This window comes from Kosakonia sp. PSU_27 (assembly GCF_039409795.1).
Classification (GTDB): domain Bacteria; phylum Pseudomonadota; class Gammaproteobacteria; order Enterobacterales; family Enterobacteriaceae; genus Kosakonia.
In genome coordinates this window covers 173,015-230,370 of the sequence record NZ_JBCIVK010000001.1, presented here as the reverse complement: position 1 = coordinate 230,370, position 57,356 = coordinate 173,015, and the positions used below count along the sequence as shown (strand labels likewise).

Here is a 57,356-nt window from a genome sequence, read left to right as displayed (position 1 = left end):
AAGCCATCGCGCTTGAGGGCGGCGATGTGATTAATCGCGCCACGGCCTTCCCCGGCGAGCAAGGTGGGATTCCTGGTTATTCCGCTGCGGGCACGATTATTGAAGTCGGTGCGCAGGTAACAGATCGCCACCCGGGACAACGTGTGGCGACGCTCGCGCTCGCGGGTTCTCATGCCCAGTACCGCGTTGCACCCGCGCAATGGTCATGGGTCATTCCCGACGGGCTGGATGTTGTTTCCGCGTCGGTTATCCCGGTGAGTTTTGGCACGGCTGCCTGGGCGCTCTCTTCACGCTTAAAGATCAAAGCAGGCGATAGCGTGCTTATCCAGGGCGGCGCGGGTGGCGTTGGGGTTGCCGCCATTCAGCTTGCGAAGGCGCAGGGCGCGCGTGTGCTCGCCACGCTTTCCGGTGATGCCCGCGTAAGCCAACTGACAACGCTCGGACTTGATGTCGCACTGGATTACCGCCAGCAGGATATTGTCGCCGAGGTGAAACGGCTGACAAACGCAGCCGGCGTGGACGGCGTTCTCGATCTGGTCGGCTCGACGCTGGAACAATCCATCGCCTGCCTGCGCGAATGGGGAACCGTGGTACTGGCCGGTAACGCCGGGGGAAATGCCCGCGCCGATCTGGCGGCATTACAGCAAGCTAATCAAACGATTAGCGGGCTTTTCTGGGGGCGTGAACTTGCCCACCAGCAAGCACGAGATTCAATCGACACGCTGCTGATGGATGTCAGGGATAACAAATTCAGCGTGATCATCGACAGAGAGTTTTCCCTGCAAGAGGTGGTGCAAGCCCACCGCTACGCAGAGGAAAACCGCGTGCTGGGGCGCATTATTCTGCGTCCCTGACGGCTGGCGACTGGCGAGAAGCATTGAGGCACGCCGGGATATCGCGTTTATCGCTGCACGCAATGCGCTGGTTTATCTGCGCCATCATCCACGGGAAAAACGGGTTGGAACTGGCGCGCATCAGCGTATCAAGACTCACCGCCAGCGTATTGGTTTCGCCGCGTAGCGAAATGGCGCCGAGGCTTATGCCGTATTGATTATTCTGCGCCGGATAGAGGCCGTACAGGGAGTCATTCAGTGGAAACGGCAGCGCAATGTGCGACAGCGAAAACATCCCCGGCGGCCAGGCAATGTGTAACGCCTCCTGCGTCTCCTGCACCGCCTGCGCGGGCGTCATGCGGGCAACCGTGTCAACGCTGTCGGCGGCGGCATTGGTAATGACGGTTGCGGTGTAGCGACGTGGCGGCGCAGGCAACAGCGTATTCACCGCCAGCGAGGCTGACGGGCGAAACAGCGCACCGGCATTGGCCGCCTGGTTGATATCAAACAGCACTAACTCGCTGCCGTTTTGCGGCAGATAGCGGTACAGCGCGTCGACCACCGCGCGGGTACTGACCGTGGAATCCATTACCGACTGGAACGTCAGCACCGGCGGTAAGTCTTTTATCTGTCCGCTGCGCGCGGCCTGCTGGATCTGCTGCTGCAACGCCTGCGTTAGCAACCATGATTGTCGGGCGGCGTTAACCGGAAACGAATTGTATTTATACGGGTTGAATTCTGGCACCACATTCAGCCACGCCGCTTTGGCAAACGCCGGAAACGCCGCGGGCCAGCCAGCGAGCCCGGCAAAACGCGCATAGGACGGGACGCCGATCATCGGCGATAACAGAATGATCTGTTGTGGTCGGCGCAGCGCGCTGTTGCCAAGGCTATCCAGCGCATACTGCATGGCCAGCGCGCCTCCGTTCGAGTAGCCGACAAGATGCAGCGGTACGGACGATCCCGCAAGCCTTGTGGCTTCCCGCACAGCCAGTCGCGTGGTCGCCAGCCATTGGTCGCGATCCACTTTCGCCAGCGCGCCCGGTGCTGTGCCGTGCCCCGGCATGCGCGGCACCACCACCACAAATCCCTGCTGCTGCCAGGCCTGCGCCAGGTAACGCATGCTGTAGGGCGAATCCGTCAGCCCGTGCAGCAACACCGCCGCGCCGCGAATAGTGCCTTGCGGCATCAATACCTGAGAGCGGTTCCAGTTGGGTTGAAAACCGGCGGGGTAAACCCGGTTTTGCGCGTAAAACCGGTTAAGCGGTGTTTTCTCATCGTCGCTAAGCGCATCCGTGAGCTGCGTTTTCATGTCGCGGAAAAGCGTGTCTTCGTGCGCAAGATAGTCGGCGAAACGGGCGTGGTCGATCGCTTCGGCAGACATTTCATCAGCAGACCAGCGGTGCCATGACTGCAATGAAGGGCCTTTTTCCGACTGATAAACGCGGCCAATAAAAAAAACGATGCCGAGCACAAGCAGCCCAACGGCAAGCTTTCTGGCAAGTGGGATGAGCTTAAAACCTGACATTATTGCCCTTTGTCGCCACCAGGCGCAGCGATGCCGTTACGAAACAGTGCACAGAGAATAGTGCCACTTTTCAGATTGCGGCAAATCACTACGTCGGCAGGCAAGCGTAAAAAAACCCTGGTGTGGCAGGTGTTGGCAAAGGGTGTTTTCAACAAGTGGAGCCAGTAGAAGCCAATAAAGGAAGGCAAAAAACCGCTATTGGCAGATTATTGCCACCGTCTGCTTTTGCGGACGGTGGCAATAATCCCTCGTTCCTGAGGTCAGATATCATCCGTCGTATGGTGTACAACAATTTCCAGCGTATTGCGGATAATGTCGCTTCGTACCACATCATCCGTGCTTTCGATCATCCGGATAAGTTCAAGAATCAACGCCTTATGGGTTATACGTTCATCGGCTGCGACTATGCGTCTGATGGCGACACCAAGAATGGCGGATTCCTCTGCAAGTTTTTCACCACCGCTGCGAAAATATTCCATGAGAGAAAGATCGGTAAGATTTTCGTACCCATCAGAACTTTCAAGCATAGCCTGGCTCATTTCATTACCCCATGTTGAGTTCATTCTTTCAGCACTTCAGTCAGTGTTTTTTACTACTGCCCGGCTGCTTGTTGCCAAACAGTGGATAAATGTTATCCCTGCGATCCTCATTCCATTCCATGCCTACCGCGTCTGCGCCATGGCGCATTTCGCCCAGCGTGTTATTGCTGATTTCGGCAATAATGCGCCCCAGCATCTTGCGCCGTTGGCTGTCAGGCTCACTGCTCTCCATCGAACGCAGCCGGGCTATCAGTGCCTGGGTGCTGATAGGAGAGTTGTCTTTCAGGAGTGACAACACGGCCACTCCGATAAGTTCATCTGTCAGTTGCTCTATTTCACTACTGTTCATAACTGCATCTCGGGTTGCCGCCCGTTGCCGAAGTGCAATTGCGGCATGAAGCCAATTCTCACGTGGTAGCGTTCTGCCAGAGCTTATGGCGCCCCGTGAGAATTGACTCAAATAACCAGGTCATTTATCGCGATTAGTCTTTTCATCTTAACGATCAAACAGCAAACCAATCAGCGTGTGATAGTGGCTCTCCTCTTCCGGGCCAGATGCTTTTTCAAGCCGCGACAACAATTTCGTACAAATAGCCTTACGGTTCAGATTGCGGCCTTCGGTCAGGATCTCGACTGCAATGCGTCCCAATGTTTCTTGCTGCGTTGGCAGCGTGGCTTTATCAAAGTAGCGAGTAACAGCATTCGCTGTGTTTGGAAGAAAACCATTCTGTTGCATCTGTTAATCCTCTAAAATCCATGAGTCAGGAAAGTACAATTAAAGTTATACAAAGATTGCTAATATGTACATAGAAATTGTACAAAATAATTAGCCCCCTATAGAAACACTCAATAAATTTATATAAATCATCAATTTAACACGAAAACAAAAGCTCTCGAACGCAACAGCCTTGTACAAATTACCTGTATCGATGCCTGCTGAGTTGTTAACATTTCTGCATAATCACCTGCGGACATACGCGAACTGTTTGAAAATAAATGGAATAACGGCACAACGTCCTGGCAATCTTCTGCTAAGGTAAATATTCCTAAATATCCCGCCGGAACTCCTATGCTTACCACCATCATTTACCGCAGCCACCTGCACGACCATGTCTCGTTTAAGATGCTTGAAGAGATGGTCGCAGCCGCCAATATCAAAAATGGTCGGGCCAGCGTGACGGGGATCCTGCTATTTAATGGCACCCATTTTTTTCAATTGCTTGAAGGGCCTGAAGAAAGTGTTACGGCTATTTATCAGGACATCTGTGGCGATGACCGCCATTACAATCTGGTCGAAGTGCTCAGAGACTACGCGCCGTCAAGGCGCTTCGGTAAGACCGGAATGGAGCTGTTCGACTTGCGCGATCACGATCGTGAAGCGGTATTGCAGACCGTATTTGATAAAGGCACAACGCGATACCAACTGACCTACGGCGATCGCGCATTGCAGTTCTTTCAGACCTTCGTCGAAGACAGCGAGAAAGAGTTCTACTACGAAATTCCACCGGGCGATGCCTGGGAGTTTATTGCCGATGGCAACGCGATAACCCTGCCGCCAGGCGTCCCGGATAGCCGTGCCGACTGCCATTTTGCTTTCCAGCCTATTGTTGACCCCTTTGCCCGCCAGATTGTCTCTGTCGAAGCGCTGCTGCGTACCCGCGTAGGCGGATCGCCGCAGGACTGGTTCGACGATATGGCCGGGGATGATATTTACACCGCCGATTTACAAAGTAAGCGCGTCGCCTTCGCGATGGCCGCGGCGTTAAAGCTGGGTGCGCAGACACTCTCGGTAAATCTGCTGCCCATGACGCTGGTAAAGGTGCCGGATGCCACTGAATTTATTGTGCAGGCGATTAAAGAGCACGGGCTGGTTCCTGAGCAGGTCATCGTGGAATTTAACGAAAGCGCTGTGTTTGCATGCATTGATGCGTTTACGCAGGCGGTAAAAATGCTGAAAGGTGCCGGTATTCGTGTGGCAATCGATCACTTCGGTGCCGGGTTTGGCGGGCTGGTATTGCTGACGCAATTCCAGCCGGACCGAATCAAAATCAACCGTGCCCTGATTGCGGACGTGCACAAAAGTGGCTCCCGTCAGGCCATTGTTCAGGCGATTATCAAATGCTGCACCTCGCTGGAAATTGCTATTTCCGCCGTCGGCGTCGAAAAGGCGGAAGAGTGGATGTGGCTTGAATCGGCGGGCATTTCTCAGTTCCAGGGTCACCTTTTCGCCCGCCCGGATGTAAACGGCATTCCGGCCGTGGCCTGGCCAGAAAAAAGAGATGAGATGATATAAGCTGTGCAGCGAAGTTGTACAAAAAAGGATTTGTACAACTTTGCAAAGTTAACTTAGTCTGTGAAAAGAGCACACTGGCGTTAAAGAGTACGAGGGAGCTATGGCTTTTTATAGTATCGGCGAGGTTGCCGAACGCTGCGGGATAAACCCGGTCACACTACGCGCCTGGCAGCGTCGCTATGGGCTGTTAAAACCGCAGCGCAGTGAAGGTGGTCATCGTCAGTTCGATGAGTCTGACATTCAGCGCATTGTGGAGATCAAGCGCTGGATCGATAACGGCATTTCCGTAAGCAAAGTTAAAGCCTTGCTCGACGACAACAAATTCGCCGGGCAAACAAGCTGGGCGTCACTCCAGGAAGAGTTGATGTCGATGCTGCGACAAGTAAATCCCTCCCGGCTGCGCGCCACCCTTCACACCTTGTGTCAGACACACGCAGCGGATGTGCTTATCGACGACATACTGGTGCCGGTACGCCAGCGGCTCAGCCGCGATAAAAATACCGCACGTGTGGTGTTAAGCCTGCTGGACGGCGTATTAGTGGAGTTCGCCGCGTCAGGCATTGCCACCGCGCGTGAACAGGCAGCGAAAACGGCGCTGCTGATCGCCTGGGGAAATGACGATCGCACCCATCTATGGCTCGAAGCATGGCGCCTGTCACAGCAGGGCTGGCGCATTGATGTCCTCGCCGAACCGCTCGACTCCCCTCACCCGGAATTTTTTCCCGGCCAGCATCTGTTTGTCTGGACCGGCAAACCGCTCACGCGCAGCCAGGCGCAGCAGCTTGCCCACTGGCGGGAACAGGGGTTTGCTATCGCTCACCATAGCGGCAAAGCAGAAAGCATCTGAGACTGGCATTCAATTCAGCCTTGCTTCTCTGTCGCTATCGGTTTGCTGAAAACCGTTTTGTCTCCCCACTACTCCTGATGATCGCGGAGATCATCAGCTCTGGTTATAATCGCTTCGCCAGTTCGCACAGAAAATAATATTAATAAGGGGAGCATTGTGACGGAAAAAGCATCAGATTCAGGTTTGAAGGAACAGATAACAGGTTTCGCCAGTAATATTATTTCCAGCCGATTAAAAGGGCCAGTGTATATCTATTTATTGTGCTCACTGGTCGCGTTTAACTGGAAGCACATATTACTTATCGCCATGTCGGATGAGAAAATAGAAACCCTCCTTAAAAATATCACCAGCGCTTACCATTTCTCGCATAACTATTTTTACTGGCCGCTGGTGGTGGGTTTTGGCATGTCTGTAGCCATGCCGGTACTGGATTTAGTTGTTAATTTACTCTCCTCTTTTGTACGCATTGGTGTTAACTGGTCAGATTGCGTCGCAAATGCCGCATGGCAATGGTTTATGGATCGTATCAATGCAGGCAGAACAAAGACGCTCAAAAAAACGCTGGCGCTTGAAGCTGATCTTGCAAAAGCCCAATTTCAACTTGATAACGCCCAAAAATCTCTCAGCAATACCCGACAACTCTCCTCCTCTGTTCGCCAGGAAATTATTTCGCTTGCCGCGCGGCTGGCCGTTATTTCCGGGAATATAAGCACTAACCTGGAAGCTTTAAACGATCCGGAGAAAGTTCAAAGCACCCTTCACAAACTGTTTGATTTTGATGAACGTAATCCGGGACGTGCGTTGGCGAATAAAATATATATGACTAATGCATCCGAAGATTTTATTGAAGCAATAATACGGCAAACGCAATCATTCTCTAAAGAGGATATAGAAAAGATAATGGCGTTTCTGAATCTTCCCTCCGCCACGGCCGAAGAGAACGAACCCGCGGCTGCTCAGGGTTAACCATTCTGCCAGGCAATATTTTCCCTGAACAAAGCCCGGCGTAAACCGGGCTGATTACCCTACCCCATATCACTTTCCAGCCGCTGGCGGTGGCGCAAACCGGGGAACCACTTCATCCAGAGGGCTACCACAATCAACGTGCCGACACCGCCAATCGCCGCCGCAGGCACCGCGCCAAGCCACGCCGCCAGCATACCGGATTCAAATTCGCCGAGCTGGTTAGAGGTGTTGATAAAAATGGAGTTAACCGCGTTCACCCGCCCGCGCATCTCGTCTGGGGTATCGAGTTGCACCAGCGAACCGCGGATCACCATGCTCACCATGTCGAAACCGCCGAGCGCGAACAGCGCCAGCAGCGACAGCCACATCCAGCTTGAGAAGGCGAATACCAGCGTCGCCACGCCAAACCCCGCCACGCACATAAACATGATCATGCCGACATTGCGCGTCAATGCGCGATGGCTTAGCCAGAAGCCCACCAGCAGCGCACCAACGGCTGGCGCACTACGCAGCAAGCCCAGACCAAGCGGCCCGGTATGCAGCACATCATGGGCGAAAATGGGCAGCAGCGCGGTCGCGCCGCCGAGCAGTACGGCAAACAGATCGAGCGAAATCACCCCCAGCACATCCGGGCGGTTGCGGATAAACCCAACGCCGGCAAACAGCGAAGATAGCGTCGCTGGCGTGCGCGGCGGCTGCGCCTGTTCATACCGCAGGGTCATCACCAGCAACAGCGACACCAGATAGAGTCCGGCGGTAACGCTGTACACCACATCGGCCCCCGCCGCGTAGAGAAAACCGCCCAGCGCCGGGCCGACAATCTGCGCCGCCTGGCCGGAAACCGCATTCGCGGCTGTTGCTCGCGGTAAAATGGAGAGCGGCACCAGCGCCGGCAACATCGAAATCATCGATGGCGACTCAATGGTTTTGGCGCAAGAGATAACAAAGATAAGCGTCAGAATCACCCACACGCTGGCATCGCCCTGCCACGTTAACCACGCCAGCGCGGCGATGGCCATCCACTCGAGAATCTGCGCCAGCAGCACCACGCGACGGCGGTCAAACTGGTCGGCGATATGTCCGGCAGGCAGCGCCAGCGTTAACGAGGGAATAAACTGCACCAGACCAATCATCCCCAGCCAGAACGCGCTCTGTGTCTGGGAGTAAATTTGCCAGCCGACGATGATAGATAACATCTGAAAACCGAAGCTGGAGCTGGTTCGCGCCAGCCAGAAGGCAACAAAAGAACGATGCTGCAATAAACGACCATCACTGCCTGGTAACACCGGAGCCATAGGTTATTCCATCTCTGTTATTAGTGTCCCGCCGACGGCGCGTCCGGCGCACCGGAACGTACAAACGGCGGGCGGGCAAACCAAATCACCACCACCAGCGCCAGAAATCCCCAGCCCAACAGCCAGAAATAGTCGATGGTCGACAGCATATAGGCCTGCTGTTCAATGGTTTTATCCACCGCCGCCAGGTGTTGCTGCGTCACGCCGCCCATTTTATGCAGATAGTCGGTGGCCGCCGGGTTATACACGGAGACGCTTTCCGTCAGGTTAGCGTGATGGTAAACCTCGCGGCGCGACCAGATCCAGGTGGTGAGCGACGAGGCAAACGAGCCGCCCAGCACGCGGAAAAAGGTTGCCAGCCCGGAGCCTTCCGCCACTTCGGCACCGTGCAGATTCGACAGCACAATGGTGGTGATCGGCATAAAGAAAAACGCCACGCCGATACCCATAAACATCTGCACTTCCGCCACGGTGCGAAAATCGACACTGGTATTAAACTGCGCGCGGATAAGGCAGGATGCGCCCATGGTCAGAAACGACAACGACGCCAGCAGGCGCAGATCCACTTTATGGGCGTAGCGACCGATAAACGGTGTTAACAGCAGCGGTAAAAAGCCCATCGGCGCGGCGGCAAGCCCGGCCCAGATGGCGGTATAACCCATCTGGGTTTGCAGCCACTGCGGCAGGATAATGTTAATGGCGAAAAAGGCCGCGTAACCGAGCGTCAGCGTTGCGGTGCCAATGGCGAAGTTACGATCTTTAAACAGCCGCAGGTTCACAATCGGGTGCTGCTCCCCCAGTTCCCAGATAACAAACGACGCCAGCGCAATGGCGGAAAGTACCGACATAACGATGATTTCCGTGGCGTTGAACCAGTCCATGTCGTTGCCTTTATCCAGCACCACCTGCAACAGGCCCACGCCGAGCACCAGCAACGCAATGCCGATGTAATCGATCGGCGAATGAGAGGTGGTTTCTTCGCGCTCGCGCAGCTGTGTCCAGACCACGATGGCGGCGAAAATGCCAATCGGTACGTTGATATAGAAGATCCACGGCCACGAGTAATTGTCGGTGATCCAGCCGCCGGTAATCGGCCCGACAATCGGTGCGACCACGGTCACCATCGACAGCAACGCCAGCGCCATACTGCGTTTGCTGGTCGGGAAAATCACCAACAATAGCGTCTGGCACATCGGGAACATCGGCCCGGCAAAAAAGCCCTGCAGCGCGCGGAAGATAATCAGCTCGGTCATGCTGTGGGCGAACCCGCACAGAAACGAGGTCAGAGTGAACAGCGCCACCGAACCAACAAACAGCTTGAGCTGACCAAAGCGACGGGTAAACCAGCCGGTCAGCGGCAGCGCAATAGCATTGCACACCGCGAACGAGGTAATCACCCAGGTGCCCTGATCCGAACTGACGCCAAGGTTACCGGCGATGGTCGGCAGCGCAACGTTCGCGATGGTGGTATCCAGCACCTGCATAAAGGTCGCCAGCGACAGCGCAATCGTCGCCAGCAACAGGCTGGGTGGCGTAAACGCCGACTTATCTTGCATAACGTCTCTCTTAGCGGGCGCTGGACGCTACCGCCTGGCTGTTGTCATGAAGAATTTTCGTCACCAGTTGATCGGCGTTCTCCAGTGCGTTCTGGTAAACGTCGGTGGTGAAGCGCGGCGCAGCAACCGTTTTGGGCGGCAGCAGATCGCCATCGGCGTTACGAATATTCACGCGGGCAAACATCGACAGCCCCACACGCAGCGGATGTTTCTGCATGTCATGCGGATCAAGGGTGATGCGCACCGGCAAACGCTGGATGATTTTGATCCAGTTCCCGCTGGCGTTTTGCGCCGGCAGCAGCGAAAACGCACTGCCGGTGCCAATGCCCAGACTCTCAATGGTGCCGTGGTACTCCACATCGTCACCGTAGAGATCGGCGGTCAGCGTCACTTTCTGCCCCAGACGCATGGTATTCATCTGGCTCTCTTTAAAGTTGGCGTCCACCCACACCTGATCCAGCGGCACAATCGACATCAGCGTGGTGCCGGAATCGACGCGCATCCCCAGTTGTACCGCGCGTTTCGCGACAAAGCCGCTTACCGGCGCAACAATGGTGCTGCGCGCATTATCGAGGTAACGCTGGCGCAACGTGGCGATCGCGCTTTTGATTTCCGGATGGCTGTCGATAACCGTGTCATCGGTCATCGCCAGGTTAGTGCTTAACGCCTGTTGCGCCGCCGCCAGATCGCTTTTCGCCGTGGCGACCGCATCACGGTAGTGCGCTAAATCCTCAACGGAAATCGCGCCGCTGGTGGCGATTTTTTGCCGACGCGCATAGTCGTTCTGCGCGGTTTGCAACGCGGTTTGTTTCGCCGCGACCTGCGCACGGTAGTTATCGACCGTGCTGTACAAGCCGCGCACCTGGCGCACAGTGCTGGCCAGGTTCGCTTCTGCCTGTTGCAGGGCGATTTCGGTGTCACTCGGATCCAGTAACACCAGCGGCTGCCCTTTTTCGACATAATCACCTTCATCAACGGAAACCTGCGTCACCGTCCCGCCGATTTGCGGCGTTAAGGTCACCAGGTTGGCGTTGACGTACGCATCGTCAGTGCTTTCGTAGTAACGGGCATATAACAGATACCAGGCCAGACAGCCTGCGGCGATAAGCAGCAAAACAACGAACAGGATAGCGAAGTTGCGCTTACGTTTGCTCGGCGCGCGTTCGGGTTGTGCAGATGAAGTTTGCATCTTGATACCTTTTCAGGACAGCTTAGCGATGTGGGCGGGTTGCCTCGTCCGGCAACATTTTTATCAGCAGTTCAACCAGCAGCCGCGACTCGTCGGCGGTCAGACGCCTGGTCATCGTACTGAGAATCGAGGCCAGCGCCTCATTCTGAAATCGGTCACAAATCACGCGCCCTTTGTCGGTCAGTTCGAGAATGACCTGGCGTTTATCTTCCGGGTTGGTGGTGCGCACAATCAGATCGCGCTTGACCATGCGCTCAAGCATGCGGCTCATCGCCCCGGCATCCATCAGCAGATTTTTGCTCACTTCAACCGGGCTATTGAAGCCTTTATAGATACTTATCAATACTTTGAACTGTGCAGCGGTGATATCCGCAGCAGAAAAGTACTGGCTAATAAGCTGGTCTTTGAACTGGTTTGCCAGATGAATCAACAAACCGAGGTGCAGTTTTGGGTTGGGAATATCCGCAGCGTTAGTCATGATATTTGCCTGGTCAGTAATTACAAATGAAATTACTGACCAGGCAGTTAACTGTCAATGAATTGTCAAGATAAGCGCACGTTTTGTCAGTGCGTGATGGTGTTCCGGGTGGTGAAGATCAACTTAACGCGTTGATTTTATGGCTCGTGAAGCGAGCACTGCATTCGCTGCTTCGACAAACCCGGCCCCACCCGGCCCACGCGTGATCCAGGCAGGCGCCTGGGGCAGCGCATCAAGGCACTCCAGCACGGTACTGACGCCTACCGAATGGCGGAAAAAGGCAAACATCGGTGCATCATTGAGTGAATCACCGGTATAAAGTACCGAGTCAGGGTCGCTATCGATGTCGAGGTTGTAGTGTTCGCGCAGCACTTTTCGCGCCATCACCAGCTTGTCGTAACCGCCCAGCCAGCCGAGCAGCCAGAGATTATTGACCGTGACACTGGCTCCATGACTGCGCATGCAGTTGATGATGGCGGCGTTTTGTTCGTCATCCGCCGTGCGGGAAAAAGCAATACTGGTCAATCGAAAGGGCTGGTCATCAGCCAGCGTGGCCGTGGGAACCTGGCGTTTTACGTCGTCAATAATATGCGCTAATTGTGGTGTCAGTTTCGCCTGCGCGTCTTGCCAGTAGTGACGCGCAATCCCCTCCTGTGCACGGCGATAAAAAAGCCCGCCGTTTTCGCCAATCACCCCCGCCACCGGCCACATTCGCGCCATTTGATCGCACCAGCCAGCCGGTGCGGCGGTCACAGGAATAACGCTGATCCCCGCGTGGTGTAACTGTTCCAGCGCCTGGTAGGTGGCTGCAGCCAGTTTTCCCTGGTATGTCAGGGTTTCGTCCATGTCCGTCAGGACAAAACGTACTGCGCGGAAAGTCGCGGCATGGGCATTTTCCAGTTGTTTCATGATGTTCTCCTCGTGGGCTAACAGGGTAACGAGCCATCAGCGCCCTGAACATCATTCTGGTTAGCAATAATCCTCATATGGAAAAGTAAAAACGGGCATATGCCGCATGCACCTGTCAGGTAAGGCATCACTCTCTTTTTTAACGCCGCGAATGGAGCGGTTCAACTGTGCATTCGGCGGCAACCCTTTCGGCGGGCGCGAGGACTGAGATAGTTCTTAAACTTGCTGAATATCACGCGTGTAGCCGCTTGCCAAACGTAAAGAAATGTCAAAAAAGGCCACGAAAAAGCCAGCCATACCTGCCAAAAATGAGTGATAGTGACACAGGTGATTAATGAAAACGAAAGTGCATGCCGTTAAGTTATTAATATTAATGAAAATTTATTTTTTAAAAAATAATAACAAGCGAAACGGCGAGCAAAAAATATATTCAACCCAACCTGTTTACGCCTCGGTTTGACTAAATGAGGTCAGTGTCTAAATTTAATATCAAGCGACACATGCTGGCATGTAAATATAAAGCAGGAAGGATATCAGGATTAATATTTGTCTATTTAATTCATCTCGCGTTAATAAACGCCGCATAACTTCCCCTGATATTTTTTATTAATCGTATAACTGCTGATAACAGCGGCAGTGCCCTATTTTGCTTATCCACTCAACCATGAAAGGATCAGATATGACACCTCAAGAAAATTATCACGACTGGTTACGCGATGCACATGCCATGGAAAAACAAGCTGAGTCAATGCTTAATGCCATGAGCAGCCGCATCGATAATTACCCCGATTTACGCGCACGAATTGAGCAACATTTAACGGAAACGCAAGGGCAAATAAAATTGCTGGAAACGGTGATGGATCGTAACGATATTAACCGTTCGTTAATGAAAGATGCCACCAGCAAAATGGCGGCGATGGGTCAATCATTTGGTGGCATGTTTGCACCGGATGAAATCGTTAAAGGCGCAATTAGTAGCTACGTCTTCGAACAATTTGAAATTGCCTGTTATACCTCGCTTATCGCCGCGGCTGAAAAAGCCGGTGACAGCGCCAGCATCGATATTTTCAAACAGATCCTGGCGGAAGAAAAAGCAATGGCCGAATGGGCACTCAATCATATTCCGGATGTGACAGAACAATTTTTGCTGCGCAGCGCAGCGGAAGGCGTGGAAGCTAAAAAATAATAAATTTTATTTTTCAGGAGGCAAGCAATGTTTCGTCATGTAAAGCAACTGCAATACACCGTGCGCGTCAGTGAACCGAATCCAGGGCTGGCCAACCTGCTACTTGAACAGTTTGGCGGCCCGCAAGGGGAACTGGCTGCGGCATGCCGCTATTTCACCCAGGGGCTGGGTGATGAAGACGCCGGTCGCAAAGAGATGTTGATGGACATCGCGACAGAAGAGCTCAGCCATCTGGAAATTATCGGTTCGCTGGTCGGCATGCTCAATAAAGGGGCAAAAGGCGAGCTGGCAGAAGGCACCGAAAGTGAGGCGGAGCTGTATCGCTCGTTAACCGAAAACGGTAACGACAGCCATATTACGTCGCTGCTATACGGCGGCGGCCCCGCGCTGACTAACTCCGCCGGTGTCCCGTGGACCGCCGCTTATATTGATACGATTGGCGAAGTGACCGCCGACTTGCGTTCGAATATCGCCGCCGAAGCGCGCGCGAAAATTATTTACGAGCGCCTAATCAATGTCACCGACGATCCGGGGGTAAAAGACGCGTTAGGTTTCCTGATGACCCGTGAAGCCGCGCATATGCTCTCTTTTGAGAAAGCGCTCTACTCGATTCGCAATAATTTCCCGCCAGGAAAATTACCGCCAATCGAACAGTACACCAACGTCTACTACAACATGTCGGAAGGTGACGATCCGCGCGGTAGCTGGAACAGCGATGAGAACTTTGACTATGTCGCCGATCCACAACCGGCGGTGGACGGCGGTGACGGCTCCGCCACCACGACGCTCAGCCCGGAACAACTGGCGCTGGTAAAAGCGATGGCCGAACGCACCAAATCCGATCCGACTGTGGACCCCCTCACCGGCGCCGACCTCGGTAGCGGTGAACCCCAGCCGAAATAAGCATCCCGAAAGCATCTGCCTTGCAGATGCTTTTTTTTTATCGGCGTTGTAACGCACGCAACTCCTGCGCATCGTGGCTACAAAACAGCCGGATCTCCTCGCCATGCGTTAACGCCAGCTCGCGCAGACGTTGCTGGTTAACCCTTCTGGCTGCGTTATCCATCGCCATCATCCATTGATAAAAACGCAGCCCCGGCGTGCAGTGGCGCTCCGTCCCCCCGATTTCACCCCGGTAAAACCAGGCGTCGCCGCCGTGCAGTAGCCAGCCAGCGGGATGCTGAATGGCAATACCGGCATGACCCAGCGTGTGACCAGCGAGCGGGATAAGCAAAATCTCCGGCGGCAACCCACGCAGGGCCGTCACGGCATCAAAGCCGTACCACTTCTCGCCCTCGGCGGCATACCCCTGCCAGCCCGAAACGCCCTGCCACTGGCCGGGACGATAGCGTTCGCGTGTAAGCCAGCTGTGCCGCTGCTGCGCAGTGTCGATTTCGCGCTGTAAGAGATGGATCTGCGCCTGCGGGAAATCGGTCAGGCCGCCGGCGTGATCAAAATCCAGATGGGTCAACACAATATGCCGCACATCTGCAGCCTTAAACCCTAACGCCTCAACCTGGGCCAGCGCCGTTAAGTTTTCCCGCTGCTGGATGTTGTTCAACAGGCGAAAAAAGGCCGGGATATTGCGCCGGGGCTGGCGCATATCGGTGGTGCCGAAGCCGGTATCCACCAGCACCAGACCGTGGCGTTGTGTTTCAAGCAGCAGGCAGTGACACGCCAGATGCGCATGCACACCTTTGCTGAAACCGTCATACAGCGCGCCGCCGAGTGGGCACATACAGCCGCAATTAAGATGATGAATAATCACGTTTGCCCTCCGCGAGCGTTATTTATGTGCATGTGTACTTTCAGAGAGCGTAACGGGCTTGATTTGAATTACCTGCCCCTGTTCCCACGCATCCGCGCCCTGTGCCACCGGGTGCGCTGGCAGATCTGCGCGCTGCTGCCTGATAGCCGGGGTGCTCACGCCAAAACGGCGATCGCGGTCAGCAAGCAGCGCCGGATCGAGTTGCCCATCTTGTGTAAATCCCATCATTAGCGCGGGCACGCCCAGCGGCAGCGTCTGATCACGTTCAGTGTGCCAGGTATGCCAGGTCTTGCCGTAGGTATTCACGATATTGCTCATCAAGGCTTTTTCGGCGACGGCCGGTAAACCCGGCGCAATAAGCGAGCCGGATTTCACTTCATAACGGTGGCTATGCCAGAGTTTTTTCTCCTCGGGCGGTAGCGTTTTGAAAAGTCGCTCACTGATGATGTATTCCACGCCCATCAGCCGTGCATTGGCGGTATTACCGTCATAAATCACCGCCTGCATGACATCATTATTTAACACGGTGACATAATGATGGGCTTCCATTTGCCCTTGTCGATCGCCGTTATAAAAATGAAAGCCATCAAGGTAAGCACTTATTGCCTCAATTGGCGGGCGAGATTGTATTAGCGCTGCGCCTGTTTCGAGGGTTTTCATTTTTCCGGAAGTTTTCTCGCCAGGTATAGCCGTTTGCGGTTCGCTATTATTGGCGCCACAGCCAACAAGCATCAGGGGAATAATAAGATGTAAAGCCAGACGCATTGATCTTTTTCCTTAAAGTCAGGTGGAATAATCAGGGTAGCGTATGCTGCGTATTCGGCCAGTTATATTGTGATAATGTGCCGTTACGTCATTATTAGCGAAACGGTAAAAAAGAAAAAATGTCGCTCTGTACATAAGATTATCCACAACCCTTCCCCCACGCTGGCAAAAAATGCATTGCCGTAATCTCTTTCTTATTGAGCAAACGCAGCGAAATGCAGTTGCTACATAGCGGATTTATTAGCCATTCCGTTTCGGCCGATTAAATTAATATTGCGCAGATAAAGCATCGGAAAATTATTCCAGGCGCGGGGATGGATATATTTCGCCAAAACGTTGGCGTTTAATTTCAAAGTGAGAATACACACCTGTGTTCCATACGCTTGCAGGTAGCGCCTGCTGTACCGTGGTGACGTCGTCACAAAAAATGCGCTACGCCAGGAAAAAAACCGTAACGGTAGTGGTGGAATTGCTAATGTTTAGGAGTGGGTAGCGCAGTTAAGCGATTTGCGTCAAGTTTTTACCATTTTATAGAAAGGTATTAGCTATCAAATCTGTAGATTCATTCAAATACCTTTATCAGGAAGCAGTGTATATCGTAACGACAGAACACAAGCAAATGGAGCCCGATATGAGCACGTCAGACGATCAATCCCTCTCGTCATCCGTCGAGAAATGCCCCTTTCATAACAAAAGCAGCGAAAAAAGTGCAGGCCCGGTAACCAGTAACCGCGACTGGTGGCCTAACCAGTTACGCGTAGATTTGCTAAACCAACACTCCAACCGTTCTAACCCGCTGGGTGAAAATTTTAACTACCGCGAAGAGTTCAAAAAGCTCGATTATTCCGCGCTCAAAGCTGATATCCGCAATGTGCTGACCGATTCCCAGGAGTGGTGGCCAGCAGACTGGGGCAGCTATATCGGCCTGTTTATTCGCATGGCCTGGCACAGCGCCGGCACCTATCGCACCGTCGATGGTCGCGGGGGTTCAGGTCGTGGCCAGCAGCGCTTTGCACCGCTCAACTCGTGGCCGGATAACGTCAGCCTTGATAAAGCGCGTCGTCTGCTGTGGCCGGTGAAACAAAAATATGGTCAAAAAATTTCCTGGGGCGATCTGATTATTCTGGCGGGCAACGTGGCGCTGGAAAATGCCGGCTTCCGCACTTTTGGTTTTGGTGCCGGGCGTGAAGATGTCTGGGAACCGGATATGGATGTCGACTGGGGTAATGAAAAAGAGTGGCTAAGCCACCGTCACCCGGAAAGCCTGGCGCAGGCCGCGATTGGCGCAACCGAGATGGGGCTGATTTACGTTAACCCGGAAGGCCCGAACGCCAGCGGCGAGCCCGTTTCGGCTGCCTCTGCCATTCGCGCCACCTTCGGCAATATGGGCATGAACGATGAAGAGACCGTCGCGCTGATCGCCGGTGGTCATACGCTGGGCAAAACTCACGGTGCCGCCACGCCGGATAACCATGTCGGACCAGAGCCGGAAGCCGCGCCGCTGGAAGCGCAGGGTCTGGGCTGGATGAGCAGCTACGGCAGCGGTGCAGGCCCAGATGCCATCACTTCCGGTCTGGAAGTGGCATGGACGCAAACACCCACCCAGTGGAGCAACTACTTTTTCGAAAACCTGTTCAAATATGAGTGGGTGCAAACCCGCAGCCCGGCGGGTGCTATCCAGTTTGAAGCGAAAGATGCCCCTGAAATTATCCCTGATCCGTTCGACCCGGCGAAAAAACGCAAGCCCACCATGCTGGTAACCGATTTGACGCTGCGTTTCGACCCGGAATTTGAAAAGATTTCGCGCCGTTTCCTCAACGATCCACAGGCGTTTAATGAAGCCTTTGCCCGCGCCTGGTTCAAACTGACCCACCGCGATATGGGGCCAAAATCACGCTACATCGGCCCGGAAGTGCCAAAAGAAGATCTGATTTGGCAGGATCCGCTGCCTGCGGCGGTTCATCAGCCGAACGGTGCTGATATCGCTAATCTGAAAGCGGCGATTGCCGAATCCGGCTTGTCGGTGAGCGAACTGATTTCAGTCGCCTGGGCGTCTGCCTCCACCTTCCGTGGCGGCGATAAACGCGGCGGCGCGAACGGCGCGCGTCTGGCGCTGGCACCGCAAAATGGCTGGGAAGTGAACGCTATCGCCGCGAAAGCCCTGCCCGCGTTGCAAAGTATTCAGAAAACGCTGGCGAAAGCCTCGCTGGCGGATGTGATTGTGCTGGCGGGCGTGGTTGGCGTTGAAAAAGCAGCGGCAGCGGCCGGTGTGCAGGTTAATGTGCCGTTTACGCCGGGGCGTGTCGATGCGCGTCAGGATCAAACCGATGTGGACTCTTTCGCACTGATGGAGCCGCTGGCCGATGGCTTCCGCAACTATCGCCGCGTGTGGGATGGTATCAGCACCGAAACGTTGCTGATTGATAAAGCGCAGCAACTGACGCTCACCGCGCCGGAAATGACCGTGCTGGTTGGCGGCCTGCGCGTACTGGGTGCGAACTATGACGGCAGTAAGCACGGCGTCTTTACCGACCAGCCGGGCGTACTGAGCACCGATTTCTTCGTTAACCTGCTCGATATGCGCACCGCATGGAAAGCCGCCGACGAGAAATCAGAGCTGTTTGAAGGCCGCGATCGCAAGAGCGGTGAGGTGAAATACACCGCCACGCGCGCCGACCTGGTGTTTGGCTCCAACTCGGTACTGCGCGCGCTGGCGGAAGTTTACGCCAGCGCCGACGGTAAACAGAAATTCGTCACCGACTTTGTTGCCGCCTGGACAAAAGTGATGAATCTCGATCGCTTCGATCTGCTCTAATCCCGCTCTTTATCCTCAAGCCTGCGACCTGTCGCAGGCTTTTTTATGCCGCGCGTTCAGGAATCCGCGCAATCACCTTAATTTCGAAATCAAAACCCGCCAGCCAGTTCACGCCCACGGCTGTCCAGTTGGGATACGGCGGCTGCGGGAAAAGCGCCTGTTTGACTTGCATAATGGTGGCGAACTGATTTTCCGGGTCCGTATGAAAGGTGGTGACATCAATCAGATCATCAAAAGTACACCCCGCCGCCGCCAGCGTGGCCTGGAGATTGTCGAACGCAAGACGCACCTGTGCCGCGAAATCGGGCTCCGGGCTGCCATCGGCGCGGCTGCCAACCTGACCGGAAACAAACAGCAGATCGCCGGAGCGTATCGCGGCAGAGTAACCATGTTGTTCATACAACGCATGGCGATGAGCGGGAAAAACGGGTTCGCGTGGGATCATAGGGTTACCTTCTGTTGGTTAATTTGAGATACACTTCGTATATGAAGTTAATCCACATACACTGCGTATGTCAATTCACATACGCGATGTATTTAAAATGGAGTCAACATGGCCGTAAAACGTCGCGCGCAAACCATGGAAGAGAATCGCGCCAAACTTATCGCCGCAGCACGCAAGGCGTTTGCCGAAAAAGGCTTCGCGGCGGCATCAATGGATGAACTGACAGCCAGCGTGGGCTTAACGCGCGGGGCGCTGTATCACAACTTTGGCGATAAACAGGGCTTACTTGCCGCCGTGGTGGCGCAGGTTGATGGCGAAATGGCGCAGCGCGCGAAGATGCGCGCGCAAGCCACCGATAATGCCTGGGATGCGCTACTGGCTGAAGGTGTCGCCTATATCGAAATGGCGCTCGATGCGGAAATCCAGCGCATTGTGTTGCTTGATGGCCCGGCGTTTCTTGGCGATCCTTCGCGCTGGCCAAGCCAGAATGCCTGCCTGCAGGCCACCCGTATCGCCGTTGCTGACATGGTGGCAAACGGCGAGATGAAAGAGGTGGATGTGGAATCCGCCGCGCGTTTGCTCAACGGCGCGGCGTTGAATGCCGCGTTATGGGTCGCCGCCAGTGATAACCCGCAACAGACGTTACCCAAAGTTATTAACGCGTTTTGCTTGCTGGCCAACGGGCTGCGCGCAGAGAAAAAAAACCCGGCGTAATGCCGGGAATAATGGGTAGATAACGAGTTTTAGCGTGGCGGCAAAGTGCGCCGCCGCGAAATCAGGGTAACAACAAATGAAGCCGCAAGCCGGAAGCCGGAAAAAACAGAGTCAGTGGTAGGGCTCGCGGCTATTAAAAGGGATAAATATAACGCAGAGATGACACGGCGTCGGTGGCGAATAATACGCCCGTCGCCTGCACTCCTGTGCCACTGGTGAAACATGCTACCCGAGTGTGTTCAACCTGAAGCGGCTTCTTTCTCCAGCCTGAGCACAAAATGGTTATCGTGACGGGCAATCTTCGCCCCGCTGTTGCCGTAGTTTGCCGAGAGCATAAAAAACGTATCCGCATCGACATCAAAAGCCAGCTCAACTTCCTGGTGCTTACCTGAGCTAATCATTTGATATGCCTGCTTTAAATTATAAGCTTTTGCTATAGCCATGGATAAGTCTCCGCGCATGCTGTTGCTTACTGTAAATCTCGCCTTTACTTTATAGCCTGTTTTGCCGAACTAACCTGCAATTTTTCCACTAAAGATGCGAAAAACCCAGCTGTTATAAAGCAACGTTACGGGCACCAGTAGCGCAAACATCACCAGCAGAAATCGCTGCGTGGCCGGTGGCGCGGCGGTTTGCGTAATGCTGAGAACAGGTGGCACTATCCAGGGAAAAAGCGTAAACACCAGCGCACAAAAAGCACAACTGACTATCACCTGCACCGCCGCCAGCGGTAGAAATATCCGCCGCAATATCAGCCCCAGCCATAACAACGCAACTGCCAGTGCAGCCGCCAACGAGAGTGGTAACCACAGCCACGGGTTAAACAGATGCTGCCGCCAGGTTTCGTGCAACTGCGCGCTCCACACCAGCAACCCCGCCAGCAGCAACCCGGTGCCGATGGCGAGCCACGGCATCACCCGCCGCCCCCACGTTTCCAGCTCGCCGGTACAGCGCCAGATTATCCACCCTGCCCCCATCAGACTATATCCGCAGACCAGCGCAAAGCCGCAATAGAGTGGAAAAGGACGCAGCCACTCAAAACCGCTGCCGGTAAACTGGCGCCCATCGGTAGCAATTCCCTGTAACAGCGCGCCTACAATAATCCCTTGCGCCAGCGCCGCCAGTAGCGAACCAGCCACCAGCATCAGGTCAAACAGCCGTGGCGCATAGTGGCGGTACTCAATTGCCATGCCGCGCATCACCAGCGCCAGCAACATCACAAACACCGGGATATAGAGCGCGCTGAGGATGATGCCGTACGCCAGCGGGAAAAGCCCCAGCAAGCCGCCCGCCGTGAGCACCAGCCAGGTTTCGTTGCCATCCCAGACCGGCAGTAAAGAGAGGTTGATAATATGACGCGACTCCGGGCTGCGCTGAAAGGCGCACAGGATGCCGGTGCCCAAATCCGTGCCATCAAGCAGAACATAGACCAGCAAACTGAGCGCCAGTGCAGCGGCAGAAAGTGCATCAAGCCAGGGCAAACCTAAAATATCCGGCATATCACGTCCCCTTCCCGGTGCGTTCGGCGACCTCAGGCATGGCACTCTTTTCATGCCTCGCCGGTAAGCGCGACATCAGCTTCAGCAAAAACCACAGCCCCAGCGCAAAAAGCGCGATATAAACCACCACGGTCGCCAGCAACGAGCCCAGCACCAGTTCCGGTGAAACCGGCGCCACACTGTGCGAGGTGCGCAGCAAGCCGTAAACGGTCCAGGGCTGACGCCCCGCTTCCGTCACCAGCCAGCCTGCGAGCATGGCGATAAATCCGGCGGGTGCCAGCAGCACCATCACGCGTTGTAACCAGCGTGCCCGCCACAAACGCCCCCGCAGGCGCACCACCAGCCCGGCCATGCCCGCAGCCGCCATGGCGATGCCAAGCCCGACCATCACGCGAAACGACCAGAACACCACCGGCACCCACGGCAACGCTTCCGCCGGGTACTGGTTGAGCGTATGAATGCGCCCTTCAAGATTGTGCCGCAAGTAGAGCGAACCGATATCAGGTATGGCGACTTCGTATAAATTGCGGCGCTGCTGCATGTCCGGCAGCGCAAATAATCGCAGCGGCTCGCCTTCGCCCGGCGGCGGTGGATCCCACGCGCCTTCCATCGCCGCCAGTTTTATCGGCTGATGGTCGCGCGTGTTTTCGCCATGCAGATCGCCAAGCACGATCTGTACCGGTGCCATCACCACCAGCATCCACAGCCCCAGTGAGAACATCTGGCGCGCCGCCGGATGTCGCGCCTCGCGCAGCAGATGCCACGCCCCGCAGGCCGCCACCAGGCACGCCGTGCCCAACATTGCCGCCACCACCATATGTGCCATGCGCCAGGGAAATGACGGGTTGATAATTGCCGCCCACCAGTCGACCGGCACAAAGCGACCATCGGCCGCCACGGTGAAGCCATCCGGCGTTTGCATCCATGAGTTGGCCGCAAGGATCCAAAACGCGCTGAACAGCGAACCAAGCGCCACAATACAGGTCGCCATAAAATGCACCCACGGCCGGACTTTGCCCATGCCGAAAAGCACCACGCCCATAAACCCCGCTTCAAGAAAGAACGCGACCAGCACTTCCATATACATCATCGGGCCGAGCACTGCTCCCGCGCGGCTGGCAAGCCCGCTCCAGTTCGTCCCGAAAGCGAACTCCATCACCACGCCGGTGGCCACGCCCACTGCCACGTTAAGGGCAAAAATTTTGCTCCAGTAGCGCCACAGCGACAGCCAGAGCCGCTGCTTGCGCCAGAGCCACATCGCCTCAAGGAACATCAAAAAATGCGCCAGACCAATGGAAAAAGCCGCCAGCACAATGTGAAAGCCGATGGTAAAAGCAAACTGGCCGCGCGCCAGCAACAGTGCGGTTTCCTCGTTCATTATGCGTCGCTGGGTTTACCGGTCCACGCGGAGATCGGCTTATCAACCGGTTGCTCCATGCGCCGCGCGAAGGCTTTCATCCCGGTAAGCAGGGGTTGCAGGGCATGCCACAGATCCTCGTCCTGCAGCATCTTCCACGCCCCTTGCAGACCCGGAGCAGTATGCTCACCCGCCCCGGCAGGCTGGCTTAGCGCATCGGCCATATCGCGCAGGCCAAAGGCCAGTTTGTACATTTTCTCCGGAGGAATGCTGGAGAGCGCGAGCAGCAGCACCGAGATATTCTGTATCGCATTGAGCGTGCCTTCGCGCTGTAAGCCGTTAACCAGCACCTGCGCGATCTCCTGATTGGCACCTACCAAATCATTTGCCAGGCGCAGCACGCCATGCTGATGCAACGACTCCAGCAGTCGCGCCAGTTCTTCATGGGCATCGGGGCCAATCTTTGCCGGTTCCGGCTGATAATCAATCGCTTTTGCCATCAGAATTTCTCCGGGTGGGGTTCGGTTGCTGGCGGTTCGCGGTAATCTTCGCGCCGCCATTTCTCTTCCACTGGCACCTTGTCAATCGGGGTACGTTTACCGTGGCGGAAATTGTGCTTCGGTAGCGGGTCGGGCAGCGGCGGGCGATCCAGTGTTTCCAGGCGCACGGCCAGCTCTTTATAGGCGGGTGTATTGACCGACGGATCGTGGTGTTCGCCAGTGAGTTGGTTAATGCCATCTTTACCCTGATGAATGGAGATGAACAGCACCTTCCCCTGAACGCGATCGGTCACCACCACCGGCACCTCAACTTCTCCGCGCCGGGAGATAAGTTTTACCCAGTCGCCTTCCTGCAAGCTGCGCGCGTTCGCCAGCTGCGGGCTGATTTCCACAAACCAGTCCGGTGAAAGACTGGTGGTGCGCCCGCCCTGCCCGCTCTGGTTGGTGGACTGGAAATGCTCCAGCATCCGGCCATTGTTGAGCAACAAATCATATTCGGCATCCGCCTCTTCAGCGGGCGGTTGCCAGCTCAGCGGATAAAGCGTGGCGCGCCCGTCGGGGGATTTAAAGCGTTCGGTATAAAGCAGCGGTGTGCTGCTGCCATCGGCGTTGACCGGCCAGATTTGCGATTTCCAGCCCTCAAGACGTGAATAGCTGACACCGGCAAAGCTTTCGGCAATGCCCGCCACTTCCGCCATGATCTCCTGCGGATGTTGATAGCCCCAGTCATGGCCCATACGGGCCGCCAGTTGCGTGAGGATCCACCAGTCCGGACGGCTGTCGCCAAGCGGCTCCATTACCGGGTAGAAGCGCTGAATTCGCCGCTCAGTGTTTACAAACGACCCCTCTTTTTCCACGCTCGGACAGCCAGGCAACACCACATCAGCAAACTGCGCCGTGCGGCTAAGAAACAGATCCTGCACCACCAGAAAATCGAGATTGGTAAAACCCTGATGCACATTTTCCGCGTCCGCGTCGGAAAAGGCGGTTTCCTCGCCAATGACGTACATGGCACGGATCACATCCTTACGCGCCAGTTCAACCATCATAAAGTTGTCCTGCCCGACCTTGAGCGACAGGCGCTCAGCCGGTACGCCCCAGGCCTTGGCCCATTTTTCGCGGATCTGTGGATCGCTGACCGATTCGTAGCCAGGGTAGAAGTTTTTCAGGCAGCCGAAGTCACTGGCACCCTGCACATTGTTATGTCCGCGCATCGGGTAGCCGCCGGTGCCGGGTCTGCCATAGTTGCCGGTCACCAGTAACAGGTTGGATAACGCGGTGCTGGTGTCTGAGCCGTGGCTGTGCTGCGTGATGCCCATCGCCCACATAATGCAGACGCTACCCGCTTTGCCGATCAACTCTGCCGCTTCGCGCAGTGTCTCTTCCTGTATGCCGGTGATTTGCGCGGCGTAATCCAGCGTAAATGGGGTTAGCGACTGGCGATAGGCGTCAAGCTGGTTGACACGTTCCGCGAGGAATGCCGCATCTTCATAACCGTGGTCAAACATATAACGCGCCATTGCCGATGCCCATACCAGATCGCTGCCGGGATGAATGCGTAAATGCAGGTCGGCGCGTTCTGCCATTTCGTGGCGTCTTGGGTCGACCACCAGCCATTTTTGCCCGCGGTGTTTTTTTGCCGCTTTCAGGCGTGAGGCGATCACCGGATGGTTTTCCGCCGTGTTGCTGCCGACGATAATCACCAGTTCGGCCTGTTGCAGATCGTCAATTGTCCCGGCATCGCCACCATAGCCCACCGTGCGAAACAGCCCTTCCGTGGCCGGGTTCTGGCAGTAGCGCGATGAGTTATCCACGCTGTTGGTGCCAATAATGGCGCGGGCAATTTTTTGCGTCAGATACGCTTCCTCATTGCTGCCTTTGCTGGAGCCGATAAAACCAATACTGTCCGGGCCGTACTGATCACGGGTCTGTAATAAGCGGCTGGCGACAAGGGTTAAGGCTTCCTCCCAGCTTGCCGGGCGAAAACGGTCATTTTCGCGGATCAGCGGCGTGGTCAGGCGCTGCGGGCTGTTAATGAAATCCCACGCGAATTTGCCCTTAACACAGGTGGAGATGCCATTTACCGGCGCATCAACCACCGGCTGCACTTTCAGAAGCTGGCGGTCGCGGGTCCACATTTCAAAGCTGCATCCGACGCCGCAATAGGTGCAGACGGTTTTGGTGCGTTTAATCTCCTGCTGGCGTAACGCGGTATCCATCACCGAAATACCGGAGATAATTTCGGCGCCGGTGGAATTCTCCAGCACTTTGATCACATCAATCAGCGGACGTTTGAGCGACTGGCGCATCGAGGTAAAGGGCCCGGCATCCGGCTGCATGCTTTTTTCCAGCAGTGCATTGCACGGGCAGACCGTCACACAATGCCCGCAGCTAACGCAGCTCGAACCGGCAATTTGATTCCCCCCGTCCCACAGCACGCGCGGATGCTCCATGGTGTAATCAATGCTCAGCGTTTCGTTGACTTCCACATTCTGACAGGCGTCCACGCAGCGCCCGCATAATATGCATTGATCCGGATCGTAGGTGTAAAACGGGTTGGAGTGATCTTTAACGTAAGGCTTGCGCGTATACGGGTAGCGCTGAATAGGAATGTGCATATCCACCATGGTGTTATGCAATGTACAGTCGCCAGTATTGTGTTCGCACACGGTACAATAAAGTTCATGTTTCGCCAGCAGACGATCCATGCCCTCTTCGCGCGCCGCCCGCGCCTGGCTGTCCAGCGAGTTAATCACCAGCCCGTCATGGCTTCGCAGCGTACAGCCGCGCACCAGCTTCCCCGCCTGTTCGACCCAGCACACATCGCAGGTCTGTAACGGATCGAGCGCCGGATGGTAGCAAACATGGGGTAGCGTGATATTGCAGGTTTCAAAAAAATCGATCAGCGGGACATTTTCGGGGCCAACCAGCGCCCTACCGTCGTACAGGACGGTACATTTTTGCAGGCTCATCTTGCTTCCTCACCAAAAAACGCTGTACGCGCACTCCCCGGTTCGACAGCTCAGTGAACTGGCAAAAAGTCGTTCCTGTTCAGGGTGACGTATCGGTTATGAAATTTAAAAGTAGTTGCCGCGTGAGCGGCGAGCCAAACGGCAAGATACATTCTGCATCCCTGTTTGAGACTTGTCTTAAAACCATAAGAAATCATGATGATTTACCAAAGCCAAATGTAAATTTATGTCAATAAATGCCATTTTCATGCCAGAAACCTCATGAAAAAAGGTAGGTAATAACGAGAGGTAATATTCGTTTTCTATCTACTTTTTGCTAAGTGACTTATTTTAAAGATACATCCTCAATGCCGCTTTGTTTAAATAACCAGCAGCTACACCTAAAGGAGTATTTTTTTGCATAGGAATTTTCACGTTTGACTATTTCACTACAGCGACTAACTTTAATCCCTGAACGCAGTGAACATGGTTTCGAATATTCATGTTCATATATTTAACAACGAAACAGGAGAAATATTATGGCTGAACATCGTGGCGGCTCAGGTAATTTCGCCGAAGATCGTGAAAAAGCGTCCGAAGCGGGCCGCAAAGGCGGTCAACACAGCGGTGGTAATTTTAAAAATGATCCACAGCGCGCTTCCGAAGCAGGTAAAAAAGGCGGCCAGAATAGCCACAGCGGCGGCCGTAAATCAGGGGATTAATTTCTGATTTAATTTTTTACCGCATCAATATATTTATTTTATTCCTGGCGAGCCGGCAACGGCTCGCTATTTTTAACCTGAAATTAAAGGTCTTTAATTATGCAGATTAATACGCTAAACGATTTATTTATCCACGGTTTGTCGGACATTTACAGCGCAGAAAAACAGCTTGCCCGCGCGTTAGCCAAACTGGCACGCGAAGCCTCTACGCCCGAGCTGGTGCAAGCCTTCAAACAACACATGGAAGAGACGCAAGGCCAGATAGAGCGCATCGATCAGCTGCTTGAAGCCGAAAGCGGCCTGAAGTTAAAACGCATGAAGTGTCATGCGATGGAAGGTTTAGTAGAAGAAGCCGACGAGGTGATTGAAAGCACTGAAAAAGGCACTATTCGTGACGCCGCGTTAATTGCCGCTGCGCAAAAAGTTGAACATTATGAAATTGCCTCTTACGGTACGCTTTGCACCCTTGCCGATCAATTAGGCTATAAAAAAGCGAAAAATCTTCTGGCGCAAACGCTGGAAGAGGAAAAAACCACCGACAATTTGCTTACCAAAATTGCGACCAGCAAAATTAATTCCAAAGCGGAAGTAGAATAAATGTCATTGAGTTAATTCCACCTGAGGTAAACGTATGACACGCGAAGAGAATTATCACGACTGGCTACGTGACGCACATGGGATGGAAAAACAGGCAGAGTCGATGCTGGAGGCAATGGCTAAACGCATCGATAATTATCCTGTGTTGAAAAGCAAAATTGAAAGTCATTTAGCCGAAACCCGCGAACAAATAGTGTTACTTGAAGGGCTTATTGATCAATGCGGAATATCGCGATCGGTCCTCAAAGACACCATGGGTAAAATGGCGGCGATGGGTCAAGCCGTTGGCGGTGTCTTTAATTCCGACGAGGTGGTTAAAGGCGCAATAGGTGGCTATGTCTTTGAGCAATTTGAAATTGCGTGCTACACCTCATTGATTAGAACGGCTGAAGAATTGGGCGATGTTAACGGCGTGCAGGTGCTGCAAAAAATTGTGGCGCAAGAGATTGAAATGGCGGAGTGGATGCTCCAGCACGTGCCGGAAGTGACAACTCAATTCCTTGACCGCTCCAGCGCGCCCGGCGTTGAAGCGAAAAAATAACCTGCGTTTATTGTTAATGGAGAGACGACGATGCTGCCAAAGCTGAAACGCGTAAGGAATGTGTTAATGAACAACCGTGCCAGTGACGATCTCGGCTGGCAGGTGTTGAGTGAGTTTGAACGCGCCCGGGAGCAAAAACCCTTTGTCGCCGGGCAACCTGCCAGCAACCATGATGAGGCTGAACTGCCGCAACCCGATCTTTCTCTCGACCCCGTGCAGGAATATCTGGTCACGACGATGGCTAACCGTAAACAGGCCAGCGAATAACGCCCACACACCGCGTTATTCGATAACATTTTGTGTCTTGTTAGATTTGCCCGGAGCGGAGACTCCGGGTTTTTTATTGCCCGTCATCCGCGCCCTTCAGCGCAGGCTTGACTTAAAATGTAATTGGCGTACGTTTCAGGACATGAAAACATTCCTGATTATTGTTCCTGATGGCGGCATGCTGTTCGAAGCCGCCGGTATTGCCGACATTCTGATGCAGGCCAACCAGCTGCATCCGGATGAGACCGCGCAGCCGCGCTATCGCGTTACCGTTGCCACCACCCAGCCTCACCAGGTGATCCATGGCCAGTCCGGGCTGAACCTGCTGGCCGATCACCGCCTGCCGGAGATCGATCCGCGCCAGTCATGGGACACCATCATGATAACCGGTCGCGGTACTGATGCCGAAGAAGGTACGGCCGTGGTGGACTGGCTGCGTCTTGCCGCGCCGCACGCGCGTCGGGTCGTTTCTATTTGCGGTGGCGCGATGCTGCTGGCACAAAGTGGGTTGCTTAACGGACGGCGCGCAACCACCCACTGGCGGCTGCTGGAAACCATGCAGAAAGAATACCCCGCGGTAACCGTTGAAGGCGGTCCGCTCTATATTCAGGACGGGCCAGTCTGGACCTCCGGCGGCGTCAGTTCCGGCTTCGATCTCACGCTGGCGCTGGTCGAAGATGATTATGGCTTCTCACTGGCGCTGGATATCGCGCAGAACATGGTGATGTACCTGCGCCGCCCCGGCGGTCAGTTGCAGTTCAGCCGCTATCAATTGCAGCAGGCCAGCGGCGTCGGGCCAATCAGCGAACTGCAAAACTGGATCCTTGCCAACCTGGCTGAGGATTTATCCGTTGAGCGGCTGGCGGAACAGGTTGCGATGAGCCCGCGCAATTTCACCCGCGTCTTTACCCGTGAAAGCGGTGTTTCTCCCGCGCGCTATGTGGCCGAAGCGCGGCTCGCCGCCGCACGTAGCCGGCTGGAGCAAACCAGTGAAACCCTGGAGCAGATCGCCGCCGCCACCGGTTTCGGCAGCAGCATCAATCTGCGGCGCATTTTCGAACGCCAGTTACACCTGACACCAGGCGATTACCGTCAGCGCTTCCACTGCCGAAAATTGGCGTAAAGTGATCCTTTTTTGTCGTTTACGCCAAACCATGACCGGCCTACAGTAACTGCAGTTAGTTACCGCACAGGAAGGAGTCAATTATGGTTAAGGTCGGCATTAATGGTTTTGGCAGGATTGGACGCAACGTGTTACGCGCGGCGCTGGGCAACCCGGAGATTCAGATCGTGGCGATTAACGATCTGACAGACAGCAAGACCCTCGCTCATCTGCTGAAACATGATTCTCTGCTCGGCACCCTGCCCGTTCCGGTAGAAGCGGGTGAAGGCCAGTTGTTCGTCGATGGCAATGCGGTGCGTGTGTTCAGCGAACGCGATCCGGGCAACATTCCATGGCGCGATGTTGGCGTGGAAGTGGTGATTGAAGCCACCGGTTTCTTCACCGAACGCGACAAAGCCGAAGTGCATATCAGCCGCGGCGGCGCAAAACGGGTGATTATCTCCGCGCCCGGTAAAAATGATGATTTAACCATCGTGCTGGGCGTGAACGACAGCCAGTACGATCCCAAACGCCATTTTGTGGTCAGCAACGGCAGTTGTACCACCAACGGACTGGCTCCTGCCGCGCAAGTGCTGCATCAGCGCTTCGGGATTGAACATGGCCTGATGAACACCACCCACGCCTATACCAACAGCCAGGCGCTGCATGACCAGCCGGAAAAAGATCTGCGCGGCGCGCGTGCTGCGGCGCTGTCGATTGTGCCTTACTCCAGCGGGGCGGCGAAAGCGCTCGGCAAAGTGATCCCGGAACTCGACGGCCGGTTGACAGGCTACTCTCTGCGCGTGCCGGTTCCGGTGGTGTCGATTGTTGACCTGACGGTCACGCTAAAACGTGATGTTACGGTTGAAGAGGTAAATGCCGCGTTCCGCGAAGCCGCAGAGACCGGTCCGCTGAAAGGTATTCTCGGTTACAGTGACGAACCGCTGGTTTCCAGCGATTACCAGGGCGACCCGCGCTCGTCGATCATTGACGGATTATCAACGCTGGTGATTGGCGGCAATCTGGTGAAAATCCTCGCCTGGTATGATAACGAGTGGGGCTTCTCAAATCGCCTGGTTGAACTGGCAAGCCTGATCGGCAAACGCGGTTTATAACGGCGAGACTTCCGCCCTGCACATTATGACGACGCCTCAGGGCGTCGTTTTTTGTTCTGTCGCGCCCAGCGCGGCAACCAGTTGCGCGCGGCGGCGTTCAAGGGTGGCGATTTGCGCCTCAATCGTCGCCAGCCGTTTACGCTGCAACGCGCGCGTTTGCGGGCACATCGTCGCCCCTTCTTCATTGCGCATACAGGCAGGAAAAGCGGCAATTTCAGCAATGCTAAACCCCGTGGCGATTAACTGCTGGATTTGCCTCACCTGGCCGAGCGCCTGCGGTGGAAAGTAGCGATAACCGTTGCAGGCACGCGTGCTGCACAGCAGACCGTGGCGATCATAATGGCGGATAGAGCGCACGCTGATGCCCGTTTGTCGGGCGAGTTCTCCAATTGAAAACATTCTCTTCCTCCCGGTAAATGGCTTGACTCTGACACCAGTGTCAGGGTTGAGGATAGCCGCGAACATTCATCTGGAGGAACATTTTATGCTGTTATCCCCTGGCCGTTATCTCGCTATTTTGTTATTCAGCTTTTCCGCCTCGCTGTTTGCCAGCGACAAGCAGTACACCGTGACCTCGGCGGACGGTGTGGAACTGGCGGTACAAGAGTCCGGCGCGCCGCAAGGCAAGCCGATTATTTTTATTCACGGCTTATTAGGCAGCCACCTGAACTGGGAAAAACAGCGTCAGGATCCGGCTTTGCAACGTTTTCGCTTAATCAGTTTTGATATGCGCGGCCATGGTCTGTCGGCCAAACCGACGCAGGCAGAGGCCTACCGCGAGGGAAGCCGCTGGGCGGAAGATGTCGCCGCCGTCATTGCCGCAAGCCATGCAAAAAAACCGCTGCTGGTCGGCTGGTCGCTGGGTGGCGCGGTGATCAGTCACTACCTGGCGCAGTTTGGTGACAGAGCCCTGTCTGGTGCGCTGTATGTCGACGCCGTAGTGGAGTTAACGCCCGATCAGATCCCAGCGCACCCGCAAGTCTATCAGGCGATGACCTCGGCGGATTTAGCCACCCACCTGGATGGCGAGCGCGAGTTTCTGCGGCTCTGCTTCTACCAGCAGCCTGACGCGGTCACGTTTGCGCGCCTGCAAGCCAATGCGGCGATGGCCTCTTGGGAGATGCAACGCGCCGTACCGTCAATGAAAGTTGCGCTTGAGCAGGGGCTGGGAAAAGCGACAATCCCGGTACGCTTTATCTACGGCAGGCATGACCAGCTGGTGGAGCCACACGCATCGCTGGCGCGTGCCAGAAGCGTGAATCCCCGTATTAGCGCGGTGTGGTTTGACCATTCGGGGCACGCCCCGTTCCTGGAAGAGCCAGCCCGTTTTAACCAGCAGCTGGCAGAATTTGCGGATGCTCTGCACTGAAACGCGAAACGGGGCATCGCTGCCCCGTTTAACTCTGTTACTTCGACATATCAACGACGATCCTGCCGGTGATTTTCCCGGCGCGCATCCGCTCAAAGATGCTGTTGATATTCTCCAGCGGCTCCACGGCGATTTCCGCATGGACTTTGTTGCGCCCGGCAAAATCCAGCGCTTCCTGCAGATCTTTACGCGTACCGACAATTGAACCGCGTACCGTGGTGCCATCAAGCACCATGTCAAAAATCGACAGGTCGAATTTCCCCGGTGGTAAGCCGTTGAGCACCATGGTGCCGCCACGGCGCATCATGGTTGTTGCCTGCTCAAACGCTTTTGGCGATACCGCGGTCACCAGCACGCCGTGCGCACCGCCAAACTCGCTATGGAAACGCGTTCCCGGATCTTCCTGGCGCGCATTGACCACCACCGAGGCACCGAGACGGCGGGCAAACGCCAGCTTGTCATCATCAATATCGACCGCCGCCACGTTCATGCCCATCGCCACCGCGTACTGGATCGCCAGGTGTCCCAGACCACCGATACCCGACACCACCACCCACTCTCCGGCGCGCGCTTCGGTCATTTTCAGCCCTTTATAGACTGTCACCCCGGCGCAGAGGATTGGCGCGATACTCTGAAAATCGACTTTATCCGGCAAAATCCCGACATAGCTGGCATCGGCCAGGCAATATTCGGCAAACGTACCGTTTACCGAATAGCCGGAGTTTTGCTGCGAATGGCACAGGGTTTCCCAGCCGCCAAGGCAGTGTTCACAGTGACCACATGTTGAGTAGAGCCACGGCACACCGACACGATCGCCCTCTTTCACATGCTTCACGCCCGGCCCGACAGCCACCACATGGCCGACACCTTCGTGGCCGGGGATAAACGGCGGGTTCGGTTTAATCGGCCAGTCGCCATCGGCGGCGTGTAAATCCGTGTGACACACGCCGGTCGCTTCAATTTTGACGAGGATCTTGCCCGGTTCAACAGCCGGCACCATCACCTCTTCAATCACCAGCGGCTGACCAAAGGCTTTCACCACTGCGGCTTTCATGGTTTTCAGTTGCATATTATCGCCTCATCCTGATGTAGATAATTAATACAGCCCCAGCGGCGAACCGCTGTAACTCACCAGCAGGTTTTTGATCTGCTGATAGTGGCTCAGCGCCAGTTTGTGGGTTTCACGCCCGACGCCCGAGTTTTTGTAACCGCCAAACGCCGCATGTGCCGGGTAGAGGTGGTAACAGTTTGTCCACACGCGACCCGCTTTAATGCCGCGCCCCATGCGCCATGCGCGATTGATATCCAGCGTCCACACCCCGGCGCCGAGGCCAAACTCGGTGTCGTTGGCGATACGCAGCGCTTCGGCTTCATCTTTAAAGGTGGTAATGCCCAGCACCGGCCCAAAAATCTCTTCCTGGAAGCAGCGCATCCCGTTATGGCCTTTAATCAATGTCGGCTGGATATAGAAACCGTTTTGCAGCCCGTCGCCGTGTTCCACGTGAGCGCCGCCGGTAATGATTTCGCCGCCTTCGTCGCGGGCAATCGAGATGTAAGAGAGGATCTTGTCGTACTGCTCTTGTGACGCCTGCGCGCCGATCATGGTGTCGGTGTCAAACGGGTCGCCTTTGCGGATGTTCTCCATGCGGGCGATGACTTTTTCGACAAACTGCGGATAGATCGATTCCTGCACCAGCACGCGCGACGGGCAGGTACACACTTCACCCTGGTTGAAGAAGCCGAGCACCACGCCTTCCACCGCTTTATCAATAAAGCCTTCATCACCATTCATCACATCTTCAAAGTAGATATTGGGTGATTTGCCGCCGAGTTCGACGGTGCTGGGGATGATGTTTTCCGCCGCACAAGAAAGGATGTGGCGGCCAATCGGCGTGGAGCCGGTAAAGGCGATTTTTTCGATGCGTTTGCTGCGCGCCAGCGGTTCACCGGCTTCAGTGCCGAAGCCGTGCACCACATTCAGCACGCCTTTGGGTAGCAGATCGCCAATCAGTTCCATCAATACGCAGATGCCAAGCGGCGTCTGTTCAGCCGGTTTCAGTACCACGCAGTTGCCCGCCGCCAGCGCCGGCGCCAGTTTCCATGCCGCCATCAGCAGCGGGAAGTTCCACGGGATGATCTGCCCGACCACGCCCAGCGGTTCATAGATGTGGTAAGCCACCGTATTGCTGTCGATCTCTGCCGCTGTCCCTTCCTGCGCGCGGATACAACCGGCGAAATAACGGAAGTGATCAACAGCCAGCGGCAAATCCGCGCCCATGGTTTCGCGGATCGGTTTTCCGTTATCCCAGGTTTCTGTTAATGCCAGCATTTCCAGGTTGGCTTCGATGCGATCGGCAATGGCCAGCAGCACATTGGCGCGATCCTGCACGCTGGTTTTTCCCCAGGCGTCGGCGGCAGCATGCGCTGCGTCCAGAGCCTTCTCAATATCCGCCGCGTCTGAGCGCGGGAATTCGGCAATCACCTGTCCGGTGACCGGCGAGGTGTTGGTAAACCAACGCCCTTCCACCGGGTCAACAAATTCACCGCCAATATAGTTGCCATAACGCTGTTTAAAAGAGACTTTCGCGCCATCAAGGCCAGGGTGGACATATTTCATAAGATGTTCCTCTTTTATTATCGGTACAGGTGAGGCGTCGCGCATCGTGGCGGACACAGTGACATAAGCAGTTCTTATGCCAGGTCGTAGAAAACGATCCGTCGCAGGTACATTTATGCTGATAAAACAAGGAAATAATTGAAAGCCAGACTTTTGCCGGAATGAAATGACACAAAAAAGGCTGGTACAGGGTGCGGGAAGTGTGTCGCACGTCGCTACATACGGGACACTGTTATGCTACACAAATGTAACATCTCATTTAATGGAGAGTCACATGCCGCCACGCGCCTTGTCCCTCGCTCCTGCCGGGTTACCCTGCCTGCTTGAAAACTCCTGGCAGCGTAGTCGCAGCTACGGGTTGACCCGCGATGATGACGCCCAGCCCTGGGTAGCGACATCCATGCTGAAAGATGCCCGCGCGGAAAACGGTTGGGTCAACCATCTGGCCGCCCCGCTGCTGGCGCGACTGCGCCCGGAGCTTGCCAGTCATCCGTCGATAATGGTGCTGTCCGACGCTACCGGTCTGGTGCTGGAAACCCACGGCAACCGCGACTTTCTGCAAAAAGCGCAGCGCTATGCGCTGGCACCCGGCAACCTGTGGGGCGAACACGCGCGCGGCACTAACGCGATAGGGACCGCGCTGGCATTGCAGCGCCATTGTGAAGTCTCCGGCGGCGAACATTACCTCAGCCGCAACGCAGGCTTGTTTTGCTCGGCGTCCCCCGTCTTCCGACCGGACGGACAAATTGCCGGAGTGTTAGATCTCTCAACACCCGCCCAGGCACCGCGCCGCGATGCCGCCGCGCTGATCCGTCGCGCGGTATGCCAAATAGAACATGAGTGGGCCACCAGCGCGCTTGGCGCCGACCGCTGGCTGCTGAGTCTGCATCACGATCCGTCGGTGCTCGGCAGTGCGCAGGAGCTGTTGCTGATTTTCGCCGATCAGACATTGCTCGGTGCGAACAAGCTGGCGATGGATGAGTTTTCGCTGACGGCGCAGCATTTTGGCGAACTCTCTTTACAAACACTTTTCCCGGAGGCCGGTTTACAGGTCGGCGAAACCACCCTCGACGCCAGTAATACACGGCGCTACTACGCGCGTCAGACACTGCCTGCGCGGCGCTATATCGGGCGCGGCGCAGCCCTCGCGCAGGATCAACTGGCGCGGGAAAAAGAGAAAGCACTGCGCATTGTTAATGCCGGGATTGCCTTGTGCGTGACCGGTGAAACCGGCAGCGGAAAAGAGTATCTGGCCCGCGAGCTATATGCCCGCAGCCAGTGGCGCACAGGAAATTTCGTCGCCATTAACTGTGCGGCGCTCCCGGAGCATTTGATTGAGTCCGAACTGTTTGGCTATGTTCCCGGCGCGTTTACCGGCGCAAGCTCAAAAGGCTATATCGGTAAGTGCCGGGAAGCCGATGGTGGCGTTCTGTTTCTTGACGAGATTGGAGATATGCCGCTGGCGCTGCAAACCCGCCTGCTGCGCGTGTTGCAGGAGAAGAAAGTGACGCCGCTGGGTGCCAACAGTGTGTATGACGTCAACTTCACGCTAATTTGTGCCACCCATCAGGATCTCGCCGCTCGGGTGCAGGCCGGGACATTCCGCGAAGATCTGCTGTACCGGATTCAGGAGTTTCATCTGCGCATTCCTCCGTTGCGCGAGTGGCAGAACGTTGATGGGTTTATCCAAAAACTGTGGCAGGAGCTGGGCGCAGCCAGCCGTGGCCTTACTCTTAGCGCCGAGGTGGTCGCCACGCTGGCGGGTCGCCCGTGGCCGGGAAATGTGCGCCAGTTACTCAGCCAGTTGCGGGTATTGATGGCGCTGGCGGAAGACGGTGATTGCATTACGCTTGCGGATCTTCCCCCTGACATTGCCTCTTCGCCCCCGCCAACGCTGGCGGTGGCAGCCCCGCAAGATGAGCAGAGCGCGATTGCAGAAGCGCGGGGCAACATGAGCCTGGCGGCCAAAAAACTGGGGATATCGCGCAGCACGCTCTACCGCCGCCTCGAAAAACGGCAAGCGAACGGTTAAATGCGCGACGGGAATAACAACAGAGTTTTATTCAGGCGGGAACGGTCGCAACCGACAAAAAGAGAAAGGGCGCACCGGAGTGCGCCCTGTTTTATTTACAGCGCCATATCGTGCTGTGGGGAGGCGTCGCTTTTCGCTTCAGCCGGCTTGTCAGCCGGAGCGTCGCTTTTCGCCTCTGCCGGTTTGTCAGCCGGGGCGTTTTTCTGATCGTTCATCTCAATCACCGGCGGTTTCGCCAGTTGCAGCGTGGCGGCGGTGTCATCCCACACTTTCTGGGTCAACGCCACGTTACCGTTCATCTCCTGACCGTAGCTCGGCACGATGTCGCGGATTTTGCTCTGCCACTGCGGCGAGTTGAACTGCTCCGGGAACATCTTCTTCAGCACATTCAGGGTGATGGGTGCAGCCGTCGACGCGCCCGGCGATGCGCCAAGCAGCGCAGAGATGGTTTTCTGCTGATCGACCACCACTTCGGTGCCAAGCTTCAGCACGCCACCTTTGTCTTCATCTTTCTTGATGATCTGCACACGCTGGCCGGCCTGGATCAGTTTCCAGTCCTCTTTACGCGCCTGCGGATAGTACTCTTTCAGCGCTTCAAAGCGGTCTTCATCGCTCAGCATGACCTGACCAATCAGGTATTTCACCAGGTCGAAATTGTCGAGCCCTACGTGGGTCATCGGCATAAAATTGCTGGTGGTGGTAGTGCTCAGCAGGTCAAAGAAGGAGCCGTTTTTCAGGAATTTGGTGGAGAAGGTCGCGAACGGCCCAAACAGCACCACGCGTTTGCCATCAATAAAGCGGGCATCAATATGCGGTACCGACATCGGCGGCGCGCCCACGGACGCCTGACCGTAGACTTTTTGCAGGTGCTGGCTGGTGATCGCCGGGTTTTCCGTCATCAGGAAGGAACCGCCGACCGGGAAGCCCGCGTAGTTATCCGCTTCCGGGATGCCGGTTTTTTGCAGCAGCTTCAGCGCCCCGCCACCGGCCCCGATAAAGACATATTTCGCATCGATGGCGTGCTCGTTACCGCTGTTCACGTCTTTGATGGTGACATGCCAGGAGTTATCGGCATTACGTTTGAAATCGGTCACTTCGGAAGAGGTTTGCAGGGAGAAGTTGCTGCTTTTTTTCAGGCTGCCAACCAGCTGACGGGTAATTTCACCGTAGTTAACGTCGGTGCCGACCGGCGTCCAGGTGGCGGCGACTTTCTGGTTCGGGTCGCGCCCTTCCATCACCAGCGGTGCCCACTGTTTAATTTGCTGATGGTCGGTGGAGAATTTCATGCCCTGGAATAAGGTCGTTTGCTGCAAAGCGGCATAACGTTTTGCCAGATAATCCACATTATCGCCCCAGACGAAACTCATGTGCGGCGTGGAATTAATAAAAGCGTGCGGGTTATTCAAAATACCGCGCTTCACCTGTGCCGACCAGAACTGGCGGGAAATCATAAACTGCTCATTAATTTCCAGCGCTTTGCTGACATCAATAGAGCCATCCGGACGCTGCGGCGTGTAATTAAGTTCCATATTTGCCGAGTGACCGGTGCCGGCATTATTCCAGCCGTTAGAAGACTCGAGCGCTACGCCATCGAGTTTTTCCACCATCACTTGTTTCCACTCCGGCTGCAGCTCCTGCAGCCAGGTGCCCAGAGAGGCGCTCATGATGCCGCCGCCAATCAGCAGGAAGTCCGTTTTTTGCGTCTCTTCCGCGTACGCGCTGGTCACTGAACTGACGAGTAACGCGACGGCGCTGAGCGAGATAATTGTCTTTTTCATTGCAGGCATAATTATAAGGTTACATAGCAGGTGTGATTTGTGAAAACAGATATTAACGCACTTTTACGTTAATTTAAAATATCATTCACAATTCAGCTCATATCGATAAATAGTATTTCGCCGCTTTTTTAAATTAAAAAAAGCAGTGACATAAATAATGTGGAATTAATAGTGGCGGGATTTATCTTAAAAACTCGAAATATCAAACGTTCGCACAATACATAATAAAAAAGCCCACCGTAATTATTGGCGGGCTTTTATCATTATTCAGACATCAGCAAAATGCGTTTTCGCCTCCTGTAAGGCAATTCGCAAATGATCGTTATTCTCGGTTAGCAGATCGCGCGCGCGCCAGGCATCCAGACCGGTCAGCACCATTAATATCGCCGTACGGCAGTTTTGGTCGCAGCTCTCCAGCGCGCTTTTCGCTTGCTCGCGAGAGCACTGCGTCGCCGCCATCACCAGCGTGATTTGCCGCTCTGCCCAGTGCACACTGGTCGCCTGCACATCCACCCGCAGGTTGCTATAAACACGCCCGGTACGGATAGCAAGACCGGTTGCCAGCATGTTGAGGATTTGCTGCAGGGCAAGCCGCGCTTTCGGTTCGCTAAAACCACTCACCACCTCCGCGCCGCTGTCCGGTGCCAGCACGATATCCGCCAACCGGGCGGCTTCGCTATCGTGACCCCGGCAAACCAGCGCGATGCGTGCGCCGAGTGACCAGGCGTGGCGCAGCGCGCCCCATGTCCACGGCGTTTTACCACTGACCGACAGCGCCACCAGCATATCGTCATGGCTAAAGTTGATGGCCTGTAAATCGGCAACCCCGCGTTCATAATTTGCCGCCGCCGCGTCACGCTCTTGCGCGTTAGCATTGATGCCACCGGCCAACAAGCCAATAACGCCATGACGTGTATCGGGAGCAAAACCTTGTGCGGTTTGTATCGCCGCCTGCCCGGACGCACCGGCGCCGATGATCACCACCCTGCCGGCGCGATTCAGCGTCGCGCTGGCGTTATCCACCAGCCGGGCGATCTCCGGCAAACAGGCGCTTACCGCGTCGGTAACCTGTTTATCTTCCTCATTGATGAGCGTCAGCATATCCAGCGTGGCGAGCCGGTCGATGTCGGTCGTGCGGCGGTTGCGACGTTCCACTAGTGAACCGTTTGGCTTACTGCTCATACCCTGCTCCTTCTGAATGGTTCCACACTCACTATAAGGTTATTTATCTGCCTTACCTGCGAATGGGGTCACGCTTCACGGCTACGCCGCGCATTTTGTACTTCTCGCGCCGCTTTAAGATTTTTACGCCTTCGGTGATAATAACTATCTTGATGTGAATAATTGGGTTTGGCATGAAAGAGTTAGCGCAGCGGATAAAACCACGCAAACGCCCTATGAAGCTCAGTACCACCGTGACGCTAATGGTATGCAGCGTTATCGGTTCGGTGTTGCTGCTGGCCTTTGCCCTGTGGTTCTGGCAAATCAGTAATGCCACGCGCGATGGTGTAAAAGAGACGGCGCTGGCCGTTGCGCGCACGCTGGCTGATTCGCCTGAAATCAAGCGTGGATTATTGTTGCCGCCTGACAGCAACGTGATCCAGCCGCTGACGGAAGCGGTCGCTGCCCGCAACGATCTGCTGTATGCCATCGTCACCAATATGCACGGCATCCGTTATTCGCACCCGAACGCCGGGATCATCGGGCAACACTTTATTGGCGAGGATCTAAACCCGGCGCTGAAAGGCAAAGAAAATGTCGCGGTGAATCGCGGCGTGCTGGCACCGGCATTACGCGTTTTTACACCGGTATATGACGACGCCAACCAGCAAATTGGCGTGGTGGTGGTCGGGATCTCGCTGAGCAAGGTCGATCAGCAGGTCAGCCGCAGCCGCTGGGCGGTGATGTGGACGTTGCTGTTTAGCGCGCTGGTGGGCTCGCTCGGTACCTGGCAACTGGTGCGGGTGCTGAAACGCATTCTGCTTGGCCTTGAGCCGCACGAGATCTCGGCGCAATTCAAGCAGCGCCAGGCGATGTTACAGTCACTGAAAGAAGGGGTGATTGCCGTCGATGCTGACGGGCGCGTAACGCTGCTTAACCATGCCGCACGGCAGATGCTGCTGACCAATGCACCAGACGGTGCCGCCGGACACGGGCCTCTGCTCGCCGACCTGCTCGAAGTGCTGGAAACCGGCGAGCCAACCCACGATCGCGAGCTCGGTTGCAACGGCCTGCTGCTGCTCAGCAACACCGTGCCGGTGCGCAGCCAGGGCGTGGTGATTGGCGCGATCAGCACTTTCCGCGATAAAACCGAAGTCAGCCAGCTACTCCAGCGGCTGGACGGGATGGTGAATTATGTTGATGCGTTGCGCACCACGTCCCACGAATTTATGAACAAGCTGCATGTTATTCTCGGCCTGTTAAACATGAAAAGTTATGACAAGCTTGAAGAGTACGTGCTGCAAACCGCGCAGAATTATCAAACCGATATTGGCGCTATTCAGCACCGGGTTAAATCGCCGGTGGTGGCGGGTTTCCTGTTAGGCAAAATCAACCGGGCGAAAGAGCGCGGTTTTACGCTGACGCTGGCGGATGAGAGCCTGGTGCCGGATAACCCCAATGAGAAGCAAGTTACCGTGCTGGTGACGGTGCTGGGGAATCTCATCGAAAATGCGCTCGATGCCATGAGTAGTCAGCCGGAAGGTGAAGTGGGTATCCTGCTGCATTATCAGGATGGCTGGCTGACCGGCGAAGTGAGCGACGATGGTCCGGGCATTGCGCCGGGCAATATCGACGCCATTTTCCGCAAAGGATTCTCGACGAAAGGTGATAACCGGGGCGTTGGGCTGTTTCTTGCCAGCCAGCAGCTCACCGAACTCGGCGGCACGATCACCGTCGAGTCTGAACCCGGTGTCTTTACCCAATTTTTTGTCCATCTCCCCTGGGATAGTGAAAGGAAGAACGCGTGATAAATGTATTAATTGTTGACGATGATGCCATGGTCGCCGAGCTGAACCGCATGTATGTGGCGCAGATCGCCGGCTTTCAGTGCTGCGGCACGGCATCGACGCTGCGCCAGGCCGAGGAGATGATTAACGATCCGCAGCGGGATATTGATCTGGTGCTGCTGGATGTCTATATGCAGCAGGACAGCGGGCTGGATCTACTCCCCATCATTCGCGCCAGCGGCCGGGCGATTGATGTCATTATGATCACCTCCTCCGCCGATGCGGCAACCATTCAGACGTCACTGCACTATGGGGTGGTGGATTATCTGATCAAACCCTTCCAGTTCCCGCGCTTCGAAGAAGCGCTGACCTCGTGGCGCGAAAAGCGCAAGCTGATGAGTGCGCACCCCTATTATGAGCAGTCTGATGTCGACCGCCTGTTACACGGTGGCGCGCCGGAAGCCGCCGATACGCGCCGTCTGCCAAAAGGGTTAACCGCGCAAACATTGCGCACTATTTGCCAGTGGATTGACGCCCATCCGGGCATTGAGTTTTCCACCGATGAACTGGCGAATGCCGTGAATATTTCGCGCGTGTCGTGCCGTAAATACCTGATTTGGCTTGCCCAAATCAATATTCTCTACACCACCATTCACTACGGTGCAACCGGTCGCCCGGTGTATCGCTACCAGTTGATCGCCGACCAATACAGCTTACTTAAGCAGTACAGTCAGTGATCCGGTAACTGTCGTCGCACGGCGTAAAGCGGAACTGACGCTGTGAAGAGAGGATAATGTCGCGGTTTTTGGTGACGAAAATCGCTTCAATATCCTCGCGCTGTTTCAGTAATGCGCAGCCTTTTTCCACACCGAGACCGAAGATAAGCGTGGTCCAGATATCACCGTCGAGCGAATCGCGGGAAATGATCGTCACGCTGTCGAGTTCGTTATCCAGCGGGTAACCACTGCGCGGGTCAAGAATATGGTGCCAGCGTTTCCCATCCTGTTCGAAATAGCGCTCGTAGGTGCCGGATGTCACCACCGATTGGTTCACCACGTCTATCGACCCCACCAGCGCATCGCCGGACGAGAAAGGCTTTTTCAGCCCGATCGACCAGCTACCTTGCGGCGTGCCCAGGGTTTGCACATTGCCCCCCAGGTTAATCAACCCGTCGCGCACATCCTGCTGATGCAGGTAATCGCGCACCCGATCGGCGATAAAGCCTTTGGCGATTGCGCCAAGATCGATCTCCATCCCCGGCTGGGTGAGAAACACGCTGCTGTCAGCATCATTCAGCACCACATCCTGCGGACGGGTAATGCGCAGCCGCGCGGTTATCTCGTCGGCTGGCGGTACGCCGTCGCCTTTAAAACCGATACGCCACAGTTTCACCAGCGGGCCAATCGCCAGGTTAAAGGCGCTGTCCTGCACCATGCTGGCGGCTTTGGCGCATTTAATCAGTTCATACACCGGACGGCTGACCGCCACCGGATGCTGTCCCGCGGCATGATTAATATCCATCACCTGTGAATGGGCGCGGTTGACCGTCAGCAGATCTTCGTAACGTTTGATAAGGCCAAAAACGCGGGAGGCGAGCGCTTCGTTATCGGCAAAGAGTTTCAGCAGAATGGGAGAACCCATAAGGGTTGCAGAGTAGCTCCAGACACGGTTATCGGACATCGCACTCTCCTGATGGGCTAAATTGAGCAGGCCTGTGCAGTGGCAGGCCTGAAGTGTAGCACGCGGTTAGCAGCGTTTGGCGCGCATTGCAGCCTGGTGTCCCGCCAGTGAGCCGAAGATAATAATATCGGCCACGGCGTTCCCGCCGATACGGTTGCCGCCATGCAGGCCGCCAACCACTTCCCCGGCGGCATAAGCGCCCGCGATCACCTGGTTTTCTGTGTTCAACACTTCGGTTTCAGTGTTGATGGTCACGCCGCCCATGGTGTGGTGCACACCCGGTGCAATCTGGATCGCGTGGAACGGGCCTTCATTGATCGGTGCACGCAGTGCGGTAGTGCGACCAAAGTCCTCATCGTGCTGTTTTTCCACAAAGCCGTTGTAGCGTTCGAGCGTGGCCAGGAAAGCGTGGTAATCGATACCCAGTTTATCCGCCAGTTCACGCGGCGAGCTGGCGCTGGTAACCAGGCCACGCGCGATATACTCGTCTGCCGCTTTGTTTTTCGCTCTGACATGCTCATCAAACACGATGTAAGCGTAATGTTCCGGCAGGGCGATGATTGCCGCCGAGACTTTATCGCGGGTCGACATTTCGTTAAAGAAGCGTTTGCCCTGCTGGCTGACGAGAATCGCACCGCCGCCGCGAATCGATTCGGAAATCAGGTACGAGGTATTCTGTTCAACGGTCGGGTGGATCTGAATTTCGCCCATATCCACAGTGCCCGCGCCAATACGTTCCAGCAGTGCGATACCGCCGCCGGTCGCGCCTTTATGGTTGGTGGTGACAAAACCTTCCAGATCCGGACGGTATTTCACCACCATTGCGCTGTTGGCGCTGAAACCACCGGTCGCCACAATCACACTTTTCGCCTCGATCACCACACTCTCCTGCTCTTCGGTCAGCAGGCGTACGCCGCGCACTTCACCTTGCTCAAACAGAATGTCGTCCACTGAGGTATCCAGCATTACATCGATGCCGCGTTTGGTGACATTACGCACCAGGCCGCTAATCAGGTAGCCACCGACTGCCGATCCGTCGCGCGGGCGGTGCGTACGGTCAATGCTCATCCCGCCAGTGGTGGTGATGTCGTTAAGCATAATGCCGCGACGAGCCAGCCATTCGATGGCTTCTGGCGCATTTTCCACAAAGCGACGCAGCAGCGCCGGATTGTTTTTGTTACCGCCGCCTTTCAGGGTTTCCGCGTAGAACAGCTCTTTGCTGTCCTGAATGCCTTTTACGCGCTGGAAGCGGGTTTCCGCGGCGTTCATGCCCGCAGAGGCTTTAATAGTGTTACCGCCGATGGTTGGCATTTTTTCGACAATCAGTACGCTGGCACCTTCGTCGTGCGCCTGAATTGCCGCCGCCAGACCCGCGCCGCCGCTACCGACAACCACAACGTCATAGCGTTTAGGTTCCTGAGAGTCACTGCCCTCTTCCGCCGCCAACGCTTTGCTGGATTTCACCATCGCTTTTGATACCGCTTTTTTCACCGCTTCGCTCTGGCTGGTTGCGCCTGAAATCGCGTCAACGTGCGGGCTGTTGGCCGTCAGGATGCGGCCGCGGATCTCTTCAAAGCTACTGGTGAATTCAACGCTATCAACGGTACTTGAGGCGAGTTCGATATCAACGATGCGGTCTGTGTCGAGGCTGACATTGATAACCAGCTCGTTAGCGTCGTCCTGAACCGTTTCAGCAAAAAGACCTGGCTTAAATTTCGAAGCGCCCATGCTCATGTCGCGGATCATCGCTTCAACCAACGAGAAACGCCACAGAGGTTCCGGAATATTCAGCGCTTCACGCTGGGTACTATCAATGAACAACTCCAGGGTTTCACCGTTGGCGATACGCGCCGTCCAGTCCGGATACGCGATGCACGCACGGCCTACCGCAATCAGGTCATAGCCGTGATCCAGCCCCTGCTCAGCGTCGGCGGCATTAACGATACCGCCAACACCCATCACCGGCACCTGCGCCAGCGTTGCAGAACGCATGGCACAATATTTCTTAATCAGTGGCGTCGGATCGCTGGTGTCGTTAATGGAAGGACGCAGCGCCGCACCCAGCGAAAAGTGCAGGTAATCAACACCGCGCGCCGCCAGTTTTTCCAGCAGGAACATGGTGTCATCAAAACGGATGCCGGGCACTTCCAGCTCTTCCGGCGAGAAACGGTAACCGATAATAAAGGCGTCGTCGGCGTACTGACGCGCCATTTTATGGGTGATGTCCAGTACGGCCAGCGGGAACTTCGCGCGGTTGTCGCGGCTGCCGCCCCACTCATCATCACGCTGGTTGGAGTTTGGCGAGAAGAATTGCTGGATAAGGTAGGTATTGGCACCGTGAATTTCGACACCATCGAACCCGGCCTGAATGGCGCGGCGCACGGCGTCACCAAATTTGCCAATCATCCCTTCCACTTCAGCGGTGGTCAGCGCAACCGGGGTTGCCGCGCCATCACGCGGAGCGGCAATAGCGCTCGGACCAACCGGAGCACGACCGCCAATCAGCTTCGGTTCGACCATGCGACCGCCGTGGTAAATCTGCAAAATTGCTTTTGAACCTTCGGCTTTAATCGCCGAGGCAATTTTTGCCAAACCGGCAATTTTCTCGTCGTTATCAATACCGATAGCGCCCGGAAATGCCAGGCCGAGATCATCGACAAAACAGCATTCAACAATAATGGTGCCGATACTTCCGGCGCGGGCGCGATAATATTCCACCAGTTCACTGCTGACTGTCCCGTCAAAATAACCTGTGCAGGTGGTCATTGGCGCCATTAACAAACGGTTTTTCAGTTCTGCGCCATTCGGCAAGGTAAACGGGCTGAGGATGCGTTCGTTGCTGGTCATAATTAAACTCCAAATCTAAAAATTAAAAACTTTGAATTCGGTGACGGATTTATTTTTCGTTCTGTTTTTTAATCCTGATGTCGTGTATTTAATATACCGTGAATTTTAATTACCAAATTAATTACGTTAGTTATAAAACTATTTAACCACCTTAATAACAGAGCTACCTCCAGCGTATTATCATTTTTAAATATCGTATTCACATGGCTTTAATTACCGGTAACATTGCGATTACTTCACACTTTTCCTTTCCAGCTTTATTCAAATAATAAAAAAGACAAATATCATATAGTTAAAAGAAAACATCTCGTTAATGAGAGTTATTATCAGCACCATTTTTTAACATTTACGGTAATTTTGTGAAATTAACCACATAATACTCTGTGGGTATTCATTTTATTAAAAAAAGTGTCGTTCGTTTCGTTTTCTTGATCTCAATCAATAGTATTCGCCAATGGAAGAGCAATATATAAATACGCTCAGATTTTTATTTAATGCGATTGAATTTGCGTTAAACAACACATGCCAGAATGTGAAAAGTCTCAATAAAAAATTAAAGTAACTTTTGAAACTAAAATAATCAGAGATTCACTTTCCGCGCATGACCGAATTTTTAACTACTTGTAGATGCTCACTATGACAGAGAAAACAACAACCCCACCGTCTGCTCCCGCAGCCAGTGCAAAAGCCGGAAATAAAAACCGCCTGATAATGATGGCGTTGCCGATTATCGTGGCAGTGCTTCTGCTGTTTGTCCCGGTGCCGGAAGGTTTACCGCCGTTTGCCTGGCACTACTTTGCTATCTTCGTTGGCGTTATTGTCGGCCTGATTTTCGAACCCCTGCCGGGTGCGGTTATCGGCATGACCGGCGTGGTGGTTATCGCGCTGTGTAGCCAGTGGCTACTGTTCAGCCCGGAACAACTGGCCGACCCGAAATTCAAGCTGGCTGGCCAGTCCTTTAAATGGGCGGTAAGCGGTTTCGGTAACTCCACCGTGTGGCTTATCTTCGGCGCGTTTATGTTTGCCGCCGGTTACGATAAAACCCAGTTTGGTCGCCGCCTGGCGCTGATTCTGGTGAAATATCTTGGCCGCCGCAGCCTGACGCTCGGTTACGCCATTACTTTCGCCGACCTGCTGCTGGCACCGTTCACCCCGTCAAACACCGCGCGCAGCGGCGGGACAATCTACCCGATTATCGCCAACCTGCCGCCGCTGTACGGTTCCAAACCGAACGATCCAAGCGCGCGCCGCATCGGTTCTTACCTGATGTGGGTGGCGATTACCGCAGCCTGTATCACCAGTTCTATGTTCCTTTCCGCACTGGCACCGAACCTGCTGGCGCTGGCGCTGGTGAAAAGCACCGTTGGCATTAACATCTCCTGGGGTAGCTGGTTTATCGCCTTCCTGCCGCTGGGCGTGCTGTTGATTCTGACCATGCCGCTGCTGGCTTACTGGTTCTATCCGCCAGAAGTGAAAGTCAATGACGAAGTGCCGCTGTGGGCCAGCCGCGAGCTGGAAAAACTGGGCAGAATGTCACGCAATGAAATCCTGCTGCTGGTGTTTGTCTGCTGTGCGCTGCTGATGTGGATCTTTGCCGCTGACTTTATCGAGCCTGCGCTTGCCGCGCTGCTGGTGGTCGTGCTGATGCTGTGGACCGGCGTATTAACCTGGAACGACATCACCAGCAACAAACCGGCATGGAACACCTTTGTCTGGTTCGCCACTCTGGTTGCGCTGGCCGATGGCCTCTCCACCACCGGCTTTATCGCCTGGTTGGGTAAAGAAGGCGGCCTGCTGATGAGCGGTATCTCTCCGGGGATGGCGACCATCGCCCTGCTGCTGGCGTTCTACCTGCTGCACTATCTGTTCGCCAGCACCACCGCGCACACCACGGCGCTGCTGCCTGCAATGCTGACCATCGCGGCGACAATTCCTGGCATCAATATGGAAGTCGTGATTCTGGTTCTGTGTACCTCGCTCGGCGTGATGGGCATCATCACCCCGTACGGTACTGGCCCAAGCCCGATTTACTACGGTAGCGGCTACCTGCCGACCAAAGATTACTGGCGTCTGGGCACCATCTTCGGTGCTATCTTCCTGGCCGCCCTGCTGTTGATTGGTTATCCGTGGATCACCATGATGTTCTGATTCGTAACCGCCGGGCATTCCCGGCGGTTTTATTTTATGGAGTAAAGAGCTATGTCGAACAAACCCTTTGTTTATCAGGACCCGTTCCCGCTGGCGAAAGACGATACGGAATATTATCTGCTGAGCCGTGAATATGTCTCCGTCGCCGACTTTGACGGCCAGCAAGTACTGAAAGTCGAGCCGGAAGCGCTGACGCTGCTGGCACAACGCGCGTTCCATGACGCCTCTTTTATGCTGCGCCCTTCCCACCAGAAACAGGTGGCGGCCATTCTGCATGACCCGCAAGCGAGCGAAAACGACAAATACGTTGCTCTGCAATTCCTGCGTAACTCTGAAATCGCCGCTAAAGGCGTGCTGCCGACCTGCCAGGACACCGGCACGGCAATCATTATGGGTAAAAAAGGTCAGCGCGTGTGGACCGGCGGCGGCGATGAAGCCGCGCTGGCGCGTGGCGTTTACAACACCTACACCGAAGACAACCTGCGTTATTCGCAGAATGCGCCGCTGGATATGTATAAAGAGGTCAACACCGGCACTAACCTGCCTGCGCAGATCGATCTCTATAGCGTCGACGGCGACGAGTATAAATTCCTCTGCATCGCTAAAGGCGGCGGTTCAGCTAACAAAACCTATCTCTATCAGGAAACCAAAGCGCTGATTACACCGGCGAAGCTGAAAAACTATCTGGTTGAGAAGATGCGTACCCTCGGTACGGCAGCCTGCCCGCCATACCATATCGCCTTTGTGATTGGTGGTACGTCTGCGGAGTCCACGCTGAAAACGGTGAAACTGGCCTCAACCCGCTACTATGACGGCTTGCCGACCGAAGGTAACGAGCATGGCCAGGCATTCCGCGATGTCCAGCTTGAACAAGAGCTGATGCAGGAAGCGCAGAACCTTGGCCTTGGCGCGCAGTTCGGCGGTAAATATTTCGCTCACGATATCCGTGTCATCCGTCTGCCGCGCCACGGTGCCTCCTGCCCTATCGGCATGGGCGTCTCCTGCTCCGCCGACCGTAACATCAAAGCGAAAATCAACCGCGAAGGTATCTGGATCGAGAAGATGGAGCACAATCCGGGGCAGTATATTCCGGAAGAGCTGCGCCAGCAGGGTGAAGGCGATGTGGCGAAAATCGATCTCAACCAGCCGATGAAAGCGATCCTCGCACAGCTTTCCGCGTTCCCGGTATCAACCCGCGTTTCTCTGAACGGTACGATTATCGTGGCGCGCGATATTGCTCACGCGAAGCTGAAAGAGCTGATTGATAATGGCGAAGAGCTGCCGCAGTACGTGAAAGATCACCCGATCTACTACGCCGGCCCGGCAAAAACGCCAGAAGGGTATGCGTCCGGTTCGCTTGGCCCAACCACCGCAGGGCGTATGGACTCCTACGTGGATCTGCTGCAATCGCACGGCGCGAGCATGATCATGCTGGCAAAAGGCAACCGTAGCCAGCAAGTGACCGATGCCTGTGCCAAACACGGCGGTTTCTATCTGGGGAGTATTGGCGGTCCGGCTGCCGTCCTGGCGCAGCAGAGCATTAAGAGCCTCGAATGCGTGGCTTACCCGGAACTGGGTATGGAAGCAATCTGGAAAATTGAAGTGGAGAACTTCCCGGCGTTCATTCTGGTGGATGACAAAGGTAACGACTTCTTCCAGCAGATCCAGAACAAACAGTGCGCCGGCTGTAACCAGCGTTAAGTAAGATGTGAAAAACCCCCGCCGGAGTGTCCGACCGGGGGTTTTTGTTGTTCATAAATCAGCGCATGTTTAGTTGATGCGGAGATCATCTTTCCAGCAGAGTCGATAATAGCGCGCAATAATCTTCGCCAGCGCTTCACGTTCGCCAGCCCCAATGACACTGCCGTCATCCCATCGTTTAAGGCTCGTTTTATCCAGCGTGCTGTAGCGTGCAGAAACCTCACAAATCAGTGCCCGTTCATTAAGCTGAAAGAAAAGAAACTCGCCCCGGTAAAGCAATTTAAGGCGAATAACGCCCCATTCGGCGTCATGAAACTGACAGGCAGAACCATCGCGCTTCAGTTCCTGCAACTCTTCGCGCCACGCTTTATTGATCATCGCTAACCACCAGCAGCGCATAAAGTGTGGCGATGTAACGGGCAGGCTGCTGCTCTTTATAACTGAAGATAACCAGCGTTTTCCCCTGCCCGCCTTCGCAGCTATGCGCAGAACAAAGAAGCGAGCCTTCTGGCGCGGAGTAACGCGTATAAGCCTCAGGATTGAAGGTAATGACTTTGATTCTTGCCGCCACCGCGGCCTGAATATCCTCGGGTAGCCGGGCAAAATCCCCGCTCTGGTAGAGATCCGGCTCAATTGGCTTCTGGCAACGCGGACAAATCAATTCGACAGGTTGATTAAAAAAGCGCGTTTCCTCTCCATCGTGCAGCATCACGCGTTTCTTAATAAGTTTGTCGATTTTCATCGTCGTCACCCTGCGCGAAAAATTGAAAATTCAGGTCGCCCTTCAGTCATTTCCAGTGCTGATATTAATGGCCCGCACTTTGCCGCCGGTGACATCGAAAGCGATATTTCTGTGCGCCAGTGAATACATAATCCACTCTTCGCCATCGCTGTTATCGGCTTCACCCGTACCATAATGCTCAATCACACGCTGTTTCGCATCGCCTGGCGCCACGCCACGCGCGGTATGCAATGTGGGGGCATGCAGCGTTATCTGCCCGATGACGTAACTGTCGACGCTTTTGCCGCGTTGCTGCCAGTCAATATTGGCGCTGTAGATATTAAAGCCCGGAAAAATGTGGCGGTAAAACTTATAGTTTTCCTCGCCAAATGGCACTTCACCAACAAAATCCTCGCGGGTTTGTTTCCCGAGCGCCGTCAGCAGATTGCGATCCCAGTCCTGCCCCAGGGTGATAGCCTGTTTATTGATTTCCACGGTGAAGTCGTTTTCCGTCAGCGGCGTTTGCGCCGCCTGGGCAGAAAAAGCAAACAGCAGCGCAAAAACAGGGAATATTCGACGCATTAACCTTTCCATAGTCAGTCAAAAGAAGCGCTATTTAAGCCAGCTGCCCGCCTGGTTGACAAGCGTTTTACCCGCCTGCGTCACCACCAGTTTCGGCGGGTTGTAATCGACAAGATAAAGCACATCGCCATTACGGAATTCTGCGCCAATCACGCGGTTTTCATTATCCAGCCGCGTTTTACCGTGCAGGCTAATCTGCTGGCTGTCGCGGTTTCGCGCGCCGGTATAAAGCAGATCATCGCAAGGCGTAGTGAACGCGCCGCAATTATTGCGGATCGCCAGCATAAAGTTATCAGTGCGGATAATTTTCGTCGTCGCGCCAGCGTGAACTGTCTCTTTAACCAGCGCGTAATTTTCCGGGGCGTAATAATCACCGTGTTCAGGCGGTTGCGTCAGATGCCACGCCAGCTTGTCACCATTAATAACCAGCGTGGCTTTGCCGTTTTTACCGCCAAAGCCCGAATCAAACGTAACGATGGCGGTGTCATTTTTCACCTCGCCGCGCAGGTTATCCTGCTGTTCATCCGGGCAATCAATGCGGTTGCCGCGCTGAGTGATAAAGCAATACGATCCAGTAAGCTTGTTATTCTGCTGGGATAATTTCAGCGTTAATGTGGATTCATTGCTTTCACTGCCGTGCCACTGACCGGAAAAATCAGTTGCCGACGCGGCGCTGGCGCAGCAGGAGAGCAAGAAGCTCGCAACGACAACATAAAACCGCTGCTGAGTTGAATGAATAGCGTGCATAACGTGCGTCTGTTCCTTTTCAGCATCACAAAAAATGAGTTGATTCTTAAGGTCCGTAAAAAAACATCAAGGTCGACAGGTCGTCAAGATCCGCTTTCGATAACGTATTTTTTTCCATGCGATCGTACTGGTAGATAATCCCTTTCATGGGAATGGTCGATGGATGCTCCCTGGCCATGGTCATTAATGTTTCAATATCCGACGGATTTTTGAGCGCTCGGCTGAGGAATTTGTTCAGTAACGCTTCGCCCTCTTCATGGGTTAACAGATCCATGCGCATTTTCTCATACGGTTAATTCAGCAGCGAAAAGCTGATGGCTGAAATAATTACCCTCGATAACGCCATCAACGCATCTCTGTTTTACAGCACTATTACTTGCGCCTTTGGAACGCACGGTGACAGGCATGCGAATCTACTCATGCGCTTTCCAGATACCTTTTTCATCGAGGAGTATTTTATTGTTTTGTATCACGGTTAAGCTGTTATCAATTTTACTCAGCAGATAAGTGGTGGTGCCGTTTTTAAAGGTGTAAGTAATAACAGGGCAGATTGACTGTTCACAAGATTTCCGCACCGCAAATCCGTGCAGATTGACTTCGGCCCGATCATTTTTACGCACGCCGTAGTACGTTGCTTCGTCACAATTCGCGCCGTTACCACACACCGTGACCACTTTTATCTTAAATTTAGGGGTTTCAAAAAAATCGACGAAGGTCTCAGCCGTTTGAGTAATCGCGGACGTGTTAAACGACACATCCTGAAAGCGGCTAGCCCATTGTTGCAGCGCATCAGGAATGCTTTTTTCTCCCGTATTGCTTTTATAGTGTGCAACCGAAGCCGCTGGCACTACCCATGCGGCAGAAAGTCGACCATCCGGATAAATAACAAATGCGGAGGCATTTTCCAGATAGAGATCTTTCAGCCAGCCTTCCACGAATAACCCGCCATCCGCAGTGTGTCGCGGTTCGACATAGACATCGAAATTGCCTGCAAACGCAGCGTAATCTGCCCCCAAGACATTTTTTAACGACGCCTGCACCTGCTTATCCATGGTGATATATTCGACCGTTTCGAGCGTGTCATAATGGTTAATATCAATAACCGCAGCAGCGTCAAATGAGAAAAAAGAGACGAGTAAAATCAAAAAAACCGGCAGAAATATGTTGCCATGAAAAATCTGTCGCATAACGTCAGTTCGCATCCTGTTGCTACAAAATCGATAATTTTTATTATCAGTAAAACCGCAAACAAAATACAGTAAGTATCAAATCGGTTCTGGCGTTGGCCGTAACTTATGCAAATGCGAAAAATATCATTGCATTTTTCGTGCAGGGAACACGTTAAATAAGGGAAGAGAAAATGCTACGGAAAACGTATCAAAAAAGCAGACGATGGGAATGTTAACAGGGCAACCCTATTAAGTACTGGCGTAAACGCAGTATTAATACAGGATCGTCAAGATATTCAAGCGGTGATAAATTCACCAGCGTTTTTATTTTCCCTGTCATCCATTCCAGCCCGCCCTCTTTGCCGATTTTACCGTTAACCACTATGGCGAGATCGTATGCGCCTTTCAGGAAATGACTTAATATAGCCACATAATTTGCAGGGTAAATAGCGCTAAACGACTAAACAAAATCGTTCCAGACATCTTCCCCCGCATACTCACTTTCCAGCCCCATATTATCCCCTGTGAAATAGCGTTCTCAATGTTCATTTACTCTGTAAAAATGAGAGAGAGGCGACACAGAAGACGCTCATTCAACTTTTGATGGTTAAAATTTCACTCGCTTTTTCTGCTTACAGAAAATCCTCATCAGGGGCGCGGTCAAACAACTCACCTGCAATGCGCGCAATACGTCCTTGTTGCACCAGTTTGTCTTTCCACTCCTGCGGAATGCCTGCGTAGCCGTATAACGCTCCGGCAATTTGCCCGGCCGTAGCCGCAACGCTGTCGGCATCGTCGGCCAGATTCGCCGCCAATAAAATCGCATCACGGAAGTTATCCGTATGCCATACCGCCCACATCGCCGCTTCGAGCGTATCGATAACATAAGCACTGGAACGGATCTGATCGCGCGTTTTCTGTTTGTATTCACCGGCATTAATGATAAGCACTCGTGCAGACAGCGGTACGATATGCGGTGCAAACGTTTTTTCTTTGTCGTATCCGTTAATTAAATGATGCAGGATCAAACCAAGAAAAAAACAGGCAGAAAGGGATTCGGACGCACCGTGCGTCGCCTGGCTTTGCGCCTGAGAGTCAAACCATATTCCACGCAACGTTTTACGGCGAAATATAGCCACCGGCGCTTCACGTATTAACGCTGCGTTACCCGCAGTATTTTTCTCCGTATTGCCCATCCACGTTTCACCTTGCAGGAGGTACTGCTCCAGCGCAAAGCGGGTCGTGTTGCCGATATCAAAGCAGATGCCATTACTGCTATTCTCACCCTGCTTGTACCAACGAACCAGACGATTGCGAAAGTCGCTGACATCCAGTTTATTGTTTTGCAGATAGGTTTCAGCAAGGCACAGCGCCATTGAGGTATCATCCGTCCACTCGCCAGCCTTAAGCCTGAAGGCACCGCCACCTGTCATATCGCTTACCGTATAGCGATCGCGTGGCTGAAATTCTAGCGTCGTCCCCACGGCATCACCTACTGCCAGCCCAACTAATGCGCCAATAGCCTTATCGCGAGCATTTTCTGCGGAAGTGATGAGCGGTCGCGCTTTATCCCAGGCATCATATTTTACAGCGGCAGGATCGGCGACTTCAGACAATCTTTTGCGGATGTTTGGGGGAAGGTAATCATAATACCGGTCAGCATAATTACTGATTATTAAGTCATCTGCATGCAAATCGATCATTAGAGTTCCTTCATGTGAATTTGGGTGATACCTGCTTCATCAGTACGGCTAATTACTTCAAACTGCGTATTACTTTTAAAGAGTACTTCTGTTTCCGTCGCATTAAATTCTGATAAGAAATCGATTTTCCTGCCTGAATACCCTTCCATTTTCATTTGAATTGGTCCATCAAAAGCTTTGTTAATATCGCTACTCACAAAGGCCCGATCAGAAACAGTATTACCCGGCGTGTATTGACTCAGTACTTCATCAGGCAAGCTATTCATACCACGGAACGTCGTCCCCGTATGAGCCGGAAGGTTATCCAACCCTTCATTAATATGTTGGGCGAACGCTTCAAGTTCTGGTGTAAGTGGTTTTGTTCCACGCAGAGCAGGATTAATCATTTTGTAACCCGGGTCTGTAGTGTAGCCATGGAGTGCACCAACCTGATCATCGGTTAATAATTTAGACAAGTGTGGAGCTTTATTGTCAATTAACTCCCGTCCCCGGGCAATCCATTTATTTGCTTTTGCTTCACCAACGGCCTCTTTCAGGCTCATCAGCGGCTTAGCCGTAGCTACGGGTTTTACCGCTACAGGTTCGGCAACAATCTTACCAGCACGCCAGGCGTTAAACTTCGCCCCGCCTTTGGCACCCAGTCCGCCGCCAATAAGTCCGCCAGCCAGCATGCTCCATTTTTGGCCGTCGCTGCCCTCACCAAAAATCTTACCGCCAACGTAATTGCCGAGCGTTCCTCCGGCCATCCCCCCGGCGGTACTAAGTAGTGCAATGACCGGCCCGGCAATCACAGCGAGTGCACCAACACCAACACCCAGCATCACCCAGTTAACCCATTCAGGGATCTCCGGACTGATTTCATCTGTTTGCACCTTTGCGCCGCCAATAAACACATTGGCAGAACCTTGGTAGATCTCTGCGCTACAGGTTAAACGATCGCTAATGCGCGCAGCAGGATAATTATTGATGTAAACCTTTATCGATCCTTCTGCAACGCGCTGGGGACTACCACTGTGTTCATCGCATTCGCCGAGCGAAAGATGCGCACGAATCGCCTTACGGCTATTGACGAAAACATCAGGAGAACCCTCCTTCAGCATCCCGGTAACATGCCTTGGGGCCCATGACATACTGCCAAGGACTTCACCTAAACCTCCGCCCGCGCAAGCACTGGCCGCAACAGCAGAAACGGCTACCAGCGCGGCGCCACCGGTTACCGCTACTGCAGCTACCCCCAGCAAAGCGCCGCCAATAAGGCCAGCAATCATCCAGCCTTGCGACGCCGTATGTGCAATGGGATCATCAACACGCGCGGCTTGATACTCACCCATGATTAACATCATCTCTGCCGTGCGCAAGGAAACGCCGGACCCCATCTAAGGAATCCAGCCCCGCAACTCCCTCAAATGTTCGACAGGCGGACAGCTGTTGCGCAAGATGGTGTCCACCCGCCTCCGGAAGGGTCCACAGCGCATAGCGCACGGGCTGACTTCCGGGTACAGAAGCTATCCTCAATGCCTGCCCATCCTGTGCATAGAACAAAAACACGCCTTCACGCGCACGCTGCAGAGGTAGGTGCCGGTAGAGGGATTGTATACCGTCAAAAGCAGTCAAATGTTTCGTTTCTGTATCGAGTGCAAAGAATATTCGCTGATCATCAGCAAGTAGCATTTGCCCTGGCTCTGTTTCCCGCTCACGATGAAATTTGATGCTATGGATAATATCCTGATACTGCCGCTGGTAATATTCACTAAACTCATCAGGACATGTGCCAATATAACAAACAATTTTTTTGGCAGCTGGCTGCTCATCCAGCAAGACCACCGTCTGGCGTTGAAAAATAACCGTACCATCGTTTTTAAACTGATAATAAAGTTCAATCGCGGGTTTATCATCAATCGTCACGGGCTGCGACAATTCAAGGTGAAACTGTGGAACAGTAATTTCCAGTTCGCGTAAAATACGCGCCGCCACAGACTGAATATTTTCATCTTTTTTTGCGCTGGCTCGGGATACAACGAAAGTAAACTCACTTGCACCATTATCATTCAGGGTAAATAAATTCATGGTGCGATCTTTAAACACATCCGGTAGCGCAAGCGTAGCTTCCTGGAGAATATAATTAGCCATTCCCGTATCCCTTTACTCATTATTGTTAATAATAAAAAAGCTTTCGACTTCTTGTTGTATGGCACTTTGATGACCTGATCCAGGCGCAACTATCGCTGCCTGCCCCTCATCCGGATTTAAGTGCAACTCACCACCTAATGTATTTATCTGCCCTGTTTCTTTGACGGTAAAATTAAAATTATTGCCAACAATATTAATATTCCCATCGCTGGTTAACTCAATGGCACTTTCACCGCACTCCAGACGCAAAGAACTACCTGCAGACAAGGTGAATGAATTAACTACTTTATCTTTCCTGTCACTACCGGTTAAATTCAGCGTATTCACTTTTACGCCGCATTTTTGATCTTTCACCACTCGCAGCGTTTCATTTTCTCCTACAAATTGCGTATGATTTTTTTCAATGG

Annotated in this window: 55 protein-coding genes (2 of these 55 running past the window's edge); 20 read left to right on the top strand and 35 right to left on the bottom strand. The window is 54.2% G+C overall.

The genetic code is table 11. From position 1 onward, the window contains the following. Positions 1–854, top strand: the 3' portion of a protein-coding gene (locus tag AAIG26_RS01120) for a zinc-binding alcohol dehydrogenase family protein (protein WP_343179408.1). Its footprint begins 103 nt before the window's first position; 854 of the gene's 957 nt are visible here — the last part of the coding sequence; its start codon lies beyond the left edge, outside the window; it ends in the stop codon at positions 852–854. Here the strand turns inward: AAIG26_RS01120 and AAIG26_RS01115 are convergent. From AAIG26_RS01115 to ycgZ, 4 genes are all read right to left on the bottom strand, one after another. Continuing rightward, positions 838–2,361, bottom strand: coding sequence for an alpha/beta fold hydrolase (locus AAIG26_RS01115; protein ID WP_343179407.1), 1,524 nt, complete (start codon positions 2,359–2,361; stop codon positions 838–840). The two genes, AAIG26_RS01120 and AAIG26_RS01115, sit on opposite strands and share 17 nt — an antisense overlap. 260 nt (positions 2,362–2,621) lie before the next feature. Further along, positions 2,622–2,900 (bottom strand): biofilm development regulator YmgB/AriR family protein, encoded by a 279-nt coding sequence (locus tag AAIG26_RS01110; protein ID WP_170956311.1) that lies wholly within the window; start codon positions 2,898–2,900, stop codon positions 2,622–2,624. 40 nt (positions 2,901–2,940) lie between these two features. Next, positions 2,941–3,249, bottom strand: a complete 309-nt coding sequence (locus tag AAIG26_RS01105) for a hypothetical protein (RefSeq protein WP_045509656.1) — start codon at positions 3,247–3,249, stop codon at positions 2,941–2,943. 147 nt (positions 3,250–3,396) lie between these two features. Next, complete coding sequence (gene ycgZ, locus AAIG26_RS01100) at positions 3,397–3,636, bottom strand: regulatory protein YcgZ (RefSeq protein ID WP_016495733.1); 240 nt, start codon at positions 3,634–3,636, stop codon at positions 3,397–3,399. A 333-nt stretch (positions 3,637–3,969) separates the two neighbouring features. Here ycgZ and AAIG26_RS01095 point away from each other — a divergent pair, with 333 nt between their 5' ends. From AAIG26_RS01095 to AAIG26_RS01085, 3 genes are all read left to right on the top strand, one after another. Then, positions 3,970–5,193, top strand: coding sequence for a diguanylate phosphodiesterase (locus tag AAIG26_RS01095; protein ID WP_343179406.1), 1,224 nt, complete (start codon positions 3,970–3,972; stop codon positions 5,191–5,193). 100 nt (positions 5,194–5,293) lie between these two features. After that, on the top strand, positions 5,294–6,040 hold the full coding sequence (locus AAIG26_RS01090) for a MerR family transcriptional regulator (RefSeq protein ID WP_343179405.1): 747 nt from the start codon (positions 5,294–5,296) through the stop codon (positions 6,038–6,040). Between the two features lie 156 nt (positions 6,041–6,196). Further along, positions 6,197–7,006, top strand: coding sequence for a hypothetical protein (locus AAIG26_RS01085; RefSeq protein ID WP_343179404.1), 810 nt, complete (start codon positions 6,197–6,199; stop codon positions 7,004–7,006). 59 nt (positions 7,007–7,065) lie between these two features. Here AAIG26_RS01085 and AAIG26_RS01080 read toward each other — a convergent pair whose 3' ends face one another. The 5 genes from AAIG26_RS01080 to AAIG26_RS01060 all read right to left on the bottom strand — a co-directional run bounded on the left by AAIG26_RS01080 (position 7,066) and on the right by AAIG26_RS01060 (position 12,433). After that, positions 7,066–8,301, bottom strand: a complete 1,236-nt coding sequence (locus AAIG26_RS01080) for an MFS transporter (RefSeq protein ID WP_343179403.1) — start codon at positions 8,299–8,301, stop codon at positions 7,066–7,068. A gap of 20 nt (positions 8,302–8,321) precedes the next feature. Further along, positions 8,322–9,857, bottom strand: coding sequence for a DHA2 family efflux MFS transporter permease subunit (locus AAIG26_RS01075; protein ID WP_343179402.1), 1,536 nt, complete (start codon positions 9,855–9,857; stop codon positions 8,322–8,324). A 10-nt stretch (positions 9,858–9,867) separates the two neighbouring features. Continuing rightward, entirely contained in the window at positions 9,868–11,046 is a 1,179-nt protein-coding gene (locus AAIG26_RS01070) for an efflux RND transporter periplasmic adaptor subunit (protein WP_343179401.1), read from the bottom strand. A gap of 22 nt (positions 11,047–11,068) precedes the next feature. After that, entirely contained in the window at positions 11,069–11,524 is a 456-nt protein-coding gene (locus AAIG26_RS01065) for a MarR family transcriptional regulator (protein ID WP_016495726.1), read from the bottom strand. 123 nt (positions 11,525–11,647) lie between these two features. Then, positions 11,648–12,433 carry an HAD-IIB family hydrolase gene (locus AAIG26_RS01060; RefSeq protein ID WP_343179400.1) on the bottom strand — a complete coding sequence of 262 codons (786 nt, stop codon included), beginning with the start codon at positions 12,431–12,433 and terminating at the stop codon, positions 11,648–11,650. A gap of 679 nt (positions 12,434–13,112) precedes the next feature. Here AAIG26_RS01060 and AAIG26_RS01055 point away from each other — a divergent pair. Together AAIG26_RS01055 and AAIG26_RS01050 are read left to right on the top strand one after the other, a co-directional pair. Next, positions 13,113–13,619: a DUF892 family protein gene (locus AAIG26_RS01055; protein ID WP_016495724.1), complete on the top strand. Its 507-nt coding sequence runs from the start codon at positions 13,113–13,115 to the stop codon at positions 13,617–13,619. A 27-nt stretch (positions 13,620–13,646) separates the two neighbouring features. Beyond that, positions 13,647–14,522: a manganese catalase family protein gene (locus AAIG26_RS01050; protein WP_016495723.1), complete on the top strand. Its 876-nt coding sequence runs from the start codon at positions 13,647–13,649 to the stop codon at positions 14,520–14,522. Between the two features lie 37 nt (positions 14,523–14,559). Here the strand turns inward: AAIG26_RS01050 and AAIG26_RS01045 are convergent, their stop codons facing one another. After that, positions 14,560–15,387: an MBL fold metallo-hydrolase gene (locus AAIG26_RS01045; protein ID WP_097405828.1), complete on the bottom strand. Its 828-nt coding sequence runs from the start codon at positions 15,385–15,387 to the stop codon at positions 14,560–14,562. A gap of 18 nt (positions 15,388–15,405) precedes the next feature. Then, positions 15,406–16,152: an OBAP family protein gene (locus tag AAIG26_RS01040; protein ID WP_045509669.1), complete on the bottom strand. Its 747-nt coding sequence runs from the start codon at positions 16,150–16,152 to the stop codon at positions 15,406–15,408. A gap of 631 nt (positions 16,153–16,783) precedes the next feature. Here AAIG26_RS01040 and katG point away from each other — a divergent pair. After that, the gene (gene katG, locus AAIG26_RS01035; protein ID WP_343179399.1) at positions 16,784–18,967 is read left to right on the top strand and encodes a catalase/peroxidase HPI; all 2,184 of its coding nucleotides are present in this window, start codon (positions 16,784–16,786) and stop codon (positions 18,965–18,967) included. A gap of 43 nt (positions 18,968–19,010) precedes the next feature. Here the strand turns inward: katG and AAIG26_RS01030 are convergent, their stop codons facing one another. Then, positions 19,011–19,412, bottom strand: a complete 402-nt coding sequence (locus AAIG26_RS01030) for a RidA family protein (protein ID WP_016495719.1) — start codon at positions 19,410–19,412, stop codon at positions 19,011–19,013. A 108-nt stretch (positions 19,413–19,520) separates the two neighbouring features. Here AAIG26_RS01030 and AAIG26_RS01025 point away from each other — a divergent pair, with 108 nt between their 5' ends. Continuing rightward, on the top strand, positions 19,521–20,126 hold the full coding sequence (locus AAIG26_RS01025) for a TetR/AcrR family transcriptional regulator (protein ID WP_343179398.1): 606 nt from the start codon (positions 19,521–19,523) through the stop codon (positions 20,124–20,126). Between the two features lie 239 nt (positions 20,127–20,365). Here the strand turns inward: AAIG26_RS01025 and AAIG26_RS01020 are convergent, their stop codons facing one another. The 5 genes from AAIG26_RS01020 to fdhF form a co-directional block, all read right to left on the bottom strand. Continuing rightward, positions 20,366–20,527, bottom strand: a complete 162-nt coding sequence (locus tag AAIG26_RS01020) for a hypothetical protein (RefSeq protein ID WP_016495717.1) — start codon at positions 20,525–20,527, stop codon at positions 20,366–20,368. A 111-nt stretch (positions 20,528–20,638) separates the two neighbouring features. Next, a complete protein-coding gene (locus AAIG26_RS01015; protein ID WP_343179397.1) occupies positions 20,639–21,625 on the bottom strand; it encodes a cytochrome d ubiquinol oxidase subunit II in 987 nt (328 codons plus the stop codon). A 1-nt stretch (position 21,626) separates the two neighbouring features. Continuing rightward, a complete protein-coding gene (locus AAIG26_RS01010) occupies positions 21,627–23,003 on the bottom strand; it encodes a cytochrome ubiquinol oxidase subunit I (RefSeq protein ID WP_343179396.1) in 1,377 nt (458 codons plus the stop codon). Then, positions 23,003–23,482 (bottom strand): DUF1641 domain-containing protein, encoded by a 480-nt coding sequence (locus tag AAIG26_RS01005; protein WP_045509679.1) that lies wholly within the window; start codon positions 23,480–23,482, stop codon positions 23,003–23,005. Before AAIG26_RS01005 ends, AAIG26_RS01010 begins: the two co-directional genes overlap by 1 nt. After that, the gene (fdhF, locus tag AAIG26_RS01000; RefSeq protein ID WP_343179395.1) at positions 23,482–26,454 is read right to left on the bottom strand and encodes a formate dehydrogenase subunit alpha; all 2,973 of its coding nucleotides are present in this window, start codon (positions 26,452–26,454) and stop codon (positions 23,482–23,484) included. Before fdhF ends, AAIG26_RS01005 begins: the two co-directional genes overlap by 1 nt. A 518-nt stretch (positions 26,455–26,972) precedes the next feature. Here fdhF and AAIG26_RS00995 point away from each other — a divergent pair. From AAIG26_RS00995 to gap, 6 genes are all read left to right on the top strand, one after another. Beyond that, positions 26,973–27,155 carry a general stress protein gene (locus tag AAIG26_RS00995; RefSeq protein WP_016495712.1) on the top strand — a complete coding sequence of 61 codons (183 nt, stop codon included), beginning with the start codon at positions 26,973–26,975 and terminating at the stop codon, positions 27,153–27,155. A gap of 99 nt (positions 27,156–27,254) precedes the next feature. Beyond that, entirely contained in the window at positions 27,255–27,752 is a 498-nt protein-coding gene (locus AAIG26_RS00990; protein ID WP_045509684.1) for a ferritin-like domain-containing protein, read from the top strand. Positions 27,753–27,786: 34 nt separating this feature from the next. Next, positions 27,787–28,293 (top strand): DUF892 family protein, encoded by a 507-nt coding sequence (locus AAIG26_RS00985; protein ID WP_016495710.1) that lies wholly within the window; start codon positions 27,787–27,789, stop codon positions 28,291–28,293. Positions 28,294–28,359: 66 nt separating this feature from the next. Further along, the gene (locus AAIG26_RS00980; protein ID WP_160269805.1) at positions 28,360–28,560 is read left to right on the top strand and encodes a hypothetical protein; all 201 of its coding nucleotides are present in this window, start codon (positions 28,360–28,362) and stop codon (positions 28,558–28,560) included. A 142-nt stretch (positions 28,561–28,702) separates the two neighbouring features. Further along, positions 28,703–29,683: a helix-turn-helix domain-containing protein gene (locus tag AAIG26_RS00975; protein WP_016495708.1), complete on the top strand. Its 981-nt coding sequence runs from the start codon at positions 28,703–28,705 to the stop codon at positions 29,681–29,683. Positions 29,684–29,766: 83 nt separating this feature from the next. Beyond that, positions 29,767–30,777: a type I glyceraldehyde-3-phosphate dehydrogenase gene (gap, locus tag AAIG26_RS00970; protein WP_097405820.1), complete on the top strand. Its 1,011-nt coding sequence runs from the start codon at positions 29,767–29,769 to the stop codon at positions 30,775–30,777. A 36-nt stretch (positions 30,778–30,813) separates the two neighbouring features. Here the strand turns inward: gap and AAIG26_RS00965 are convergent, their stop codons facing one another. Continuing rightward, on the bottom strand, positions 30,814–31,176 hold the full coding sequence (locus AAIG26_RS00965) for a MerR family transcriptional regulator (RefSeq protein WP_016495706.1): 363 nt from the start codon (positions 31,174–31,176) through the stop codon (positions 30,814–30,816). Positions 31,177–31,261: 85 nt separating this feature from the next. Here AAIG26_RS00965 and AAIG26_RS00960 point away from each other — a divergent pair, with 85 nt between their 5' ends. Next, positions 31,262–32,146 carry an alpha/beta hydrolase gene (locus tag AAIG26_RS00960; protein WP_343179394.1) on the top strand — a complete coding sequence of 295 codons (885 nt, stop codon included), beginning with the start codon at positions 31,262–31,264 and terminating at the stop codon, positions 32,144–32,146. 37 nt (positions 32,147–32,183) lie between these two features. Here AAIG26_RS00960 and adhP read toward each other — a convergent pair whose 3' ends face one another. Continuing rightward, complete coding sequence (adhP, locus tag AAIG26_RS00955) at positions 32,184–33,215, bottom strand: alcohol dehydrogenase AdhP (RefSeq protein ID WP_343179393.1); 1,032 nt, start codon at positions 33,213–33,215, stop codon at positions 32,184–32,186. A 27-nt stretch (positions 33,216–33,242) separates the two neighbouring features. Further along, positions 33,243–34,763 carry an aldehyde dehydrogenase family protein gene (locus AAIG26_RS00950; RefSeq protein ID WP_016495703.1) on the bottom strand — a complete coding sequence of 507 codons (1,521 nt, stop codon included), beginning with the start codon at positions 34,761–34,763 and terminating at the stop codon, positions 33,243–33,245. A gap of 274 nt (positions 34,764–35,037) precedes the next feature. On the opposite strand from AAIG26_RS00950, the gene AAIG26_RS00945 reads away from it, so the two are divergent. Further along, the gene (locus AAIG26_RS00945) at positions 35,038–36,795 is read left to right on the top strand and encodes a sigma-54-dependent Fis family transcriptional regulator (protein ID WP_343179392.1); all 1,758 of its coding nucleotides are present in this window, start codon (positions 35,038–35,040) and stop codon (positions 36,793–36,795) included. 95 nt (positions 36,796–36,890) lie between these two features. Here the strand turns inward: AAIG26_RS00945 and mqo are convergent, their stop codons facing one another. Further along, positions 36,891–38,582 carry a malate dehydrogenase (quinone) gene (mqo, locus tag AAIG26_RS00940; protein WP_343179391.1) on the bottom strand — a complete coding sequence of 564 codons (1,692 nt, stop codon included), beginning with the start codon at positions 38,580–38,582 and terminating at the stop codon, positions 36,891–36,893. A gap of 258 nt (positions 38,583–38,840) precedes the next feature. Beyond that, a complete protein-coding gene (locus AAIG26_RS00935; RefSeq protein ID WP_343179390.1) occupies positions 38,841–39,755 on the bottom strand; it encodes an N-acetylmuramic acid 6-phosphate etherase in 915 nt (304 codons plus the stop codon). A gap of 173 nt (positions 39,756–39,928) precedes the next feature. Between AAIG26_RS00935 and AAIG26_RS00930 the strand changes: the two genes are divergently transcribed. Further along, entirely contained in the window at positions 39,929–41,542 is a 1,614-nt protein-coding gene (locus tag AAIG26_RS00930; RefSeq protein ID WP_016495699.1) for a sensor histidine kinase, read from the top strand. Then, complete coding sequence (gene dcuR / locus AAIG26_RS00925) at positions 41,539–42,258, top strand: two-component system response regulator DcuR (RefSeq protein ID WP_016495698.1); 720 nt, start codon at positions 41,539–41,541, stop codon at positions 42,256–42,258. Before AAIG26_RS00930 ends, dcuR begins: the two co-directional genes overlap by 4 nt. Here dcuR and AAIG26_RS00920 read toward each other — a convergent pair. After that, positions 42,239–43,201 (bottom strand): FAD:protein FMN transferase, encoded by a 963-nt coding sequence (locus AAIG26_RS00920; protein ID WP_343179389.1) that lies wholly within the window; start codon positions 43,199–43,201, stop codon positions 42,239–42,241. The two genes, dcuR and AAIG26_RS00920, sit on opposite strands and share 20 nt — an antisense overlap. A gap of 66 nt (positions 43,202–43,267) precedes the next feature. Next, a complete protein-coding gene (locus AAIG26_RS00915) occupies positions 43,268–46,048 on the bottom strand; it encodes a flavocytochrome c (RefSeq protein ID WP_343179388.1) in 2,781 nt (926 codons plus the stop codon). Positions 46,049–46,684: 636 nt separating this feature from the next. Here AAIG26_RS00915 and AAIG26_RS00910 point away from each other — a divergent pair. Both AAIG26_RS00910 and fumA read left to right on the top strand, forming a co-directional pair. Then, positions 46,685–48,196 carry an anion permease gene (locus AAIG26_RS00910; protein ID WP_343179387.1) on the top strand — a complete coding sequence of 504 codons (1,512 nt, stop codon included), beginning with the start codon at positions 46,685–46,687 and terminating at the stop codon, positions 48,194–48,196. A gap of 51 nt (positions 48,197–48,247) precedes the next feature. Then, the gene (gene fumA / locus AAIG26_RS00905) at positions 48,248–49,897 is read left to right on the top strand and encodes a class I fumarate hydratase FumA (RefSeq protein ID WP_045509718.1); all 1,650 of its coding nucleotides are present in this window, start codon (positions 48,248–48,250) and stop codon (positions 49,895–49,897) included. A gap of 69 nt (positions 49,898–49,966) precedes the next feature. Here fumA and AAIG26_RS00900 read toward each other — a convergent pair whose 3' ends face one another. From AAIG26_RS00900 to tssI, 11 genes are all read right to left on the bottom strand, one after another. Beyond that, positions 49,967–50,275: a hypothetical protein gene (locus tag AAIG26_RS00900; protein ID WP_016495693.1), complete on the bottom strand. Its 309-nt coding sequence runs from the start codon at positions 50,273–50,275 to the stop codon at positions 49,967–49,969. Beyond that, positions 50,265–50,639, bottom strand: a complete 375-nt coding sequence (locus tag AAIG26_RS00895) for a hypothetical protein (RefSeq protein WP_269231164.1) — start codon at positions 50,637–50,639, stop codon at positions 50,265–50,267. Before AAIG26_RS00895 ends, AAIG26_RS00900 begins: the two co-directional genes overlap by 11 nt. A gap of 42 nt (positions 50,640–50,681) precedes the next feature. Beyond that, positions 50,682–51,200, bottom strand: coding sequence for a hypothetical protein (locus tag AAIG26_RS00890; RefSeq protein WP_343179386.1), 519 nt, complete (start codon positions 51,198–51,200; stop codon positions 50,682–50,684). A gap of 30 nt (positions 51,201–51,230) precedes the next feature. Next, positions 51,231–51,947 (bottom strand): hypothetical protein, encoded by a 717-nt coding sequence (locus tag AAIG26_RS00885; protein WP_343179385.1) that lies wholly within the window; start codon positions 51,945–51,947, stop codon positions 51,231–51,233. 46 nt (positions 51,948–51,993) lie between these two features. Continuing rightward, positions 51,994–52,221, bottom strand: coding sequence for a hypothetical protein (locus AAIG26_RS00880; RefSeq protein ID WP_343179384.1), 228 nt, complete (start codon positions 52,219–52,221; stop codon positions 51,994–51,996). Positions 52,222–52,360: 139 nt separating this feature from the next. Continuing rightward, positions 52,361–53,134 carry a hypothetical protein gene (locus AAIG26_RS00875; protein WP_343179383.1) on the bottom strand — a complete coding sequence of 258 codons (774 nt, stop codon included), beginning with the start codon at positions 53,132–53,134 and terminating at the stop codon, positions 52,361–52,363. A 214-nt stretch (positions 53,135–53,348) separates the two neighbouring features. Further along, on the bottom strand, positions 53,349–53,546 hold the full coding sequence (locus AAIG26_RS00870) for a hypothetical protein (RefSeq protein WP_343179382.1): 198 nt from the start codon (positions 53,544–53,546) through the stop codon (positions 53,349–53,351). Positions 53,547–53,748: 202 nt separating this feature from the next. After that, positions 53,749–54,819, bottom strand: a complete 1,071-nt coding sequence (gene tri1 / locus AAIG26_RS00865; protein WP_343179381.1) for an ADP-ribosylarginine hydrolase Tri1 — start codon at positions 54,817–54,819, stop codon at positions 53,749–53,751. Then, positions 54,819–56,150, bottom strand: a complete 1,332-nt coding sequence (locus AAIG26_RS00860; protein WP_343180299.1) for a PAAR domain-containing protein — start codon at positions 56,148–56,150, stop codon at positions 54,819–54,821. The genes tri1 and AAIG26_RS00860 overlap by 1 nt, the downstream gene beginning before the upstream one ends. Next, positions 56,143–56,949, bottom strand: a complete 807-nt coding sequence (locus AAIG26_RS00855; protein ID WP_343179380.1) for a DcrB-related protein — start codon at positions 56,947–56,949, stop codon at positions 56,143–56,145. The genes AAIG26_RS00860 and AAIG26_RS00855 overlap by 8 nt, the downstream gene beginning before the upstream one ends. Before the next feature lie 12 nt (positions 56,950–56,961). Continuing rightward, positions 56,962–57,356 carry the 3' portion of a type VI secretion system tip protein TssI/VgrG gene (gene tssI, locus AAIG26_RS00850; protein ID WP_343179379.1) on the bottom strand. The gene runs 1,534 nt beyond the window's last position, so the window shows 395 of its 1,929 coding nt (coding positions 1,535–1,929); the start codon falls outside the window, past its right edge; the stop codon is at positions 56,962–56,964.

Coding starts and splice junctions, on each gene's coding strand:
- tri1 (WP_343179381.1), bottom strand. CDS start 54,819: ATGATCGATTTGCATGCAGATGACTTAATAATCAGTAATTATGCTGAC.
- AAIG26_RS01030 (WP_016495719.1), bottom strand. CDS start 19,412: ATGATCCCACGCGAACCCGTTTTTCCCGCTCATCGCCATGCGTTGTAT.
- AAIG26_RS01090 (WP_343179405.1), top strand. CDS start 5,294: ATGGCTTTTTATAGTATCGGCGAGGTTGCCGAACGCTGCGGGATAAAC.
- AAIG26_RS00945 (WP_343179392.1), top strand. CDS start 35,038: ATGCCGCCACGCGCCTTGTCCCTCGCTCCTGCCGGGTTACCCTGCCTG.
- AAIG26_RS01060 (WP_343179400.1), bottom strand. CDS start 12,433: ATGAAACAACTGGAAAATGCCCATGCCGCGACTTTCCGCGCAGTACGT.
- fumA (WP_045509718.1), top strand. CDS start 48,248: ATGTCGAACAAACCCTTTGTTTATCAGGACCCGTTCCCGCTGGCGAAA.
- AAIG26_RS01080 (WP_343179403.1), bottom strand. CDS start 8,301: ATGGCTCCGGTGTTACCAGGCAGTGATGGTCGTTTATTGCAGCATCGT.
- AAIG26_RS01115 (WP_343179407.1), bottom strand. CDS start 2,361: ATGTCAGGTTTTAAGCTCATCCCACTTGCCAGAAAGCTTGCCGTTGGG.
- AAIG26_RS00965 (WP_016495706.1), bottom strand. CDS start 31,176: ATGTTTTCAATTGGAGAACTCGCCCGACAAACGGGCATCAGCGTGCGC.
- katG (WP_343179399.1), top strand. CDS start 16,784: ATGAGCACGTCAGACGATCAATCCCTCTCGTCATCCGTCGAGAAATGC.
- AAIG26_RS01010 (WP_343179396.1), bottom strand. CDS start 23,003: ATGAACGAGGAAACCGCACTGTTGCTGGCGCGCGGCCAGTTTGCTTTT.
- AAIG26_RS00930 (WP_016495699.1), top strand. CDS start 39,929: ATGAAAGAGTTAGCGCAGCGGATAAAACCACGCAAACGCCCTATGAAG.
- ycgZ (WP_016495733.1), bottom strand. CDS start 3,636: ATGCAACAGAATGGTTTTCTTCCAAACACAGCGAATGCTGTTACTCGC.
- AAIG26_RS00995 (WP_016495712.1), top strand. CDS start 26,973: ATGGCTGAACATCGTGGCGGCTCAGGTAATTTCGCCGAAGATCGTGAA.
- AAIG26_RS00860 (WP_343180299.1), bottom strand. CDS start 56,150: ATGGGTGAGTATCAAGCCGCGCGTGTTGATGATCCCATTGCACATACG.
- AAIG26_RS01110 (WP_170956311.1), bottom strand. CDS start 2,900: ATGAGCCAGGCTATGCTTGAAAGTTCTGATGGGTACGAAAATCTTACC.
- AAIG26_RS01005 (WP_045509679.1), bottom strand. CDS start 23,482: ATGGCAAAAGCGATTGATTATCAGCCGGAACCGGCAAAGATTGGCCCC.
- AAIG26_RS00890 (WP_343179386.1), bottom strand. CDS start 51,200: ATGCGTCGAATATTCCCTGTTTTTGCGCTGCTGTTTGCTTTTTCTGCC.
- AAIG26_RS01025 (WP_343179398.1), top strand. CDS start 19,521: ATGGCCGTAAAACGTCGCGCGCAAACCATGGAAGAGAATCGCGCCAAA.
- AAIG26_RS00915 (WP_343179388.1), bottom strand. CDS start 46,048: ATGACCAGCAACGAACGCATCCTCAGCCCGTTTACCTTGCCGAATGGC.
- AAIG26_RS01020 (WP_016495717.1), bottom strand. CDS start 20,527: ATGATTAGCTCAGGTAAGCACCAGGAAGTTGAGCTGGCTTTTGATGTC.
- mqo (WP_343179391.1), bottom strand. CDS start 38,582: ATGCCTGCAATGAAAAAGACAATTATCTCGCTCAGCGCCGTCGCGTTA.
- AAIG26_RS01055 (WP_016495724.1), top strand. CDS start 13,113: ATGACACCTCAAGAAAATTATCACGACTGGTTACGCGATGCACATGCC.
- AAIG26_RS01075 (WP_343179402.1), bottom strand. CDS start 9,857: ATGCAAGATAAGTCGGCGTTTACGCCACCCAGCCTGTTGCTGGCGACG.
- AAIG26_RS01095 (WP_343179406.1), top strand. CDS start 3,970: ATGCTTACCACCATCATTTACCGCAGCCACCTGCACGACCATGTCTCG.
- AAIG26_RS00910 (WP_343179387.1), top strand. CDS start 46,685: ATGACAGAGAAAACAACAACCCCACCGTCTGCTCCCGCAGCCAGTGCA.
- AAIG26_RS00900 (WP_016495693.1), bottom strand. CDS start 50,275: ATGATCAATAAAGCGTGGCGCGAAGAGTTGCAGGAACTGAAGCGCGAT.
- adhP (WP_343179393.1), bottom strand. CDS start 33,215: ATGCAACTGAAAACCATGAAAGCCGCAGTGGTGAAAGCCTTTGGTCAG.
- fdhF (WP_343179395.1), bottom strand. CDS start 26,454: ATGAGCCTGCAAAAATGTACCGTCCTGTACGACGGTAGGGCGCTGGTT.
- AAIG26_RS00985 (WP_016495710.1), top strand. CDS start 27,787: ATGACACGCGAAGAGAATTATCACGACTGGCTACGTGACGCACATGGG.
- AAIG26_RS00880 (WP_343179384.1), bottom strand. CDS start 52,221: ATGGATCTGTTAACCCATGAAGAGGGCGAAGCGTTACTGAACAAATTC.
- AAIG26_RS00980 (WP_160269805.1), top strand. CDS start 28,360: ATGAACAACCGTGCCAGTGACGATCTCGGCTGGCAGGTGTTGAGTGAG.
- AAIG26_RS01065 (WP_016495726.1), bottom strand. CDS start 11,524: ATGACTAACGCTGCGGATATTCCCAACCCAAAACTGCACCTCGGTTTG.
- AAIG26_RS00895 (WP_269231164.1), bottom strand. CDS start 50,639: ATGAAAATCGACAAACTTATTAAGAAACGCGTGATGCTGCACGATGGA.
- AAIG26_RS01070 (WP_343179401.1), bottom strand. CDS start 11,046: ATGCAAACTTCATCTGCACAACCCGAACGCGCGCCGAGCAAACGTAAG.
- AAIG26_RS00990 (WP_045509684.1), top strand. CDS start 27,255: ATGCAGATTAATACGCTAAACGATTTATTTATCCACGGTTTGTCGGAC.
- AAIG26_RS00975 (WP_016495708.1), top strand. CDS start 28,703: ATGAAAACATTCCTGATTATTGTTCCTGATGGCGGCATGCTGTTCGAA.
- AAIG26_RS01040 (WP_045509669.1), bottom strand. CDS start 16,152: ATGCGTCTGGCTTTACATCTTATTATTCCCCTGATGCTTGTTGGCTGT.
- AAIG26_RS01105 (WP_045509656.1), bottom strand. CDS start 3,249: ATGAACAGTAGTGAAATAGAGCAACTGACAGATGAACTTATCGGAGTG.
- AAIG26_RS01050 (WP_016495723.1), top strand. CDS start 13,647: ATGTTTCGTCATGTAAAGCAACTGCAATACACCGTGCGCGTCAGTGAA.
- gap (WP_097405820.1), top strand. CDS start 29,767: ATGGTTAAGGTCGGCATTAATGGTTTTGGCAGGATTGGACGCAACGTG.
- AAIG26_RS00855 (WP_343179380.1), bottom strand. CDS start 56,949: ATGGCTAATTATATTCTCCAGGAAGCTACGCTTGCGCTACCGGATGTG.
- AAIG26_RS00875 (WP_343179383.1), bottom strand. CDS start 53,134: ATGCGACAGATTTTTCATGGCAACATATTTCTGCCGGTTTTTTTGATT.
- AAIG26_RS00935 (WP_343179390.1), bottom strand. CDS start 39,755: ATGAGCAGTAAGCCAAACGGTTCACTAGTGGAACGTCGCAACCGCCGC.
- AAIG26_RS00960 (WP_343179394.1), top strand. CDS start 31,262: ATGCTGTTATCCCCTGGCCGTTATCTCGCTATTTTGTTATTCAGCTTT.
- AAIG26_RS01015 (WP_343179397.1), bottom strand. CDS start 21,625: ATGCCGGATATTTTAGGTTTGCCCTGGCTTGATGCACTTTCTGCCGCT.
- AAIG26_RS00920 (WP_343179389.1), bottom strand. CDS start 43,201: ATGTCCGATAACCGTGTCTGGAGCTACTCTGCAACCCTTATGGGTTCT.
- AAIG26_RS00950 (WP_016495703.1), bottom strand. CDS start 34,763: ATGAAATATGTCCACCCTGGCCTTGATGGCGCGAAAGTCTCTTTTAAA.
- AAIG26_RS00885 (WP_343179385.1), bottom strand. CDS start 51,947: ATGCACGCTATTCATTCAACTCAGCAGCGGTTTTATGTTGTCGTTGCG.